This is a genomic window from Fictibacillus sp. EA-CB0309 (assembly GCF_055814265.1).
Window position 1 is genome coordinate 2,025,524 of sequence record NZ_CP169271.1, and the last position, 57,671, is coordinate 2,083,194.

The 57,671-nt window shown below is 37.4% G+C and carries 47 protein-coding genes, 8 pseudogenes and 2 riboswitches (2 of these 57 running past the window's edge); of the genes and pseudogenes, 14 read left to right on the forward strand and 41 right to left on the reverse strand.

The features are described from left to right. The 4 genes and pseudogenes from ACEWFH_RS11385 to ACEWFH_RS11400 all read left to right on the forward strand — a co-directional run. Nucleotides 1-1,347: the 3' portion of a bifunctional homocysteine S-methyltransferase/methylenetetrahydrofolate reductase gene (locus ACEWFH_RS11385; protein ID WP_473724153.1), read on the forward strand. Its footprint begins 504 nt before the window's first position; 1,347 of the gene's 1,851 nt are visible here — the last part of the coding sequence; its start codon lies off the left edge, out of view; its stop codon occupies nt 1,345-1,347. Then, a pseudogene (gene metH / locus ACEWFH_RS11390) lies at nt 1,340-4,790 on the forward strand (methionine synthase). The gene ACEWFH_RS11385 and the pseudogene metH overlap by 8 nt, the downstream one beginning before the upstream one ends. 147 nt (nt 4,791-4,937) lie before the next feature. Continuing rightward, nucleotides 4,938-6,122 (forward strand): iron-containing alcohol dehydrogenase, encoded by a 1,185-nt coding sequence (locus ACEWFH_RS11395; RefSeq protein WP_473724154.1) that lies wholly within the window; start codon nt 4,938-4,940, stop codon nt 6,120-6,122. 37 nt (nt 6,123-6,159) lie between these two features. Then, nucleotides 6,160-6,969: a serine hydrolase gene (locus tag ACEWFH_RS11400; RefSeq protein ID WP_473724155.1), complete on the forward strand. Its 810-nt coding sequence runs from the start codon at nt 6,160-6,162 to the stop codon at nt 6,967-6,969. 52 nt (nt 6,970-7,021) lie between these two features. Here the strand turns inward: ACEWFH_RS11400 and ACEWFH_RS11405 are convergent, their stop codons facing one another. From ACEWFH_RS11405 to ACEWFH_RS11425, 5 genes are all read right to left on the reverse strand, one after another. Further along, nucleotides 7,022-8,254: a YeeE/YedE family protein gene (locus ACEWFH_RS11405; protein WP_473727281.1), complete on the reverse strand. Its 1,233-nt coding sequence runs from the start codon at nt 8,252-8,254 to the stop codon at nt 7,022-7,024. Between the two features lie 810 nt (nt 8,255-9,064). After that, nucleotides 9,065-9,952: an LAGLIDADG family homing endonuclease gene (locus tag ACEWFH_RS11410; protein ID WP_473724156.1), complete on the reverse strand. Its 888-nt coding sequence runs from the start codon at nt 9,950-9,952 to the stop codon at nt 9,065-9,067. Between the two features lie 151 nt (nt 9,953-10,103). After that, complete coding sequence (locus tag ACEWFH_RS11415) at nt 10,104-10,976, reverse strand: esterase/lipase family protein (protein WP_473724157.1); 873 nt, start codon at nt 10,974-10,976, stop codon at nt 10,104-10,106. A 271-nt stretch (nt 10,977-11,247) separates the two neighbouring features. Continuing rightward, nucleotides 11,248-12,651: an aldehyde dehydrogenase gene (locus tag ACEWFH_RS11420; RefSeq protein ID WP_473724158.1), complete on the reverse strand. Its 1,404-nt coding sequence runs from the start codon at nt 12,649-12,651 to the stop codon at nt 11,248-11,250. A 159-nt stretch (nt 12,652-12,810) separates the two neighbouring features. Then, complete coding sequence (locus tag ACEWFH_RS11425) at nt 12,811-13,743, reverse strand: LysR family transcriptional regulator (protein ID WP_473724159.1); 933 nt, start codon at nt 13,741-13,743, stop codon at nt 12,811-12,813. A gap of 61 nt (nt 13,744-13,804) precedes the next feature. Between ACEWFH_RS11425 and ACEWFH_RS11430 the strand changes: the two are divergent. Beyond that, nucleotides 13,805-15,090 (forward strand): annotated as a pseudogene (locus ACEWFH_RS11430) (purine/pyrimidine permease). A gap of 71 nt (nt 15,091-15,161) precedes the next feature. Here ACEWFH_RS11430 and ACEWFH_RS11435 read toward each other — a convergent pair. Continuing rightward, the gene (locus ACEWFH_RS11435; protein ID WP_473724160.1) at nt 15,162-15,587 is read right to left on the reverse strand and encodes a VOC family protein; all 426 of its coding nucleotides are present in this window, start codon (nt 15,585-15,587) and stop codon (nt 15,162-15,164) included. Between the two features lie 174 nt (nt 15,588-15,761). Next, complete coding sequence (locus tag ACEWFH_RS11440; RefSeq protein WP_473724161.1) at nt 15,762-17,756, reverse strand: bifunctional 2',3'-cyclic-nucleotide 2'-phosphodiesterase/3'-nucleotidase; 1,995 nt, start codon at nt 17,754-17,756, stop codon at nt 15,762-15,764. Between the two features lie 215 nt (nt 17,757-17,971). On the opposite strand from ACEWFH_RS11440, the gene ACEWFH_RS11445 reads away from it, so the two are divergent. Further along, entirely contained in the window at nt 17,972-18,202 is a 231-nt protein-coding gene (locus ACEWFH_RS11445; protein WP_473724162.1) for a hypothetical protein, read from the forward strand. Here the strand turns inward: ACEWFH_RS11445 and ACEWFH_RS11450 are convergent. The 6 genes from ACEWFH_RS11450 to ACEWFH_RS11475 all read right to left on the reverse strand — a co-directional run bounded on the left by ACEWFH_RS11450 (nt 18,184) and on the right by ACEWFH_RS11475 (nt 24,972). Then, on the reverse strand, nt 18,184-19,488 hold the full coding sequence (locus ACEWFH_RS11450) for a nucleobase:cation symporter-2 family protein (RefSeq protein ID WP_473724163.1): 1,305 nt from the start codon (nt 19,486-19,488) through the stop codon (nt 18,184-18,186). The genes ACEWFH_RS11445 and ACEWFH_RS11450 overlap by 19 nt on opposite strands. Next, a complete protein-coding gene (locus ACEWFH_RS11455) occupies nt 19,485-20,075 on the reverse strand; it encodes a xanthine phosphoribosyltransferase (protein WP_473724164.1) in 591 nt (196 codons plus the stop codon). The genes ACEWFH_RS11450 and ACEWFH_RS11455 overlap by 4 nt, the downstream gene beginning before the upstream one ends. A gap of 131 nt (nt 20,076-20,206) precedes the next feature. Beyond that, a riboswitch (purine riboswitch) is annotated at nt 20,207-20,308 on the reverse strand. A 28-nt stretch (nt 20,309-20,336) separates the two neighbouring features. Further along, entirely contained in the window at nt 20,337-21,749 is a 1,413-nt protein-coding gene (locus ACEWFH_RS11460; RefSeq protein ID WP_473724165.1) for an amino acid permease, read from the reverse strand. A gap of 86 nt (nt 21,750-21,835) precedes the next feature. Then, a riboswitch (Lysine riboswitch) is annotated at nt 21,836-22,015 on the reverse strand. 147 nt (nt 22,016-22,162) lie between these two features. After that, on the reverse strand, nt 22,163-22,828 hold the full coding sequence (locus ACEWFH_RS11465) for a GDSL-type esterase/lipase family protein (RefSeq protein WP_473724166.1): 666 nt from the start codon (nt 22,826-22,828) through the stop codon (nt 22,163-22,165). Nucleotides 22,829-22,974: 146 nt separating this feature from the next. Continuing rightward, nucleotides 22,975-23,637, reverse strand: a complete 663-nt coding sequence (locus tag ACEWFH_RS11470; RefSeq protein ID WP_473724167.1) for a class D sortase — start codon at nt 23,635-23,637, stop codon at nt 22,975-22,977. Beyond that, on the reverse strand, nt 23,638-24,972 hold the full coding sequence (locus ACEWFH_RS11475) for a processed acidic surface protein (RefSeq protein WP_473724168.1): 1,335 nt from the start codon (nt 24,970-24,972) through the stop codon (nt 23,638-23,640). 257 nt (nt 24,973-25,229) lie between these two features. Here ACEWFH_RS11475 and ACEWFH_RS11480 point away from each other — a divergent pair, with 257 nt between their 5' ends. Then, nucleotides 25,230-25,949: a DsbA family protein gene (locus tag ACEWFH_RS11480; RefSeq protein WP_473724169.1), complete on the forward strand. Its 720-nt coding sequence runs from the start codon at nt 25,230-25,232 to the stop codon at nt 25,947-25,949. 5 nt (nt 25,950-25,954) lie between these two features. Next, nucleotides 25,955-26,359 carry a disulfide oxidoreductase gene (locus ACEWFH_RS11485; protein ID WP_473727282.1) on the forward strand — a complete coding sequence of 135 codons (405 nt, stop codon included), beginning with the start codon at nt 25,955-25,957 and terminating at the stop codon, nt 26,357-26,359. A gap of 406 nt (nt 26,360-26,765) precedes the next feature. Here the strand turns inward: ACEWFH_RS11485 and ACEWFH_RS11490 are convergent, their stop codons facing one another. The 13 genes and pseudogenes from ACEWFH_RS11490 to ACEWFH_RS11550 form a co-directional block, all read right to left on the reverse strand. Then, nucleotides 26,766-27,485, reverse strand: coding sequence for a YebC/PmpR family DNA-binding transcriptional regulator (locus tag ACEWFH_RS11490; protein ID WP_473724170.1), 720 nt, complete (start codon nt 27,483-27,485; stop codon nt 26,766-26,768). A gap of 135 nt (nt 27,486-27,620) precedes the next feature. Then, nucleotides 27,621-28,310: a response regulator gene (locus tag ACEWFH_RS11495; RefSeq protein WP_473724171.1), complete on the reverse strand. Its 690-nt coding sequence runs from the start codon at nt 28,308-28,310 to the stop codon at nt 27,621-27,623. A 14-nt stretch (nt 28,311-28,324) separates the two neighbouring features. Next, a complete protein-coding gene (locus ACEWFH_RS11500) occupies nt 28,325-28,744 on the reverse strand; it encodes a sensor histidine kinase (RefSeq protein ID WP_473724172.1) in 420 nt (139 codons plus the stop codon). Beyond that, on the reverse strand, nt 28,741-29,412 hold the full coding sequence (locus tag ACEWFH_RS11505) for a PAS domain-containing protein (RefSeq protein WP_473727283.1): 672 nt from the start codon (nt 29,410-29,412) through the stop codon (nt 28,741-28,743). The genes ACEWFH_RS11500 and ACEWFH_RS11505 overlap by 4 nt, the downstream gene beginning before the upstream one ends. A gap of 54 nt (nt 29,413-29,466) precedes the next feature. Next, nucleotides 29,467-29,610: pseudogene (locus tag ACEWFH_RS11510) on the reverse strand (hypothetical protein); the annotation flags it as partial. Nucleotides 29,611-29,639: 29 nt separating this feature from the next. Beyond that, entirely contained in the window at nt 29,640-29,894 is a 255-nt protein-coding gene (locus ACEWFH_RS11515) for a hypothetical protein (RefSeq protein WP_473724173.1), read from the reverse strand. Nucleotides 29,895-29,957: 63 nt separating this feature from the next. After that, entirely contained in the window at nt 29,958-31,484 is a 1,527-nt protein-coding gene (locus ACEWFH_RS11520; RefSeq protein ID WP_473727284.1) for a tripartite tricarboxylate transporter permease, read from the reverse strand. A gap of 11 nt (nt 31,485-31,495) precedes the next feature. Beyond that, nucleotides 31,496-31,957, reverse strand: a complete 462-nt coding sequence (locus tag ACEWFH_RS11525) for a tripartite tricarboxylate transporter TctB family protein (protein WP_473724174.1) — start codon at nt 31,955-31,957, stop codon at nt 31,496-31,498. Nucleotides 31,958-32,024: 67 nt separating this feature from the next. Further along, nucleotides 32,025-33,042 (reverse strand): annotated as a pseudogene (locus tag ACEWFH_RS11530) (Bug family tripartite tricarboxylate transporter substrate binding protein). Between the two features lie 150 nt (nt 33,043-33,192). Then, the gene (gene speD / locus ACEWFH_RS11535; protein WP_473724175.1) at nt 33,193-34,020 is read right to left on the reverse strand and encodes an adenosylmethionine decarboxylase; all 828 of its coding nucleotides are present in this window, start codon (nt 34,018-34,020) and stop codon (nt 33,193-33,195) included. Nucleotides 34,021-34,359: 339 nt separating this feature from the next. Continuing rightward, a pseudogene (locus ACEWFH_RS11540) lies at nt 34,360-35,576 on the reverse strand (MFS transporter). Nucleotides 35,577-35,636: 60 nt separating this feature from the next. Further along, complete coding sequence (locus ACEWFH_RS11545; protein ID WP_473724176.1) at nt 35,637-36,875, reverse strand: hypothetical protein; 1,239 nt, start codon at nt 36,873-36,875, stop codon at nt 35,637-35,639. Nucleotides 36,876-36,922: 47 nt separating this feature from the next. Then, entirely contained in the window at nt 36,923-38,977 is a 2,055-nt protein-coding gene (locus tag ACEWFH_RS11550) for a hypothetical protein (protein ID WP_473724177.1), read from the reverse strand. Nucleotides 38,978-39,212: 235 nt separating this feature from the next. Between ACEWFH_RS11550 and ACEWFH_RS11555 the strand changes: the two genes are divergently transcribed. Next, nucleotides 39,213-40,232, forward strand: coding sequence for an acyltransferase (locus tag ACEWFH_RS11555; protein WP_473724178.1), 1,020 nt, complete (start codon nt 39,213-39,215; stop codon nt 40,230-40,232). Between the two features lie 87 nt (nt 40,233-40,319). Continuing rightward, nucleotides 40,320-41,720, forward strand: a complete 1,401-nt coding sequence (locus ACEWFH_RS11560; RefSeq protein ID WP_473724179.1) for a hypothetical protein — start codon at nt 40,320-40,322, stop codon at nt 41,718-41,720. Between the two features lie 65 nt (nt 41,721-41,785). Here the strand turns inward: ACEWFH_RS11560 and ACEWFH_RS11565 are convergent, their stop codons facing one another. The 10 genes and pseudogenes from ACEWFH_RS11565 to aac(6') all read right to left on the reverse strand — a co-directional run bounded on the left by ACEWFH_RS11565 (nt 41,786) and on the right by aac(6') (nt 51,020). After that, nucleotides 41,786-42,964: an alanyl-tRNA editing protein gene (locus ACEWFH_RS11565; protein ID WP_473724180.1), complete on the reverse strand. Its 1,179-nt coding sequence runs from the start codon at nt 42,962-42,964 to the stop codon at nt 41,786-41,788. 117 nt (nt 42,965-43,081) lie between these two features. Beyond that, on the reverse strand, nt 43,082-43,846 hold the full coding sequence (locus ACEWFH_RS11570) for a MerR family transcriptional regulator (protein WP_473724181.1): 765 nt from the start codon (nt 43,844-43,846) through the stop codon (nt 43,082-43,084). A gap of 147 nt (nt 43,847-43,993) precedes the next feature. After that, nucleotides 43,994-44,941: a DUF6454 family protein gene (locus ACEWFH_RS11575; protein WP_473724182.1), complete on the reverse strand. Its 948-nt coding sequence runs from the start codon at nt 44,939-44,941 to the stop codon at nt 43,994-43,996. A 34-nt stretch (nt 44,942-44,975) separates the two neighbouring features. Next, on the reverse strand, nt 44,976-45,950 hold the full coding sequence (locus tag ACEWFH_RS11580) for a phosphodiester glycosidase family protein (RefSeq protein WP_473724183.1): 975 nt from the start codon (nt 45,948-45,950) through the stop codon (nt 44,976-44,978). A 5-nt stretch (nt 45,951-45,955) separates the two neighbouring features. Continuing rightward, nucleotides 45,956-46,567 (reverse strand): SPOR domain-containing protein, encoded by a 612-nt coding sequence (locus tag ACEWFH_RS11585; protein WP_473724184.1) that lies wholly within the window; start codon nt 46,565-46,567, stop codon nt 45,956-45,958. Nucleotides 46,568-46,732: 165 nt separating this feature from the next. Beyond that, nucleotides 46,733-47,308, reverse strand: coding sequence for a DUF2238 domain-containing protein (locus tag ACEWFH_RS11590; RefSeq protein WP_473724185.1), 576 nt, complete (start codon nt 47,306-47,308; stop codon nt 46,733-46,735). Nucleotides 47,309-47,315: 7 nt separating this feature from the next. After that, nucleotides 47,316-47,756 (reverse strand): GtrA family protein, encoded by a 441-nt coding sequence (locus ACEWFH_RS11595; protein ID WP_473724186.1) that lies wholly within the window; start codon nt 47,754-47,756, stop codon nt 47,316-47,318. After that, nucleotides 47,710-48,744 (reverse strand): annotated as a pseudogene (locus ACEWFH_RS11600) (glycosyltransferase family 2 protein). The gene ACEWFH_RS11595 and the pseudogene ACEWFH_RS11600 overlap by 47 nt, the downstream one beginning before the upstream one ends. A gap of 19 nt (nt 48,745-48,763) precedes the next feature. Further along, nucleotides 48,764-50,442, reverse strand: a pseudogene (locus ACEWFH_RS11605) (DUF6044 family protein). Between the two features lie 134 nt (nt 50,443-50,576). Beyond that, nucleotides 50,577-51,020: an aminoglycoside 6'-N-acetyltransferase gene (gene aac(6'), locus ACEWFH_RS11610; RefSeq protein WP_473724187.1), complete on the reverse strand. Its 444-nt coding sequence runs from the start codon at nt 51,018-51,020 to the stop codon at nt 50,577-50,579. A gap of 164 nt (nt 51,021-51,184) precedes the next feature. On the opposite strand from aac(6'), the gene ACEWFH_RS11615 reads away from it, so the two are divergent. From ACEWFH_RS11615 to ACEWFH_RS11625, 3 genes are all read left to right on the forward strand, one after another. Further along, complete coding sequence (locus tag ACEWFH_RS11615) at nt 51,185-51,823, forward strand: YczE/YyaS/YitT family protein (RefSeq protein WP_473724188.1); 639 nt, start codon at nt 51,185-51,187, stop codon at nt 51,821-51,823. A 31-nt stretch (nt 51,824-51,854) separates the two neighbouring features. Beyond that, a complete protein-coding gene (locus ACEWFH_RS11620) occupies nt 51,855-52,316 on the forward strand; it encodes an AbrB family transcriptional regulator (protein WP_473724189.1) in 462 nt (153 codons plus the stop codon). A gap of 154 nt (nt 52,317-52,470) precedes the next feature. Next, a complete protein-coding gene (locus tag ACEWFH_RS11625; protein ID WP_473724190.1) occupies nt 52,471-52,932 on the forward strand; it encodes an AbrB family transcriptional regulator in 462 nt (153 codons plus the stop codon). A gap of 181 nt (nt 52,933-53,113) precedes the next feature. Here ACEWFH_RS11625 and ACEWFH_RS11630 read toward each other — a convergent pair whose 3' ends face one another. The 3 genes from ACEWFH_RS11630 to ACEWFH_RS11640 are packed head-to-tail and all read right to left on the reverse strand — an operon-like array spanning nt 53,114 to nt 55,081. Next, nucleotides 53,114-53,578 (reverse strand): aminoacyl-tRNA deacylase, encoded by a 465-nt coding sequence (locus ACEWFH_RS11630; protein WP_473724191.1) that lies wholly within the window; start codon nt 53,576-53,578, stop codon nt 53,114-53,116. Nucleotides 53,579-53,593: 15 nt separating this feature from the next. Continuing rightward, nucleotides 53,594-54,136 carry a DUF6944 family repetitive protein gene (locus ACEWFH_RS11635; protein WP_473724192.1) on the reverse strand — a complete coding sequence of 181 codons (543 nt, stop codon included), beginning with the start codon at nt 54,134-54,136 and terminating at the stop codon, nt 53,594-53,596. Nucleotides 54,137-54,193: 57 nt separating this feature from the next. Continuing rightward, nucleotides 54,194-55,081: a chemotaxis protein gene (locus ACEWFH_RS11640; protein ID WP_473724193.1), complete on the reverse strand. Its 888-nt coding sequence runs from the start codon at nt 55,079-55,081 to the stop codon at nt 54,194-54,196. A 75-nt stretch (nt 55,082-55,156) separates the two neighbouring features. Here ACEWFH_RS11640 and ACEWFH_RS11645 point away from each other — a divergent pair, with 75 nt between their 5' ends. Further along, the gene (locus tag ACEWFH_RS11645; RefSeq protein WP_473724194.1) at nt 55,157-55,786 is read left to right on the forward strand and encodes a DUF2238 domain-containing protein; all 630 of its coding nucleotides are present in this window, start codon (nt 55,157-55,159) and stop codon (nt 55,784-55,786) included. 621 nt (nt 55,787-56,407) lie between these two features. Here ACEWFH_RS11645 and ACEWFH_RS11650 read toward each other — a convergent pair. After that, nucleotides 56,408-57,195, reverse strand: a pseudogene (locus ACEWFH_RS11650) (energy-coupling factor transporter transmembrane component T family protein). Continuing rightward, on the reverse strand, nt 57,179-57,671 hold the 3' end of the coding sequence (locus tag ACEWFH_RS11655) for an ABC transporter ATP-binding protein (RefSeq protein WP_473724195.1). The gene runs 959 nt beyond the window's last position; only the last 493 of its 1,452 coding nucleotides appear in the window; its start codon lies off the right edge, out of view; it ends in the stop codon at nt 57,179-57,181. The pseudogene ACEWFH_RS11650 and the gene ACEWFH_RS11655 overlap by 17 nt, the downstream one beginning before the upstream one ends.

Consider the following 57,671-nt stretch of genomic DNA (forward strand, 5'->3'; position numbering starts at 1 on the left):
TCATTGCAGGAAGTCGGTTTTATGCAGGACCGCACTCCGATTTCAGATGCTTTGACCCGGCTTGAGAACTTAGGTGCTGATGTCGTGGGATTGAACTGTCGTCTTGGACCGTATCACATGCTGATGACGCTTGAGGAAGTTCCATTACCAAATCGGGCTTATCTTTCAGCGTTTCCTAATGCATCGCTTCCTTCTTATACAGATGGCCGTTTTAAGTATGAAGGGGACGCTGATTATTTTAAAGAATGTGCTCATTTGTTTAGGCAGCAGGGTGTTCGTTTACTAGGCGGATGTTGTGGTACGACGCCTGCTCATATTCGTGCCTTCTCAAGTGAACTTCAAAACGTAGAGCCTGTAACAGAAAAAGAAGTGAAGCAAAGAAAGCGAAAGATTGTCATTCAGTCAGCATCAAAACCGAAATATGTACCATTGAGTGAAGAAGTAAAAACAAAGCAATCTATTATTGTTGAATTAGATCCACCACGTAAGTTAGATACATCACGTTTTATGGAAGGAGCTAAGGCGTTAAAAGAAGCGGGAATCGACGCACTTACCCTCGCTGATAATTCACTTGCTTCACCACGTGTTTGTAACTCTGCATTAGGGTCAATTGTGCAGTCCCAACTTAACCTTCGCCCGCTCGTTCATATTACGTGCCGCGATAGAAATTTAATCGGCCTTCAGTCTCACTTGATGGGACTTCACACGCATGGAATCCATGAAATACTAGCTGTAACTGGAGATCCCGCAAGCGTCGGAGACTTCCCAGGTGCTTCATCTGTTTATGATGTCACCTCTTTCGAACTTATTAAGCTCATCAAACAGTTTAATGAAGGGTTATCACTTTCAGGTAAAGAGCTTGGAGAAAAAACATCCTTTACGGTAGGAGCAGCTTTTAACCCAAACATTCGGTCCATTGATAAAGCAGTTGAGCGGTTAGAGAAAAAGATTGCTTATGGAGCAGATTACTTTATCAGCCAGCCTGTTTTTTCAGAACAAAGACTTATTGAAACGTATGAGGCTACAAAGCACATTGATAAACCGATCTATATTGGGATTATGCCGTTAACTTCTTCCCGAAACGCAGAGTTTCTTCACCATGAAGTTCCAGGAATCAAACTGTCTGATTCTGTGCGTGATCGCATGGGCAAGTATAAAGATGATCCAACACAAGCATGCAAAGAAGGCTTAATGATTGCAAAGTCATTATTAGATACAGCCATGGAACTCTTCAACGGCATCTACCTGATCACGCCATTTATGCGTTACGAACTAACCGTGGAATTAGCACAATATGCACGAGCTAACCATCCATCACTATTAGCCAGGAGGTCACAGAATGCCTAAGTCATCAATAGAAAAGCAGCTGGAATCAAAGATCTTAATCATGGATGGTGCGATGGGAACGATGCTTCAAGAAGCTAATCTCACACCAGAAGATTTTGGCGGTGAGGCATATGACGGTTGTAATGAGTTTTTAAATTTAACGGCACCCCATGTTATTGAATCCATTCATTATAAATATCTTGAGGCAGGCGCTGATATCATTGAAACGAATACATTCGGCGGTACGAATCTTGTACTGGATGAATACGAACTAGGTCATAGAGCTTATGAGATCAATAAGCTTGGAGCGGAAATTGCAAGAAAAGCCGTTGATGCTGTTTCAACAGAACAGTGGCCTCGTTTTGTTGCGGGCTCACTCGGACCGACCACAAAAACGCTCAGTGTTACGGGCGGAACGACATTTGATGCGTTAAGAGATGCTTATGCTGAACAAGCAAGAGGATTGATTGACGGAGGTGCAGATCTTCTCCTTTTAGAGACAAGTCAAGATATGCTCAATGTAAAAGCTGGTTTTTTAGGGATTGAGCAAGCTATTGAACAAACGGGAAAAAGAATCCCACTTATGGTTTCTGGAACGATTGAACCGATGGGAACCACACTTGCGGGTCAGTCGATTGAGGCCTTTTATATTTCGTTGAAGCATATGAACCCGATCGCAGTAGGATTAAACTGTGCGACAGGTCCTGAATTCATGCAAGATCACATGCGTTCCCTATCGAATCTATCCACATCAGCAGTGAGCTGTTATCCGAACGCAGGACTTCCTGATGAAGAAGGAAATTATCATGAAACACCAGAATCACTAGCCGCTAAGCTTTCCGGTTTTGCAGGAAAAGGGTGGCTAAATATCGTTGGTGGCTGCTGTGGAACGACACCTGCTCATATTGAAGCACTATCAACAGTTATGAAGAACTATCCACCACGTCACCTGCAAGTAAACGAAATTCATATGGTCTCTGGAATTGAACCTTTTATATATGATGATCCAACGTTAAGACCGATCATGGTAGGAGAAAGAACGAATGTTATCGGTTCACGAAAATTCAAACGGTTGATTGCTGAGGGGAAGTTTGAAGAAGCGGCTGAAATTGCCAGAGCCCAAGTGAAAGGCGGTGCGCATGTACTCGACGTTTGTTTAGCTGACCCTGACCGTGATGAATTAAGCGACATGGAGAAGTTCATGAAAGAAGCGGTTAAGAAAGTGAAAATCCCATTTGTCATCGACTCTACAGATGAGGATGTGTTAGAACTCGCATTAAAATATTCACAAGGTAAAGCCATCATCAATTCTATTAATTTAGAAGACGGTGAAGAACGGTTTGAAAAGGTGATCCCGCTTCTTCATAAATATGGAGCGGCAGTTGTTGTCGGAACAATCGATGAAACAGGTATGGGTGTATCTGCAGAGCGAAAATTGGAAATTGCTAAGAGATCGTATGACCTTTTAGTGGATAAATATAACGTTTCACCTTCAGACATCATATTCGATCCACTCGTATTCCCTGTTGGAACTGGTGATGAACAGTATATCGGATCCGCAAATGCAACGGTTGAAGGGATACGATTAATTAAGAAACATTTTCCAAAGTGCTTAACTATCCTTGGTGTCAGTAACGTATCTTTTGGTTTGCCACCAGTCGGTCGTGAAGTATTAAATGCTGTATACCTATATCATTGCACACAAGCGGGACTCGATTATGCCATCGTAAATACAGAAAAGCTAGAACGTTTTGCCTCCATTGCACCGGAAGAGATTGAAATGGCAGAAAACCTATTATTTCGTACAACAGAGAAAGCTTTATCTATTTTTACAGACTTCTATAGAGGAAAGAAGAAAGAAACCAAATCAAAGCTGCCTGATATGACATTAGAAGAGCGGCTTCAATATTACATTTTAGAAGGTACAAAAGAGGGTTGATTCCTGATTTAGAGATTGCTTTAAAACAATACGCTACACCTCTAACTATCATTAATGGACCATTAATGGATGGCATGAAAGAAGTGGGCAGACTTTTTAACGATAATCAGTTAATCGTTGCAGAAGTCCTTCAAAGTGCAGAGGTAATGAAAGCCTCTGTTGCCTTTTTGGAGCCATTCATGGAAACGAATGATGAGTCTGCATCAAAGGGAAAAGTTCTACTCGCAACCGTTAAAGGTGACGTGCATGATATCGGTAAAAACCTGGTAGACATCATATTAAGCAACAATGGATTTAAAGTAGTCGATTTAGGCATTAAAGTAACGTCGCAAGAATTGATTGAAGCGATTAGAAAAGAACAACCTAACATTATAGGTCTCTCCGGATTGCTTGTAAAATCAGCTCAGCAGATGGTCTTAACCGCAAATGACATGCGTGAAGCGAACATCTCCACCCCTATATTAGTCGGTGGTGCGGCATTATCCAGAAAGTTCACCGATACGAAGATTTCTAAGGAATACGAAGGAATGGTTCTTTACGCGAAAGATGCGATGGAAGGACTTTCACTCGCTAACCAAATTCAAACGCCTGAAGATTATGACATACTGGCTGTTGAACTTAAGGAAAGGAAAAAAAGGGTAGTGCTTGATGCAGGGAGTCATGAAGGCTCTTCGTCAGTTGCAACAGCCGTAAGGGTCCGGTCGAAAGTTTCTCAGACCGCTCCAGTTTTCGTTCCAAAAGATACAAAAAGGCACATTTTAAGAAATTACTCAATATCCCATATACAGCCTTACATCAATTTACAAATGCTTTTAGGGCATCATCTAGGGATTAAAGGGAAAATTTCTCGACTGCTTCAAGAGAAAGATGAGAAAACACTTCAAATCAAAGCAGTTGTTGACGGGCTGTTGGCGGAAGCGAAGGAAAAGAATTTAATTACGCCTTCAGCACTGTATCAATTCTTTCCAGCGCAAAGTGACGGTGACAGTGTACTCATTTATGACCCTATCGATCAACAAAGGATTATCGAGACATTTGATTTTCCTAGACAAAACAAAGAGCCATATCTTTGTATAGCGGACTACTTAAAATCAAAAGACAGCGGGGAAATGGATTACGTCGGTTTCTTTTCTGTAACAGCTGGAACCGGGATTCGGGAGCTAGCTGCAGAACTAAAAAAGAAGGCCGTTTTCTAGAAAGCCACGCTCTCCAAGCATTAGCTTTAGAAACAGCAGAAGGCTTTGCTGAACTTGTTCACCAACAGATGCGAGATCGCTGGGGCTTTCCAGATTCAGTAGACTTTACAATGAGAGAACGCTTTTCAGCACGTTACCAAGGACAGCGTTTCTCCTTTGGGTATCCAGCTTGCCCAGAACTTGAAGATCAGCAAAAGCTATTTAAGCTAATTCAGCCTGAAGATATCGGTATCCAGTTAACAGATGGCTGCATGATGGAGCCAGAAGCTTCTGTATCTGCTATCGTGTTTGCCCATCCAGAAGCAAGGTATTTTAATGTATTGAGTTGATCAATAGCACCTGAAATAAGGTGCTATTTTTATTATCGAATTAATGTTTATCTAAGTAGATTTTAAAATTTTCATATAATTAAGACAGTTTAGTTTGATTGCATACATTTTTCTATTATGATGAAAAAAGAGGGAGGAGTTATGTTCATGAAAAACATCGAATTTAATCTGCCGACCATCATTCGAGCTGGAAACGGTGAATTTAAAAGAGCAGGGATCCACTTGAAAAATGTCTTAGAAGGAAAACGAATCTTTATTGTAACAGACCCCGGTATTGAGCAAACTGGGTTTGTAAAACAAGCTATTCAAATGTTAGAACACCAAGGTTTTGAAATCAGAACGTTTAATAAAGTGCGACCAAATCCGCGGGATATCGATTGTAAATTGGGTGGTGAAGACGCAAGAGATTTTCGTGCCGATGCCATATTGGCAATAGGCGGAGGATCAGTTATTGATTCAGCGAAGGCAATAGCAATCTTACAATGCCTAGGTGGTGAGCCGCAGGATTACGCTGGGCGTGATAACGTACCTAAAAAAGTAACTCCTATCATTGTTGTTCCGACTACTGCTGGAACAGGTGCAGAAGTAACCCGTTCATCAGTAATAACGGATACGGCAAAAAAGATTAAATTCACGATCAAGGACGTCAATATCGCACCAGTATTAGCGATTGTGGACCCTGAACTTACCTACGGACTACCCGCTCATTTAACTGCATCCACAGGAATGGATGCGTTAGTACATGCAGTAGAAGCTTTTACTTGTAAACTGTCGAATCCTATTTCAGACGGTCTTGCATTACAAGCAATGAAACATATATACCCTTATTTAAGAACAGCCGTAAATAATGGGAATGATCAAGAAGCCCGATACAACTTAATGGTCGGTTCAACAATTGCAGGCATGGCTTTTTCTCATGCTGATGTAGCATCCGTTCATTGCATGGCTGAAGCAATCGGTGGATTATATGATACTCCACATGGGGTCGCGAATTCCATGTTCTTGCCATACATCGTTGAATACAATGCAGTGACGAATCTAGAAAAACACGCAACAATCGCAAGGACACTAGGAATTGCTTCTCCAAATGATCCTGATGAGGATGCATCCGCACTTCTCGTAAAAGAAATGAAGCAACTGGCAGAAGACCTATCCATTCCAAAGTTCTCCTCATTACCAGAAGTGAACGAGACCGATTTCGATTATCTTGCTGAGTCCTCATTCTTGAATGGCTCTACACCAAGCAATGCTAGGGAAATAACAAAAGAAGATTACCTGGAAATATTTAAGATTGCTTACTCAAAGAAACATAGTGGAATAAGCCTTGATTAATAGATCTGCCTTATAGAATGAAAGAAGGTAAGCGGGGATGCTTAAACAAAACGAACAAGCTTTACTAAAATTGATTTATTCTGTAGAAGGAACATATGGCGTTTCGATCTATCATTTTGAAACGAAAGAATGCTTTGAATCTCATTCAGATGTGCTTTTTTACTCAGCTAGCATTATTAAGGTGCCAATTATGGCTGCTGTATTTGCTCATGCTGCAGAAGGGAAATGTTCATTATCTGATAAAATTCCGGTGAGGGAAGAAGACATTGTGCCTGGGGATGGTATCATAAAGCATTTGTCACCTGGTATGGAATGGATCATTCATGATTTAATCGTATTAATGATTATTGAAAGTGACAATACAGCTACTAATGTTTTGATTGATTTGGTAGGTATAGATCAGATTAATACATACATGAAAGAATGGGGATTTGACCAAAGTCACCTACATCACAAACTGCAAATTAAAGCTGCTAGAGAACCAGGAAAGATGAATGTCATAACCGCTCATGAAATTAATGAATTTTTAAAGAAAATAGCAATTGGGTCTGTGGTTTCTTTATATTCGTGTAAAAAGATGATTGATATTTTAAAACAGCAGAAGTTGAATGATTTGCTGCCAAGTCTGCTTCCTGAGACAGAAGGTGTAATCGGAATGATTCCGAATTGGGAAATTGCGCACAAAACAGGATATGTACCAGGGATCGAGCATAATGTAGGGCTGCTTTATTTTCCTGGTCAAACTTATGCTGTTTCTGTTCTCAGTAAAAATGTGTCTAAACGTTCTGAGCCAAGGCGTATTATGGGTGAGATAGGGCAATTGTTGTATCAAGTTTCCTCAAAATAAAAAACGATAAAAAAGCTAATGGCTGTAAATAACGGCCATTAGCTTTTATTTGTTAACAAACTGAATCTGTAGATTTTGGATTTTTTAATCCGAACATTGGTCGAACGAACAGAGCTAGATACGTACCTAACATAGCCATAACTGCCCATACCCAGCCGTGAAGACTAAATGAAGCAATTCCACTAAAGTAAGCACCGATGTTGCAGCCAAATGCTAAGCGAGCACCATAGCCCATCATTAATCCACCAATTATAGAAGCGCCAGCAATACCAGGTTTGATCTTTCCAGGTTTAAACGTTCCTTGGAAGGAAGCTGAAATAAATGCGCCAAGCATAATACCGAAGTTCATTACGCTTGTTCCATCTGCAAGGACACTTTTTGTAAGAGCTTCACCATTCTTGCCATCGAAATAACCCCAAGTAGATACGTCAACACCAGTTGCCATCATGGCTTTACCGCCCCATAGTGCAAACGCTGATGTGATACCCCATGGACTTCCTTTAACCGCTAATGTTAATGCATTTAATAATGCGAGCACGATTGCTGCTGTAAACAACGGCCATGAACCACGAAGTACCTTTTTCCATCCAACAGTAGTCGGCAGTGGCTTCATCATAGGTGGATTCTTCTTTTTAGCAATTTGAACGGTTACCCAATAAATTAAAGCAAACAATCCTAACTGGACTACTAAAGCGCCGAAATAGCCGAGTCCTGGAATTTGGTTTAATGAAAGCGGTGGAAGAGAAGGCAATCCCATCCAAAATGTGAAGTGGTAAGCCCCTAGAACAGATCCTGCAATAAATGAAATAAGGGTTAAAATCATAGATGATGATCCGCCACCTAAAGAATAAAGGGTTCCTGACGCACATCCGTTTCCGAACTGCATCCCAATACCGAACAGAAAAGCACCAACTAAGATACTAATGCCAACTGGTGATACATTTCCTGTTGGTTCAACACCCGTAAAACTAAAACCAGTACTAAAAATAATTGCAAACAATACCGAAGCAACTGCAAGCATCACCATATGCGCTTGCAATCCTTGCACGTTTCCAACAGACACAAGCCGTCTAAAAGCTGAAGTGAATCCAAAACGTGCGTAAAGCAGTGCACAGCCAAGCAGTATGCCGATAATAAAAAGTGTTCCTTGAGTCCAGTCAGCAACATTGACGATCGCTGTAAGAAGAATAATTGCAGCTAAAACGCCTAATGCCACTAAAGGTTTTTGCATAGGACTAAGTTCAGTTACTTCCGTAGTTGGCTGGCTTTTATACGCTTTGTTCATTTTTGTATTTAAAGCTGTTTTAGCCACACTATCCCGCCTTTTCCTATTAATTTTATCGGAATTAATGTTTAACATTATACTATGAATCCTGAAAAGTGCAAATGAAGAGGAGTTTACGAGGTATATTACGTACTTAGTATATAAGAGTATGATTTAAATGGTAAAACTTTACAATAAATAACAAGGTGATATAGAGTTGAAAAAAATAAATACAAGTGGGGTTAAGCGAAATCAGAAAGAACTACTTAAATTTTGTGGAAAATTAGCAAAGAAGGCTTTACACGTGATTTCGAAATTGGCTGGAGTAGCATCAGAAATACACTTATACATATTGCTGATTGTTATATATTAAAAACAAAACAACATTGACTCCAAAGGAAGAAATTCAGTGAATTGTTCAGCGATTTGAACAAGTGGATCAGTATATAGCTGATGTATGTGAAGAGCTAGCAGAACAAATGGATCAACCAGTTTGTACGGATAATCCTTGGAGAGATGAAAATGAGCTCCAAGGAAATTGTTGATGCAACTAAAGGCCAAATTATGACCAAATATTTTAACTACAGATCCAATGTATTAATCGATGTAAAAATCAATCCTATTTTTCTATTTCGTCTCACTATCCTAAGTAATCTTTGGTTATGAGACCTGTTTTCATTAGTTTCACATGGGTGCCGAGAATAGATATTATGTCACCTAATTAAAAATAATAAACTAACTTTTAATTAGATTTACTACTCTCCTCTTTCCATAATAAACAATGAAAAAACACAGATAGCGTTAATTACGATCTGTGTTTTTTACTTATTATTATTCCTTCTCAGTAGCAATGGAGTTAAATTTTAGCTGGAATTCTTCATCAGTATCCAACCAACGATGAACAGTTTGTATTTTTATATTTGCGCTGTTACAGGCTTCTAATAAATCTGCTTTTGTTTTGTAATTCTTAAGTAATAATGATTTTCTCGCTTGTATAGCAGATTTAGTAATTTTAAATGGACGGACCTTTAATTGTTCAGGTGGTAGTATTTCTCTTTTAAATTCAATGTGTTTTCTTAATAAATATAAGTTTTTATCTTTATAAATCCAGTTTCCAAAGTTGTAAACGGTTTTTCTACCAGAAAGAAATAATCTATGATACTTTTCATTACTTACTATGAAAGGTTCAAATGAATAACATTCTAATTTTTTCTTAAGATGTTCCATGAATACTATAGAACCACCAACAAACGATACTGTTCTTTTTTCAAAGTTAATATTCCCATCACCATCAAAATACCCTCTAATAAAATGACTTATATACTCCTCTGGTACATAAGGAAACTCGAGTGTTGTTGATTTTTTTGGTACCATCCCATGTAAGTGCATTAAATCTTCTTTCATAATCTTGCTAGAGATGTTTAATAAATGTACGACTGTTCTGGGGTTTGATTTAATTGGATGTGTTGATTGGAGTTCGTTTCTGATGTCTTCGAGGATCTCGGGGTCTTTTTGTGAAAAACTAACCATTTGCAAGTCTTGTGGCAAACACCCATCAGCAGCAAAAAATCCTAATACATAGGCCATCGATGCTGACCATGTTTTGAAGTAATCTTCATTTACAGTATATTTTCTTAACCAACTGCTGTGTGCCTGTCGTTCTACGTTATTTTTCTGCAGAACCGAATTAATGTACCTAGCTGTTACGTTTGCTCTCATTCGTATACTTATATCATACCGAACATATGTTCTTAAAGCGGGTTTTTGGCACTTTTCTATATAAAAAAGACGCTACACACTAAGTGAAAGCGCCTTATATTTGAAACTTTCCTTCATAAAACAATTAGTTTTAGCAAAAAAGGTACTACTTCTATTTAAATATGCCGACAGCTCTCTTGGGATCTGCGGGTCCTTCGTGCTCAAGTGCATCGAAAACAAAATTAAAAGCGAGTGGATCTTGAGCAATGTTCTGATGTTCAATTTGATCGTATGGGTAGTAATCCTGAATCGTGACATTTGTTACGTTCTCTTTCTCTCCGTTTAGAAAAGCGGATGTAAAAGGAACAACAATCTCATCATTACGTGTTGTAACAACCGTGTATGATACATCACCTGGTGTTTCGTCACCTTCATTCAGTGCTAAAAGAAAATCCGAACCTGAAGCTTGTTGCTGACACGCCTTGCAAGAGGCAAGATCGGCTCCAGTTGATGTAAGCTTTGTAAGGCCCGCTACCCCTTCTGTACCATGATTAGATGGAACAAGTCCAATCAAATCCTCTACCTTTTCAGCTCCACCCAGGTTCTTCATATAATAACGAGGCATCATTCCTCCTTGGCTATGTCCGACGATTGATACTTTTTCAGCTCCAGTTAAGTTTAAAACGTTATCAATAAAAGTTTTAAGTTCTGCTGCCGAATCCTCAATTGGACCCGATGCAGGAACTGTACCGGTATAACCGTAGTTTAATGAATAAACACAATACCCTTTTTCTTTTAACAAGGGTGCAAGATTTATGAAGTTTCTTTCCATCGTTTCAAAAGTTCCAGGCACGAGCACGATGGGTTCAGGGTGCTCAGCAGTAGGCTTACACGCTGAATCATTCGCTCCAGGTGGCGGGAGCCCCTCTTCCGTCAGAAATCCATCACTTGATGATTCTTGTGCTATAGCAGTAGTTTGATTTCCATTGAACACGATAACCGAACTGAATATCAAGGTGTAAAGTATACTTAACCTCTTGTTCACTACATATCCCTCATTTCTGTATTTAATAAAAAAAGACAGCATAATTCCTCTAAAAGGATTTATGCTTGTCTCCAATTTCCTGCATACTCTAATAATTAACTTATACAACATTAAACTAAAGAATGTAAGCGTTGTCAATCTTTTAACTAGTATTTCTGAAGTAAAACTACAGGTAACTTATGGAATGATAAGAGAGATAATTAATAAATTTTTGGCACTTTTGTATATAAAAGAGACGCTATCACAATGTGACAACGCCTCATACATGGAACTACTTCATAAACTTTTTAATCATCTTCAGACCATTCTCCGCATTCGGATAGCGGAAACTAAAGTCGAATTTGTTCGTCTGGTTTAGTACACTTTTGCTATGAGAAAATGCCACAAAGCTGGATTCCCCATGATAACTGCCAATCCCGCTCTCGCCTACTCCTCCAAATGGCAGATAAGGCGTTGCGATGTGCATTAACGTATCATTAATTGATCCGCCACCAAACGAAATGTTTCCTACTACTTTTTCTTCTATTTCTTTATTTGTAGTAAACAAATACAAAGCTAGTGGTTTAGGGCGACTCACGACAAATTCAATCACTTCATCAATATCCTCGTATTCCATGACCGGAAAGATTGGACCAAAGATTTCGTCGCTCATGACAGGAACAGATGAATCTGCGGGAACCATTAGCGTAGGTTCGATTTTTTCAGTTGCTTCGTCATAACCACCACCAAAAAGAATCTCCCCGTCTGATAAATAGCTTTTCAAACGATTAAAATGACGATCGTTCACAATTTTCCCGTATGCTTCATTCTGCAAAGGCTGTTCTCCATAAAACTCTTTAACCACTTCTTTAAATGTTTCGATAAATTCCTGACGTATATTCTTATGAAGGTACAAATAGTCTGGGGCAATGCACGTTTGGCCTGCGTTTGTAAATTTGCCAAATGCTATTCGTTTACAAGCAAGCTTAATATATGCTGTTTCATCAACAATACAAGGACTCTTACCGCCAAGTTCTAGTGTGATTGGAATGAGCCGCTTGCTTGCCGCTTCCATGACCACTTTCCCTACCGGTACACTTCCTGTAAAAAAGATATAGTCTAACGGTTGATCTAGTAAGATCTGGGTAGTTTCAACTCCGCCTTCTACAACAGCAATGTAGTCAGGGTGGTAATATTCTTTTATCAATGCGTCGATTAGCTTAGATGTATGTGGTGTTAGTTCTGATGGTTTTAGAATAGCTGTGTTTCCCGCTGCTATTGCGCCGATTAATGGAGCGAGCTGCAGCTGAAACGGATAGTTCCAAGGTGCAATGATGAGCGTAACGCCGTATGGCTCAGATATGGTATATCCTTTTGATCCGAAATGTGTTTTTGCTGTTTTAACTTTTTTCGGTTCCATCCACTTTTTAAGATGTTTTTGTGTATGGCGAATTTCTTCTAATAAAAAACCGATTTCTGTTGTATAAGCTTCGGTCTCTGATTTATTTAAGTCTGACTTTAATGCATGCAGAATCTTTGACTCGTTATTTCGAATCAGTTTGGAAAGATTGTTTAGAGCTTTCATACGGAATTCATAAGATCGTGTTCTCCCGCTTCTGAAATAAGTCCTTTGAGCTTGTATCAGCTGATCAATCGTTTCTTTTGACTCTTCTTCTATGGTGAATGAATGATTCAATAAGGACGCCTCCTATCACTTTATCCCATATTAAATTAAATGTTTAAACTTATTGACGCGTCATTTCAAATAACTATAATATGTTTACCTTAAACAATCAACGACTTTGTTTTAGTCTCGTTATTATAATATGTTTGTTAAAAATTATACTGTGGATGATTATTTAGTAAACAACTCTAAAAAGTTTCGAGCTGCTTTGGAAAGATAATGATCTTTTAACCAGATTAAGCCTGTTGAAGCTGTTAGTTCAGATTCGTTCACTTTCTTAAATTTTACATTATGATTCCTGTTTTGCTTTATGACCGTTTCAGGAACCAGAGCTGAGGCCACTCCACATTCTACCAATTGCAACATTACCATTATATCTGAACACTCAGCTATTATATTCGGGGTTATTTGAAGTTTGGAAAAAGCCTCTAATATACGATAGTGTATTCCTAATCCTGTTGTACTTGGAAGAATGAGCGGTGATTTGCTGATTTCTTTAAGGGAAATGACTTGGTCACCATGATATTCAGTTGGAGAAATATAATAAAAAGCCTCTTCACGTAATGGAAACATGTTAAAATCATCTATCTCTAAAGGTAAACGTATGATGGCAAGATCAATTGTTCTCTCTCTTACTAGCTGACACAGATGAGAAGATTCATTTTGTTGAATGGTATAAGTAATGGAAGGAAACTTCTCATGGAACTTTTGTAGAAAAGTTGGGAGTTCGTGTGAGGAGAAAGTATTAATTCCCAACTTTAATTTACCATTTACTCCGTTTCCAATCTCCCTTACCTCAGTTTTTGCCTCATCCATGATTTGTGTTACTTGCAAAGCATATTTGTATAACGCTTCGCCCGCTTGTGTAACTGTAATTTGCCTGCCATGTCTTTCTATTAATTTTGAGCCTATTTCTTCTTCCATCGCCCTAACATGCTGACTTAATGGAGGCTGAGAAATATGGAGTCGTTCAGCAGCAGCCGATATTTGTTTTTCCTCTACGATGGCTATAAAATACCGTAGTTGTCTTATATCCATAATTACAATTCCCTTCATAACTATATGAAAACATTTAGAAAAACTTAATTTATTTATATTTTTCATATAGATTAACTTCTTGTATCCTATTTTAGGTAAAGAATTCTATTTGTAAAAGGTGATTTTTATGAAAAGGCTCAAAATTAATAATAGCTTAAGCGTTCTTCAGTGGTTTATTTTCTTATTAGCAAATTCAGTTGCATTGCCTATTGTTATTGGAGGCGTATTTGGATTGTCAATTGAAGAGATCTCTGAACTGATGCAGCGGACTTTTTTAGTAGTAGGTTTGACATCGTTTTTACAAGTCTATCTGGGTCACCGGTATCCAATAGCAGACGGTCCTGCAGGATCTTGGGTGAGTGTTTTCGTAATATTGGCTGAGGTTGCGACTCAGCTCGGCCAAAACAAGATTGAGACGCTTCAATTGTTAGAAGGTAGCATGCTTGTTGCCGGTGTATTGTTATTCCTATTAGGTGTTACGGGATATGTTAATCGGATCCTATTTTTATTCACTCCACTTGTTACAGGAACTTTTCTGTTTATTCTAGCTCTTCAGCTAAGCGGCGTTTTTCTTGAGGGAATGTTGGATTTTGATAAACGTACAATGTCACCCGATTTTATTACAGCAACGTTATCAGTAGGCGTATTTATTCTAGTTCTTTTTCTTACAAACAAAGGTAAAGGATGGATAAAAAACTATGCTGTTTTTTTAGGGATATTAACTGGTTGGCTAATATATTTCCTTCTAGGAAAATCTGGCGCTTCAATTTCTGTTCAATCAGCATTCATTAAGTTGCCAGAGTTTTTTGCCTGGGGAGTGCCTAAGTTCAATGCAGGCATTATATTAACTGCGATCCTTTTTACTTTTATTTTGGTCTCAAATACGATCGCTGCTGTGTCGTCGGTAAAACAAGTCTTACCTGAGGATGAAGAAGAATTTGGAATGACGATTAAGCGTGGAACATGGATTGGTGGAGTCTCTCATGGGATAGCTTCTTTATTTTCGACTATAGGCGTTGTCCCGCTTCCGGTTTCCGCAGGATTTATAAAAATAACTGCACAAAGAAGCGTCAGACCGTTTATAGTGGCTTGCTTAGCCTTATCAGCCATTTCCCTATTTCCACCTATAGTTCATGTGTTAGCTCTACTCCCGCTCCAGTTGCAAGTGCAGCACTTCTTGCTTCTTTTGTGCAGATGATAGGCATAGCGTTTCAATCGATCTTAAGGGAAGAACTAGACCAAAGACGTTTAACCATCTTTGGCATAACAATGGTTGTCAGTATTGGAATTATGTTTCTACCCGCAACGACTTTTCAAACTCTGCCTGCTGTCATTCAAAATATATTGAGCAACGGATTATTAGTTGGAACGATAATGGTTATTCTACTTGAACAGTTTTGGAAAAAGGAATAACTATTTATGATGATGAGTAAACAATAAGGCCCCTCCTTGAAGAAAGAAGGGGTTAGTTTTTTAATTCAGATTTAGTCTTGTTTGATGGTAGAAACCTGCCATTCAACACCGTATTTATCTGTCACTTGACCGTACGAAGGGCTCCAGAACGTTTCTTGCAGAGGCATTGTTACTTTACCATCTTCTGAAAGCTTTTCGAACACTTTCTTTGCGTCATCAACCGTATCGATATGAATCGCAATACTTAATTGGTTTCCGAGGTTGTAAGGCATCCCAGGAAACGTATCTGAAAGCATCATTACTGTATCCCCTACTTTAAACTGGGCGTTCATCACACGATCCTTTGCTTCACTAGGTAGTGGATAATTCGGATCTTCTGGCATTTCTCCAAAAGTCTGCAGTGAAATTAGTTCGGCATTAAATGCATCTACATAAAATTGTACTGCTTCTTTTCCATTTCCGTTTGTAACTAAGTAAGGATTAACTGCTACAATCATTTTTTACACCTCATCGTCTCGTTTTTAGGGATACAGAACATTTGTTCGATTTTATCTTATCACGATTATGTAAGATGTGTCACTAAAATTTATATTTCTATCTTTAATAAGGATAAACCTTCTTTTATTAAAAAGAAAAAAGAGAACCTTATAGGCTCTCTTTTGCTTTTGTTCTTATTTTAAGTCAATACTATAAATCCCAAATCCGTCTACGTTTGTTTTGTTTAGGTATTTGATCTTGCTCTCTGCACTCGTATACTTTTGACCATTTGGTGAAGAAATAAACGTTACATTTACATTTGCATTGCCGGTAATCGGCGCAATTGACCAGTTGTTATCAGCTGTTGGTGTTATTTCTTTCATCTCTGTGATGTAATCCATTAAGATTTGACGGTTCTCATCGGCTGAATCTACAACATATTCACTGCCTTTTACGCCTGGGAAGTTTCCACCGCCGCCAGCTCTATAGTTGTTTGTGACGACAACAAAGTCTTGGTTAGGGTCGACCGCTTGTCCGTTGTATGTGAGGTTCATAATCCGACTGCTGTTAGGATTGATAACTGCACCGTTTTTATCATATTTGGCAGGCTTCGTTACGTCGATTTGATAGTTAACCCCGTCAATTACGTCAAAGTTATATACAGGAAAACCACCATCTAATAGCTCTTGCTCTTCTGTTTTGTTTGGATCGATTGTCTTGAATTTACCAGCGGACATTTCAAGCCATTCTTTTACAACAGATCCTTTTACTTTCAAAGCTTTTAGTGTGTTGTCGTATAGATAAAGATCTCCTGCGCTGCGGATTGTAAGTGGACCTTTTTGTATTTCAGTGTATTCACCAACACCGTTTCTTCCTGCTTTAAATGGTGCTCCTACAGAAAGGATTGGCAGGTCTTTATATTCGGGCTTATTTAAAGAGATGTATTTTTCTACATACCATTTTTGTGCGTTCGTTACGACTTGAACAGATGGATCGTCTTGAACAAGTGCAAAGAAGCTATAAATGTCATCAGTTGTTGTACCGATTGGTGTGTTTACATATTTAATGGTAGCATCGTGAACATCTTTTACGGCTTCAACTACTTTTTCATCAGGGGTAACTGTTTTTGCACTTCTTACTGAAGACTGAGATCCCACGATCTTCCAGCTGCCTTTTTCTTGTTGAAGGGTCAAGTCAATTAATCCAAGTGAACCTCCGCCATAACCTGCTTGTACAGCCGGTACGCCGTTAATCGTTCCTTTAGCATTATCCACTCCAGGAAGTACATTGCCGTTAGCATCTTTAAATAAAGCATCTAAGGATTTTTCATCGGCTGCTGGGAATATTTTATGTGTGTGTGAGAACGTAATGGCACTAATACCCTTAACTTTACTTAAAGAATAGATCACATCTTCTGTATTTGTGTCACTTCCGTTAAAACCAGAGTGAGCTTGTGCAATGATAAGATCTGCTCCTTTTTTCTTCATTTGAGGAACAAACTTTTCGGCACTTTCAATAATGTTCTTTGTGATGACTTTACCGTCTAGATGAGATTTATCCCACTCGTTAATTTGCGGAGGTACAAATCCGATATAACCAATTTTAAGAAGTTTTGGTCTGCCGTTTTCATCTTTAACCATTTTCTTAACAATTTTATAAGGCGTATATTTGTTAACATCATTGTTTGGGTTATTATCATGATCATCCACATAGACGTTTGCATTTACGAAAGGAAAATTAGCATCATCATATGTTTCATCCAAAAAGTTTAATCCGTAGTTGAATTCATGGTTTCCTAGAGTAGCCATATCGTATCCCATGAGATTCATAGCGGCAATAGCAGGGTGAACTTCACCTTCTTTTAATGGCTCAATTTTTGCTTTATATGTACCAAGCGGGGTACCTTGAATAAGGTCTCCATTGTCAACTAATATTGAGTTTTTGTTTTCTTTCCGAGCTTGCTTTACAAGAGTAGCTGTTTTGGCCAATCCTACAGTTTCAACAGCTGCGTTTTTGTAATAATCAAAGTTAATAAGATTCGTATGGATATCTGTCGTCTCCATGATTCTTAGATTAACTTTACCATCTTTTTTAGCTGGCATTTTTGCAATAGCATTTCCAGCTAAAGGTGAACTTAATAGACTTATTGCTAACGTAAGAGAAACTACTTTTTTGTGATTCATTTTCATGTCCCCTAACCCCTTTACAATAATTGAGGCTAACGTGTCTGGCCCCAAAATATAATACCATGTGCCGTTTATTAAAAGATAGAGAACATAGAGAAGAATCAGAAACTTTACACTAAATACATATTTTTTAATCATATAGACCTATTATATAATAGGAGAAAATTCATGTGTTTTGCATATTCATATGGTATATTATTCCTAAAGGGGATGTTGTTATGGCAAAATCGAAAGCAAGGAAATTGAGAGAAAAAATGATTCGTGAAGGTTCGCTTAACCCATTGGCAAATAGGAGCGCCTTCGCTACTGAGGAAATGTACAAAATCATGGCTACGAAGAAGACTAAGACAAAGAAAGAAAAATTAGATCAGAGTAAACATAAAAAGCGGCTATCATCTACTGGATACAGTGAGGATAACCGCTTTTATTATTATACAGCTTGCTTTTGACTTTTTTGTATTTGAGGGATATTCACCTTTTTAGCTTTTGCGTTAAACAGTAAGTTCAACAGAATAGCCATTAAGCTGCCTGACACGATTCCGTTCTCTGTTAAAATCTGTACACTTTCTGGAAGCTTGCTGAACAATTCTGGTTCTACCGTTACACCTAGCCCCATTCCGACTGAACAAGCTATGATTAAAAGGTTTTCTTGCTTTGCCAGGTTCACTTCACTAAGCATTTTGATACCTGAAGCAAATACCATACCAAACATCGCGACCATCGCTCCGCCCATAACCGGCGTTGGAATCAACGTTGTAAGTGCGGCAACTTTAGGAATTAAGCCAAGGAATACTAACATTCCTCCAGCTACATAGATTACCTGTTTTGTTTTTACTCCTGACAACTGGACAAGCCCGACGTTTTGAGAATACGTTGTGTATGGAAAGGCGTTAAAGATACCACCAAGAATAATAGCAAGACCTTCTCCTCTATACCCTTTTGTTAAGTCTTTAGGTGTCAGGTTGCGGTCGCATATTTTACCTAGTGCCATGAACACTCCAGTAGATTCAATCAAGCTTACGATTGCAACCAGGATCATGGTGATAATTGCTCCGACCTCAAATGTTGGAATCCCAAAGTAAAATGGCTTTGGCATGTGAACCCATGAAGCCTGCATAACTGGAGTAAAATCAACCAAACCCATAGATGCAGATGCAACTGTTCCTGCAATCAGACCAATCAGGATGGATACAGAACGAATGAATCCTTTAGAAAATCGAAAAAGAAGTAAGATGAAACCAAGTACTCCAAATGATAGGATGAGATTTTGTGGTGAACCAAAGTTTTCACTCCCTGCTCCACCTGCCATGTCTTTAATAGCAACCGGAATCAGTGTGATCCCGATAATCGTAACGACAGATCCTGTTACTATTGGAGGAAACAGCTTAAGTATTTTCCCGAAAGCACCCGCAAAAATCACCACGAACAGTCCTGCTGCAATAATAGCACCGTAGATCGCGCTTATTCCATATTGACCTCCGATTGCAATCATTGGACCTACGGCAGTAAACGTACAACCTAATACAACGGGTAAACCAACTCCAAAGAAGCGGTTTTGCCAGACTTGCAGCAGTGTTGCTAGTCCACATGTTAAAAGGTCGATTGCTACTAGATAGGCAAGCTGTTCAGGTGATAGTTTAAGTGCACCGCCAACGATCAAGGGAACAATTACCGCTCCAGCATACATCGCTAGAACATGTTGAATTCCTAGTGAGAATACTTTCCCTTTCTTCATGATGACATCACCTCGCTTTGAATAAAGGTAATTCCTTTTGGACTCATTTCTTTCACTCTTGCAATGGATTCTACTCGGTACCCTTTTTCCTCTAGTTTTTGTCGTCCCACTTGAAATGATTTTTCAATAACAATCCCGAACCCGGCAATGTGAGCATTCGCTTTTGTTACAATATCGGCAAGTCCGAGGGCCGCTTCTCCGTGTGCTAAGAAATCATCAATGATTAGAACTTTGTCACCAGATTGAAGGAATTTCTTCGCAACGGATATCTCATTTTTTTCTTGCTTTGTAAATGAATAAACCGAAGATGTCAGCAAGCCTTCAGTTAGTGTTAATGATTTCTTTTTGCGAGCGAAAACTACTGGAACTTGGAGTTCTAATCCTGCAAAAACGGCAGGTGCGATCCCTGAAGATTCAATCGTTACTATTTTTGTAATTCCAACTGCTTTATACCGATTTGCTATCTCAGTACCGATCTGCTTCATAAATTCAGGGTCGATTTGATGATTTAAAAACGAGTCAACCTTTAGCACAGATGAGGACAGTACAACACCCTCATCACAAATTTTCTTTTCTAAAAAATTCATTGGTCCACCTCTTAATCTATTTTTAAATAACAAAAAACCGGAGAACCGCTTCTCTCTGTTCGAGTGAAGCAATTCTCCGGTATAGAAAACGGAATAAAAATAACCCAATACAACCTTATTGTAAGGATGTTTGGAAAGTTTGCGTCACTCGTAGTCAAACCCTTAACGGGGGTTTGGTAGAAACTTGCAGGCCATATCCCTGCGATTATACGAGCTTATGAAGTTAACTCACATTATACGGTAAAGTGAAAAAAGAAAACCTCAATCAGAGGTTTTACTTTTTTTATCGGTATATTTATTAAAAATAGGATATACAACAAATCCTAAAAAGAACAAACCAATGCCTAATGTGAATGTTTTAGCATCCGCTGTCCCTGAAATAATAACCCAGCTTGAGTAGATGAATGCTAATAAAGCGATCGCTCCGTCTCTGGCCCGGGATCCTTTGATCTGATCATATGTTTCACCTTTATAAACAAGCTTTAAGAAGTAAACAGCTGATATCAGATACGGAATCAAATAGGCAAGTGTAGCTGAAGTTGTTAGGAACGTGTACGCTTCACCAATTGTCCCTGAAATCGTAGAGAAGATAAAGATTTGAGACATAATATTTGTAATAGCTAATGCGTTAACTGGACTTCCATTCTTATTAACCTTACCAAAGAAAGCTGGAAATACACCTGATTTAGCCGCTTGATAAGGAACTTCGGAACTTAACAGAATCCAACCAATCGTTGAACCAAATAACGAAATTACAGCCAATAGACCCATGAGAGATGCACCTGTATTTCCAATCAATGCTGATAATACATCGACAAATGGCTTGTCTGAAGCCATAAGCACTTCTCTTGGCAATACGTTCATCGTAAGTAACGTAGTGATCATGTAAATGCTAAGGGCAATAAGAAGACCAATAATCGTAGCTTTTTTAACATCTTTTTGAGAAGAAGCTCTTCCTGACAACACAACCGCTGATTCTATACCAACAAATGCCCATAACGTTGCAATAGCAGCCATGTTAATTTGACTTCCAAGTCCATGAGAAACACCTGCCTCATCGACTACTGGGAAGTAAGCATCAGCAAATAAGGTAGATTCAACCGCGAATAATGCAGCGACAATAAATAACATAAACCCGATCACTTTTGAAGCGGTCGCTACAAAGTTAAGCTTACCAGCTCCATTCATACTTTTAACTAGAATAAAATGAGTAAACCATAGCAATACCGTACAAACAATAAATGTGATCACTTTTCCAAGCTGTATTTCTTGGTTTAATACGGTTCCTACTACCTTTGAACTCTGCATCATTGGGAAAAAAGTTGATAAATACCCTGCGAAACTAGTGATAATTGCGACGTTGCTTATCCAGTTAGCTACCCAATATCCCCATACCATGCTGAATCCTGCAACATTTCCTGCTTTCGGATTTGAAAATAAGGCTCTTGCATAACTTTGCGGACCAGCTGTTAATTCTGGTTTTCTAATAGACAACGAACCAAAAACTAATGCGATCATTAAAACCCCAAAACCTGTAACGGCCCAAGCAGCGGTTACTCCCAATGGGCTTGCTGTTTGTGCTAATGTATTTGGAAGCATAAAGATACCTGACCCTACCATATTTCCAACAACAAACGCCGTCAGAAGCCATACACTCCAATTATTATTTTTCATGCTGTAATAACCTCCTGTTGATTTTACGCCAATAAAAAAACACGTATGGAAACAGCCCATACGTGTTATAATCAGCTTCCCACATAATCCCTCATAGCTCAACGCAGAAAATTCTGCGACAGTTCTGCACTTATTAAATGCAGCCCCAATGAATTTTTATAGTGGACAAAAACACATTTCGGCATCAATTCCTTTCAAACTGTTGTCATAAGCACCACTTGCCTCTAACAGTCCTACTCATAATTAATGCGACCTCTACCTCACCGAGATTAATGTGAGGACTTATATTTAATTAAATTATGTTCCGTTTTGAAGAATAACAGATTGTTCATGATGCGTCAATGGAATGTATTGACTATAAATCTATCTGTAATCAGAGCTTTGTCTAATTGTTTTATATACTCTTTTCCCGATTAATGCATACCCTTTTTCATTGGGATGAAGATGATCTGAGAAATAATCCCGCTTATTTTTATTGATAAAGAGATCATCCGTACGAATAAAAGCTGTATTTGTATTTTTTTAGTTATTTCAATTGTTGAAGCATTCCAATTTGATACCGCTTCGTTTACGACAGACATTGCACTCCATTTGACCTTGGGGTTATATATGCCCAAGATATAAATGGTCTTTGGGTGTTCCTTGTCTTGTACTTTTTTAATGATTTGGTTTAGATTTTCTTTATAAATTTCCTCGTTTGCAGAAAGCTCTTCTTTATTAAATTTCGTTAAACGATCTGTACTTTTTAATAAGTCGTTAGTCCCTATGTTAATAAAAATAAAATCAGAGCGTTTTGCTGTTTTAGCAATTTCAGGATTATCTAACCGCTTTAGTAAATCAGTGCTTGTATCATTAGGAACACCATAATCATGGACAACAAGCTGTGTTTTTAAATCATCTTCGTACCTTTTCTCTACATCTCCAATATATCCATTGTCACTTGTGTCGCCTAACCCGTATGCTAATGAATCCCCAAGAGCGGTGACTTCCATTTCATCTGAATTAAAATAGTACACAATAATAACTACACTTAATAAAATGATTAAACTAGCTACGATTACAAATGAGCTTTTCTTCATAGCTCTAACCACCGGCTTTCTAGTTGATTATTCTAAGTATGTATCAGATGGGAAAAGTTTAAGCCTAACCATTATCCTGTATCATTTTGTATGTATACCTGTTTTATAGAAATTTCAAACCAGAAGCTATTTTAATTAAAATTTATTTAAAAAGACAGCAGAAAATAAAAGTTCTGCTGTCTAGCCATTAAATTATTTTTTGAAATTAATTCAGCCACAAGAATATACCGTTCAGGTGACGCTCCAATAAAATTAAAAGGGTAGCAAGTTGAAACCGTTAATGTTGCTCTTGGTTTTGGAACAATTACTGTTCTGTCATCTTTACCAACGATGCGAACATTTTTTACTTGATACGTAAATGTTCCAGCTGATGTCTCAACGATCAAGAGATCACCTTTACCCACCTCTCCAAGTTTACGAAAAACGGTATCACGATGTCCTGATAAAACAGAATTATCATTCTCACCTGGTAAGACACTTTTAGCGAAATGGCCTACTCCTTGTTCTAATTCTTCTTCATCTGTTCCATGAAAGATTGGGAGTGAAGCATCCAGCTTTGGAATTATGAGATTACCAATGTTGTCGCCTTTTGCAGGTCTCTCAGGATATAGACTCTCCTTTTTAGGGACAGCTTGCTTTTGTGCAACAGACTTATCATAATCTTCTTTAGCTTCCATTTGTCCAGTTTTGAATATCAAATACCCTTTCATAAATGTAAAGGCATTTGTACTGCTAAACCAAACTCCAAACAAAATCAACGCAACGGATAATGTCAGAAGAATAATCCGAAGTTTACTTTTGTCCTTCATTTAAAACCCTTTTACTCTCATTCGTCTAAATAGTAAAATCCCTGCCGCTGCAAGTCCTAGTCCAAGTCCAACGTTCTCCATATGGTTGGTAGCAGTTTTAGGAAGTTCTCCGCCTTTTACTGTTTTTACAGGTGGTTTAGCCTTAGTTGGTGGTGCTGTAATGATTTTTTCAGCAGTTTGAATATCTTTACCTGTCTCTTGGATAATTTCAGAACCAAACATATCTGCTGTAATACGGATGTCTGCTAATAATTCACCACTCAAGTTGTAGATTTCCATGATTAAGTCATGACCATTTGTAGAATCCATCGTCATCAACGTGTCCATTGAAATGGGTTGTTTTTGTCCATCAACAACAAGATAATATTTTGTTTCAATTTGTAAAAGGTGTTTCATTTCAGAGAAAATTGAAAGTAGTTCAGCAACTTGTTCAGCAGAAAGTTCATCTGCAGTTTCGAAATCTTCAAATGCCATCATTCGTTCAGCAAGCAGCATCATTTGATCAAGGAAAGCTGGATCTTCCCAATTTAGTGTTTCTAAATGAGCAAAAAGCTTTTCCATCTCTTCGTCTGTTAAATCAATCTGTGTAAAGAGATCTGCTATTTCTTCATCCATGTAGTCATCGCCGTTTATATAAAAATCAACAGCCCACTCAAGATCTTCAATGTATTCGTAGCTTTCAAGTGAATCATCGTTTTCTTTTAATAAAGCTTCAAGTTCTTCTATGGAACCCAGGTTATAGTCTTTCAATAACTGCTGAAGGTTCTCGTCATTGATTGGAGTACCTACCCAATCGTCACCGTTAATATAGTAGTCTACAGATGACTCTAAATCTTCAATGTATTCATAGTTATCACGTGAATCATCATTTTCTGCTAATAATGCATCCAGTTCATCGATAGACTTGATGTTGTAGTCGTTTAATAGCCGTTGAAGATTTTCATCACTTATAGGTGTGCCGATAATAAAATCAACTTCTTCAAACAATTCTTCTTCAAAAATAACATACGTTCCTTCTAGAACATCTTGTCCTTCTTCAAGAAGACCGTAGTCAATTAAAAGTTCGTTAAGTTTTTCACGACTTATGTCAAACTCTTTTAACACAGCTTGCACGCCTTCTTCTGATAAAGGAGTACCTAATTCATCAACAGAGTAAAATTCCCTTAAAGTCCAATCTTTACTTTTTAAGTAAGCTTCATAATCTTTTGACGTCCAACCAATTTCTTGTAAGAAAGCTTTGTACTCTTTGTCATTTGCACTGATTGCAAATGCTGAAACTGGCAACATACCAAGGCTAATGGATATAGCCAGTAATAAGGATAATAACTTTTTCATTCTTGACCCCCAGAAAGTTGTTTTAAAATAATTTCTAGAAAATTATACTTCCAAAATCTTCTTTTGGATACAGGTTTTTTCTACCATTATTTTATTGTATTTGTATAATGTTCCATCACTGTTTTTATATCGAAAATGGGGGTTGAATACTGCTCTCTTTCAATAAAGTTCAATATTTCTTCATTGTAAAAACAACAAATATTGTTTACGATACTAGTAACTTCTTTTTATTTAGTAAAAAATCTATGAGGTGAACAATGGGTAAACAAAAAAAGAAAAATGTTTATGTCAATTCAACAAAGAAAAAAACAAGTTCCTCCCCTGTTTGGCTGTTCTGGACCATTGGTATTGTAACGGTAGGATTAATCATCTTTTTGTTTAGTGGTGCTCTTGGTGATAATGACTCTTCAAATATCAGCATCTCTTATGAAAATCAACCTTACTTAGGCAATGAGGATGCACCAGTTAATATTATTGAGTTTGGAGACTACAAGTGCCCAGTCTGTAAAAGTTTTAACGAGTCATTTTTCCCACTGATTGACCAAGAACTCATTCAAACAGGAAAAGCGAAATTCTATTTTATGAACTATCCATTTATAAATGTAGACTCAGAGAGATCTGCTCTTTTTGGAGAGACAGTATACAAAGAATTAGGCAACGAAACGTTTTGGAAGTTCCATAAGCTGCTATATGAGAAGCAACCCGAAGATCAAAGCCTTGAGCGTAAAGACATCTTCACTGAAAAATTCTTAGTTGAAACGCTAGGTGAAGTAACAACAGAAGATGACGTTAAGAAAGTTAGCGGGAAATTAGAAGACAGCGAAAGTAAAAACGCTTTGGAAACCGATGAAGCTTTAGTTGATGATCTAGGTGTAACCGGTACACCTACATTGTTTGTAAATGGTAAAAAATTCGAGGGCACTTCTATTGAGGATCTAAAGAAAATGGTAGATGATGCTGCGAAGGAGAGTAAATAAAGGTGATAAATAAACCTTTATTGATTGCCTGGTTAGCAGCAATCGTCTCAACGGTAGGAAGTCTGTTTTTTAGTGAAGTACTAAAGTTTGTTCCTTGTACTTTTTGCTGGTACCAGCGAATTCTCATGTACCCGTTAGTCATCTTACTTGGAGTGGCTTTTTATTACCAAGATCAAAAGATAACTCGCTACGTTCTTCCACTTTCAATCCTTGGCATAGTGGTTTCGGGTTATCACTATGCATTGCAAAAGATCCCAGCTCTTAAAGCCTTTGAAATGTGTACATCCGGCGTACCTTGTTCAGGTCAGTATATAAACTGGCTAGGTTTTATTACAATCCCACTATTGGCCTTTTTCGGATTTACTACGATTACAATATGTATGTTATGGATGAAAAAGCAATCGAACTAATCGGTTGCTTTTTCATTTAGGAATTTGGGCTTGGGGTTTACGGTACGTGATCTATTTCTTTTACACTTCGCTCAACCTTGGTGGAGTTTCGCTCAAAACACCATCCTTTTCGCCCCGTGGACACTTCCTTTCACTCCAACTGACTATAGTTTCGCTCCGTTCGTGCCTCTTTTCGCTCCTACACTTGAAAATACTTACTTCAATCCTATTAAACATTAAAAAAACAATCTAATTTTCTATAAAAATGAAATATCAGCTCATTTGAAACCAGATTCTATTCATTTTCAGCGTATTTTCATATGATTTTATTTGAAAATGAGCATCACTAAAGAAACCAGACACTATAAGCAACTCTGAAAACGCCAATACAAAAAAGCAGACCCCCTAAAAGGATCTGCTTAACACCTTATTCTCCTAGATCTACGTTGTGGTACACTTGTTGAACGTCTTCTAAATCTTCTAGTGCATCAATTAGTTTTTCGAACTGAACTTGCGCATCTTCAGGAAGTTCCACATCGTTTTGAGCAAGCATCGTAAGTTCTGCTACTGTAAATTCAGTAATATCTGCATGCTTGAATGCCTCTTGTACAGCATGAAATTGGTCAGGTTCTGCATATACGATCACTGATCCATCTTCCTCAATCACGTCACGTACATCTAAGTCTGCTTCCATCAATAACTCTAATACTTCATCAGCTGATTTTCCTTCAAGACCGATTACAGCTGTTGCATCAAACATGTATGAAACAGCACCAGAAACACCCATATTTCCGTTGTTTTTATTAAATGCAGAACGAACCTCTGCTACTGTACGATTAACGTTATTTGTTAATGTATCCACAATTATCATCGATCCATTCGGACCAAAACCTTCATAACGAAGCTCATCGTAATTTTCGTCTGAACCGCCTTTTGCTTTTTCAATCGCACGGTCAATGATGGTCTTCGGTACACTGTATGTTTTTGCCCGTTCTAGTACAACTTTTAAAGACTGATTGGATTCGGGATCAGGTTCACCTTGTTTTGCTGCTACATAAATTTCGCGTCCGAACTTAGCATAAACACGACTCGTATTTGCGTCTTTCGATGCTTTTTTCTCTTTAATATTATTCCACTTACGTCCCATTTTGTTCACTCTCTTTCAACTTTGAATCTATGTAACACATTATACATCAAACTCATCGGGTTTTAGTAGTCTTACAGCCGAAATGAAAGCAGCCCTCAACAAAAAGCATTGGCCAAAATTTACTGCTTAGAATCGTTAAAGACCGTATCGGTATGTTCTTTCCGGCCTGCCTACGCCTCCATACGTAATGTCTGCTATCACTTTTTGTTCAGATACCAAATACTCTAAATAACGTCTTGCGGTTGTTCGGCTTACTCCGATCAGCTGTCCAAGGTCGTCAGCAGTGAACCCCTTTTTATGCTGACTTAGCATGGAAAGTACTTTCTTTAAAGTTATCGGATCAATCCCTTTTGGAAGAGAATGAGGTAGGGCTTCTGCCTTTTCACGTTTTATAATAGAATCAATCACGTTTTGGTTAACTTCTTTATCAGCCGAAAGTTGAAGGATGGACATCTTATATTCATTAAAGTGCAATAACGTATCTTTAAACCGTTGAAAGATTACAGGCTTTACGATGTAATCGAAAATACCATCTGCGAGTGCATGTTTTAACGTGTTCACTTCTGTTGCAGCGGTTACCATGATGACTTCGATTCCACGAAACTCACTTCGAATCCAGCGTAAAAGGTCTAACCCATTCATGTCTGGAAAATAAATATCTAATATAACTAAATCAGGTTTAAGGATGGTGATTTGCTCTTTTGCTTCTTCTTCATTAAGTGCAATTCCACACACCGAAAACCCTTCTACCTTTTCTACAAATTTTCGATTTATCTCAGCAATTCGGATGTCATCTTCTACGATAAAAACTTCCCATGAATGCATGATGTTTAAAACCTCTATTCTTTCGGGATGATAACCGTAAATAGGGTTGTATTGGCTTTCGTTCTTTCATAAAAAATTTCTCCGTTTAACAGTTCAACAGATTGTTTGATTAAATATAAGCCATAACCACGGTCGTGCCCTTTTGTTGAAAATCCCTTTTGATATAATTTATTTGCGATTTTTTCCTGAATTCCTTCCCCTGTATCCTCAACTTCTAAAATGAGCTGGTTCCCAAAATCAGAGAGACTGATCTTTACTTCTTTCTCATTGTGTGTTCTCTCGACAACTGCATCCATAGCGTTGTCTATTAAGTTACCTATTATAGTGACTAGTAATTGTCTATTAATCTCATCAGGGATATCTTTAAAATGACATGCAGGATCAATCATTAAATCAACTTTCAGCTCCTTGGAGCGGTTAAACTTACCGATCAAAAGCCCCCAATATAAGGATCCGAAATTTGGTTCATGATTAATTGTGTAAAATGCTGATGTACATTAGATTCTTTCGTAATAATATCTTGTGCTTCTTGATAAGAACCCAACTGAATCAATCCAGATATTAAATACAATTTATTTGAGAATTCATGAGTCTGTGCTCTTAATCCTTCGCTATAGCCTTTTACTTGAGCTAATTCTTCATTTAATTTATAAAGCTCATTTCGGTTTCTAAACGTGGCAACTGCACCCATAACTTTACCGTTATCATCCAGGATCGGAACACGGTTGGCTACAACCTTGGTGTTTCCTAATTTCATTTGTTCATCAAATTCACTACTGCCAGTGGCCATCACATCTACTAATCTCGTGTTGGGAATGGACTTTAAAACATTGTTTCCTATAAGATTTTCGCTTTTTGTTTCTAACATCTGCAGAGCCGTTTGATTGGCAAGAGTAATGTCACCTTCACGATTAACGGCAATCACGCCTTCTCTAATCGCTTCTAAGATGGCACTCTTTTCTTTGTATAATAATCCGATCTCTATTGGTTCCAATCCATGTGTCGCTCGTTTCACACCTTTTGCGATTAATACAGAACCGAATACTCCAAACATAAGTGTGAAGATACCAATAATAAGGATCTTTAATTTATACGGCCACATATCTTCGTTAATTTGATCTGTTAAGTACCCAACAGACACCAATCCTATTACTTCACCGTCACTGTTGATTATGGGTGATTTCCCTCTTACGGCTGGACCGAGGGAACCAGTGGCTTCAGTAATGCTTGGTTCACCTGATAATGCTAACTTATTATCCCCGCCCACCATTTTTTCACCGATTCTTTCCTTTACGGGATGGGAGTACCTGACACCTTCTTTGTTCCCTACTACAACATAATGAGCTCCTGTTTTTTTCTGATTTGTTCCGCGTAAGGCTGAATCCTTTCAGAAGGGTTTTCTGTTTCAAATGCATTAATAACCAATGGATTATTGCTTACAGCATATGAAACACTAAGCGCCCTTTCACCGATTTGTTTCTTCATCGTATCTTCAAACATCACTTGAAAAATAACAGCTAAAATGGTGATCACGATAAAGATAAGGGAACAGCTGATGACAATTAATTTTGTTTGCAGTTTCATTGTTTCCCTCCATAAAAGTAGAAAAGACTTTCCTAAATAGAAAGTCTTCTCTTTCATTCTTCTTTATCCTTCAACGTTTACCACAACATTTTTTCCTTTTAATCGTAAAATGAAAGGAACTAAAATCCACAATACAGAACATACGATAAAAAATGCTGAGATCGGATGTTCAATAAATATAAAAAAGTCACCATTAGAAGTAGTTAAGGCGCGGCGCATATTGTTTTCAATCATTGGACCTAAAACGAGACCAAGGACTAGAGGAGCCAGAGGATAATCATTTTGTGCTAATAAATACCCTGCAAGACCAAAACCAATTAATAATAACAGATCAAATGTCGTAACTTGAACAGCATAGACTCCAAAAACGGATATGGCAATAATAATGGGTAATAAAAATTTCTGTGGTGTTTCAATAATTTTCGCAAAGACTTTTACAAGCGGCATATTTAAAATGAGTAGCATCAAGTTTCCGATAAACATCGATGCGATTAATCCCCAAGCAACATCCGGATGATCGCTGAACAATAAAGGTCCAGGCTGAACATTGTACATGATAAGAGCACCCATTAAGATTGCCGTAGTTCCGGACCCTGGAATGCCAAGAGTTAAGAGCGGAATCATAGCTCCACCAGAAGCGGCATTGTTTGCAGACTCAGGAGCTGCTACTCCTTCAATGGCTCCTTTCCCGAATTTCTCTGGGTTTTTACTTAATTTCTTCTCAGCAATATATGAAAAGAAGGAAGCCAATGTTGCACCTGCTCCGGGCAAGACACCTATAAAAAATCCTAGGAAGGATCCGCGTGCGATTGGAGCAGCACTTTCTTTCAGATCCCTTTTTGTTGGAAGAACTCTACCTACTTTTGCTACTTTCTCGCCCTCCTCTTCTTTGTGAAGGATGGTCTTAAATACTTCACCTAAGGCAAATAATCCTACAGCTACAGTTAGGAATTCAAGCCCTCCAAAAAGGACCGGAATATCATATGTGAATCGAGCGACACCTGAAACAGCATCGATGCCGATTGTAGCGAGTAAAAGACCGGTTACGGTCATCATCCAGGCTTTTGTAATCGACCCACCGGCAAGACCGCTAACAGCAGCTAGTCCTAAAAGCATTAAAGAAAAGTATTCTGCTGGTCCAAACTTTAAGGCCATTTCCGAAAGCGGATCAGCAAGTAAGACTAATCCTATTATGGAAACAATACCCGCAAAGAAAGAACCAATTGCAGCAATTGACAAGGCTGCACCTGCTCTGCCTTGCTTTGCCATTTGATAACCATCAAGTGTTGTTACTACTGATGAAGATTCACCAGGTGTGTTTAAAAGAATAGAGGTGGTTGATCCTCCATACATCGCACCGTAATAAACGCCTGCTAAAAGAATAATCGAACTAGTTGCTGCTGCAGAAGGGTCCATTCCGCTAGTTAGTGTAGCGGTAACGGGAATTAGAAGGGCAACCCCGCTCATTGGTCCGATCCCTGGCAGCACGCCGACAGCCGTTCCGATTAATACACCGATAAAAGCGAAAAATAAGTTCTGTGGCTGTATTGCTGTTTGGAATCCTTGTATTAAAAAATCCATTACACCCATCATTTTTCCTCCTAACTAAACCATATTGGCAGACCAGGCAAAGAGCCTTTTAACACAACCACAAACAAATAATAGACACATAATGAAAAACCAGCAGCGACGCATCCGTTTTTTATCCAACTGCTTTTTTCCATGGCTTGGAACGAAACGTACAAAAACACAAAAGTACTAATTATATAACCGATGCTCTCTATGGATACTGCGTAAAGCAGACTTGCGATTAAAATAATGACAAACCTTTTGAGTTGTAATCCCCTCTGTTCTTTTTGTTCTCGCTGAACGTTTTTAAATGATTCTATAAACAGTTTCACACTTAGTAAAATGAGAATAAGTCCTAAAAGAAAAGGAAAAACATTTGGTCCAACTTCACTGCCATAGGCACTGTCTGCAATATTCCGGCTTTCAAATAGAAAGGTCGCTCCAAGTAATGCAAATAAGATACTTGCATATCGATCAAATCTACCAGTCTGCATGTGACTAGCCTCCATATTCGAGATATTTGAAAAGATGGAGAAGTAGTTTTACTCCTCCATCTCCCCTTTATTTATTCATTCCTAATGATTTCAACAGATCTTCTACTTGTTCTTCTTGATCTTTTAAGAAAGTTTCAAATTCCTTACCGTCTTTAAATTCCGCTTCCCAACCATTTCGCTCTAGTTCGTCTTTCCATTCTTTACTCTCGTTTAATTTCTTTAGTGTCTTATCCCAATATGATTTTGCACTCTCAGACATTTCTTTCGGTCCGAAAACACCTCTCCAGATGGTAAATTCTGCATCAATTCCTTCTTCTTTAAAAGTAGGAATGTCTGCTAAATCTCCTTTTAATCTCTCTGTTGAAGAAATACCAAGAACCTTTACTTTTCCTGCTTTTAAGTATTCACCTACGGCAGATGCGTCTGTAGCGATATAATCTGCGTTACCTCCTAATAAAGCAGCAATCGCTTCCCCGCCGCCATCGTAAGAAACATATTTCACGGTTTTGGGATCAATGCCTGACTTAAAGGCTGGCAATACAGCTACAAGATGGTCCATAGAGCCAGGTGCCGACCCACCAGCCGCTGTTACTGATTTAGGATCTTTTTTTACAGCATCCATTAATTCTTTGATATTGTTATATTTTGAATCTGACTTAACAACGATTGCTCCGAAGTCTTTTGTTAATTGAGCAAGTGGTGTCGTATGTTGATAGCCATATGGACTATTACCTTCTTTTTTAGATTATTAATTAAGATTGGCGGTGAATTTACATAAAGCTTATAATCGTCCTTTTTGTGCTGTGTCGCGTATTCTGCTAAATATACAGCCCCACCTCCACCAGGCTTGTTCTCAACCGTCATCGTTTGATCGACTAATTTAGTTTCGCCTAGCACTTTTGTTAAAGCTCGAGCGGTTAAGTCCCAACCACCTCCTGCCCCAGATGGAGCAACAACTGTTATTGCTTTTTCGGATACTCAGAATCCCCTGCATTCGTTCCGCTTGATCCTGAAGTGCTGCAAGCAGTAAGTGAAGTTAACAAGACACCGGCTACGATCCAACTTTTCCATTTGCCTTTTTTCAATTTCGTATCCCCCTTATAATGATAGCGCTTTCATAAACCTTTTCATTATCCTATCATGTACAATCTAAAATGGAAGTTTAACGACATAATGTGCATTTTGTTCATAATGTTCATGAAAAAAGACCACCGGATTGCCCGGTGGTCATATTTTTAATATGAGTTAGCGATGAGAAGTGTTAATGTTTCTTCCGTAAAAATTTCATCCATCTCTGCTTTTATTAACCCTGTAATATGTTCTTGACTATCAGCGTCTAAAGCATCTTTTGTATACCCAAACAGATAATTGTTTAATTCAAAATCTTTTAACCTGCATTTTGTATGAAAAATATTTTCTTGATAGATATTCGTATCAATCATCGCATACGTATTCTTAATATCCTCAGAAAGGTAATTTTGTATAGAGTTTATGTCATGATCGATGAATAACTTATGGCCTTTAATGTCCCTTGTAAATCCTCTTACTCTGTAATCCATCGTCACAATGTCCATATCAAATGAGTTGATAAGATGATTCAAAGCTTTAAGAGGTGAGATTTCTCCGCAAGTTGAAACATCGATATCTGCTCTAAACGTACTGATTCCCTCTTCAGGATGAAACTCTGGATATGTATGAACGGTTAGATGACTTTTATCGAGTTGCATGACTACTGATTCCGGCATTGCTGTTGTGGTTTCATCAAACGAGTCAGTCGGTACTTCTACAATCGGTCCTTCAGAAACAAGTACGGTTACACTTGCCCCTTGTGGTACATAGTCTTGTTTTGCAACGTTTAATACATGTGCTCCAATTGTATCTGAGACAGTCTGTAATATGCTTGTGAGCCTTTCAGCATTGTACTGTTCATCGATATATTCAATATAAGCTTCTCGTTCCTCTTTTGTTTTCGTATAGCAGACATCATACAAATTAAAGCTAAGTGATTTTGTCAGATTATTAAATCCGTGTAATGTGATTCGTTGATCTGGTGAAATAGACATATGATTGATTCCCCTTATGTTTAGACGTTCATGAGTCCGTATGTGTGATGTAAATATATCTATATTACCCATTTACACCGTTTAAAAACGGGTGAACTCATCCAATCTATATCCGATGAGATGAAAACTTAAGCGATATAGTTAAGGTATGGATGCTGATGTACTTTTAGGGAAGACAAAACAAGGAAATGTTTGTTCTGCAAAGACAAACAAAAATAGGGTCACGCCAAATTTCTTTATATTCACGTTAATTCGTATATATCCACAATAATTTCACGTTAGCTGCAAATCAAAAAAACTCCTAAAGGCAACCTTCTGCCTTTAAGAGTCATCTTGAGTTTATGCTTTTTCCAATTCCGTCACAGGAACAGCCTTCTGTCTGATCAGTGGAAGCATCGTTAAAATACCAATCGCAAATAGCAGTGCAGCGCCTTCAAACATCACGACAAGCGAGAATGTTTCTTTTAACCAGCCGCTTATGGACATCGTGAGAACCATAGCACCCATAAACAATGGATTTAATATCCCGTTCACGCGCCCAATAAACTTGGACTCGGTATTTTGAAGAATGAGTGTGTTTATTCCGATATGAACACATGGCATGAATAACCCGCTTAAGAATTCTGCGGATAGAGTTAACCAGAATTGTTCAGAAACACCCATGATCATAAATCCGACTGCACTTGCTCCCATTCCTAGAGCCAGCAGCAATTGAGGCTTTACTTTATTTGCAATCCCGATCGTTACGCCTCCGCCTAAGATCATTCCTGTACCAAAAGCGGCCATGAGCCATTGCAACTCTTCTTTTGGAAGTCCAAGTTGTTCCGTTACTAAGAAAACAGTTAGGGGCTGTGTTAATCCTAAAGCTAATCCTGCTACGGCAAAACATGCACCAAGTAGAGTCAATGATCGTCTGGTGAGAACATAACTGAATCCTTCTTTCATCTCTAACCAGATAGAAGGTTTCTCCTCCGTCACTTCAACCTCCTCATCCGGTGGCAGCAACAAAAGAATAACCGCTGACAGTACAAACGCTACTCCCATGATTCCAATCGCTACATTGATTCCAAATTGCTGGTAAACGTATGTACCCAGAATAGGGCCAAGAATCATAAATACGGCGAAGAGTGTTTGATACATAGACATACCGAGCTGTACCATTTCTTCAGGGACATGTATTTTAAATAACTTCATTCCTGAAGGCTGTGAAAATTGCGAAAGAATCGATGAAACGAGCGTTGCAAAAAAGATCACTTTCCAGCTTCCAAATAAAAGCGTTAATAACACTACAAAGATTGAAGCTGCGCTTAATAAATCACACCAAATCATTGTCTTCTTCGGTTTCCATCTGTCGGCAAACGTTCCGCCGATAAAAGAAAACAAAAAGATCGGAGCAAATTCTGCAACTGATATTAATGATACGGCGATTGGATTTTCGTTCGTTTTTTCGATAACGTACAAAAGAATGGAATAGTTACGAACCCAGATACCAATCTGTAAAAAGAAGACTGAAAAAGAATTGTCCTTATGACCCTGTTTTGAAAGAGCATACCCATGGAAATTTTGGGCTTGTTTTGTTGTGGTTCCACTGAAAGATCCTCCTTATTGACGAGCCGTTACTTCCACTCACCAAACCAATGTTTCCATTTACTTAAAATTATATCCTTAATTGGTGGAGAGTCTATCCCTTTTTGTTTCTTATATTCATTAAAACTGGCAAACCCGATTAGTAATATCCCTGTTAATAATAGGTAGACCCACCACGGCATATTTCCCCAGTATGGACGAGTTTGGATCAAAACATTTAACAGGAGAACGATTAATCCTGTAAAGAAGTAACTCTTCTGTTTGGAGATAAACCCATAAATAATACTAATAAATGATAAGGTCCCAAGTATGATGGCGTCCATAACTTGATAGCTTTGCATCGCATCAATCATCAATGTAATGCCAATGCTTCCTAGTAAAAAATATTGAATCAAATTAGCTATTTGAACAGGGAAACTCCATGTTTTTCTTGTAATCACATAACTTAATGTGATCCAAGGCAAAACGTAAAGTTCTGTTTGGATTATTGCAGGTATTTCAAATTGACTAATAAATGAGTAATAAGCAAAAAGTACAAACAAACTTGAAAGGGTTTGAAGTATTCTTTTTCCGAGCGGCAAATCCATGACACGCCTTGCCTGCACATAGAATAGTAAAGCAAGCAAAGTTAGACCGAGCGTAGTAGTCATGTTTTCAGAACGGCTCAGTCCGGTTAACACATAAATAACTCCGTATACTGCGAAAAAATCAAGTTGAACAAATGAAGTCTTAAAGTAAAGCTTTTTAAAATAATACATACCGGCAAGGGAAATGAATATTCCTGCCGTATACCAGATTAGCGAATGAACGTCTTGGGGTATTCTGTTTACCAATAACAATTCATCTAAATCAATCATTAAGTATCCTAAAATAATAACAGAAGCATATTTCCAGTAACCTTTTAATGACTGATAAAAAAGAATAAAACCTACTAATATTAGTGCATGTAAAAGTAGATATACATCATTCAGACCACGACTAATCATATATTCACCAAGGAAAATTAGTGAAAATGGAACAACATAGAATTGCAAACGCCGCTTCCATTCTTTATTGAGTAAAAAGTAAAGACCGACTAGAATTATGCTGTAGATCACTGGCCCTTCGTTTGATAGCCATTCTCTAATCGCATAATGGAAAGCTATTGCTGCCATTGTTAAGCCTGCAAAAAAGTTAATTAAAATTTCATATTCTTTTTTAGCACGGAACATGTAAATGCCGTACAGAAATGCAATAAGTACATATGGCATTGCTGCTGCAGTTTTCATTAAGCAGTACATAAACGTTAATAGAAGAACGAGATGAGATACAGCTTTTATTGGATATTCACTCTTAAAATCAATGCGTTGAAATGCTTCCCACTTACATACAAAATGTAAGCAATCACGATATAAACGTAAATAGATGTTTCTTTTGCTATTTCAAGCCCAACAAGATCTGCTGTATAGTTTAATGCAAAGAATAATCCAATTTGAATGCCTGCATACCCCATAATGAATGTGAAATGCTGTGTGACAAACCATAACACGATCATAACAAGTATAGAGGATAACAGTTTAACCCACGTATAATCTCCTTGAAGAAATGCTACTAAAAAATTTAAAATAGACGAAATAGTAACTGTTGTAATAAAAGCAGTAGCAAGTTCCTTATGCTTCTTCTGCCAAATATAAATTCCTAGTATTATAATGCTTCCTGTTGTTAATGAGAGTGACAGTGTAGGTTCTGGTAAAAATTTCATTCCTGAAAAGAAGATCGAAAAAAAGACAGACGAAGGAACTAGCCATGTTGAAATACGTTTTTCGTGTCCACTGCCAATTAAGAAATGACGAACAGAAATTACGCTTATAATAATTGAAACTATACTTGCCTGCCCATATTGTTCAGTTAATGAGGTTAGTAGAAAACTTAACAGGATTACTCCCCCGCCAACTAAAAGGCTGGATCTGTTTAACGGCTTAACCAATTGACCAATCGTATAGGATAGAGCTGCAGATATTCCGAACCCTAAGCCCCAATAATCTTCAAATACATCACCCATCAGATGATACACTTCCATAAACGTACATATGAGGTAAAAAGGAGCTAAGTATTTAAAGAATGAAAATGTCGAGATGTAGCTTAAGTACGTAAAGTTTCCAGCTAGAACTAGATAACCTAGTAGGAGCCAGACACTACCTTCTCCTAATGATAATAAGACTCCCTCAACGGTGATATATATAAATGCAAGAATTGATATTGCGCCGTTTGCAAGCTGATAATAAGTTCTTAACTTTTGATCTGAAAATTTACCAACGAGTAACAAAACAAGGGGGACCAATACGACTAGTAACAACTGATATTCAAATAAAATAGAATTCTGTATGAGTTGATATAGACCATATGTGATTAAAGCAATAAATAACAGCTCGTATTCTTTTCTTTGATTTACCATCCTCATCGCTAGATACAGAATAGCAGTTAAAATAATGTTGAAACTTTGATAAAGTTGATTTTCAAAGATTATAAGTATTAGAACGGTTGATAGAATAAGATTCACCTGTATAAACACAGGTAATGTTTTTAAGTATATGCTTTGGTTTTTATCTCTCTTAACGTGATAGAGAGCAATGAATCCTACATTCCCTAACGCATAAATAAAGTAAAAAGCTTCCTTGGTCAGACCAAATGACAATATTAAATATGCATACCCGATCGCACTTGCAATTAAAGTAAACCAACTAAATAGTTTTGACTGAAAGTAGGTGCCGAACCAAAAATAAATTGGGATACAGACTACCGTTGTGAGAACCCCTAAAACATATCTTCCACCACCGTAAAAACTAAGCCATTCACCAAACAATTCAAAATAACCAGCTGAAAGAACCGCAATTGGAATGAATAGTGCAAACAGAACAAAGAAAGTAAAAGCCGTTTTTCGTATTTGCAGTACCTTCTCAGAAAGCGCTCCTAAGCCTCCGAATAAAATAGCGATTCCGCCCACAAGCATGGTTTTAGTCAATGAACTAAAAACTTCCCAATTGCTTGTAGCAAGTGTTAGCCCTCCAAGTAAAAGAAGGATCACGCCAGCAGCCATGAGTGTTGTGATATTTCTTTCTCTTCTTTGTTCAGGAGTGATTTCGACTATCGGTTTCGGTGGTGCTATAGGTTTTACAGGAATAGGTTCAAGCTCAAGCTTTGGTTCAGCTTTAGGTTCTAGTCCTGGATTTACTGCTTCTGTAAGTATCATTGTCTCTTCTTTTATTTCATTTTTTTGTAGATCATCTCTATATCTGTAATAGCCATCAAGGACATTTAAATAATCTTTCTTTTTTATATAACCTCCGTCTTTTAACTCGTTCAGATCTTTCATGAATCTGGATTGGTCCAATGTAAAACCCCTAGAATTCTCCTTTGTTGAATGTATGTAACAAAAAGAAAAGAGATAACATGCCGTTACCTCTTTTCGTTGCTGTATTTATCACAGTAATAATTTTACATTAATTCCAATTCGGTGTCACTTTATACTGTAGTTAAAGTAATAGAGAATTCGGCATTGGTTTTTGGAATGACAAATATATGTTCATACTGTTAGCAATATATAAATTTTAAAAGGTGGCACAGAAATGGATCGTATTTATTCCATTGATTATATAAAATTTTTCGCGATTTTTGCTGTTGTTGTCATACATGTTTTTCCTCTAGATGGGTTTACTGGTTATTTCATTATCGATAATGTAGCTAGGTTTGCTGTACCCTTTTTCTTTGCGGCATCTGGTTACTTTTTTGCACAAAAGATGAAACATGAGGATGCCCCTTTTCTCTATTTTAAAAGCTATTGTATAAAGCTGATTAAGCTCTATTTAGTATGGTTGATCTTTTACACCAGTTATGATGTTGTTCTTATCCTACAAGATGGAGTTAATATTGAGGAAAAACTGAGTGCATATTTTGAACAATTTACGTTATTAAATCTTCTTTATTATGGGAAAGGAACGAGCGGCTATCAGCTTTGGTTTTTGACAGCATTAATTTGGTCAACGATTGCTGTTTATTTATTTTTTAGGTTAAAAAAAATAACTGTACTCTTTTTAATTAGCTTTGGTTTAAATTTACTTGGCCTTTTAGGTCAGGCATATACGATGTTTATTAAATTTCCTATTAACAGCACTCGTGATGCAATGTTCTTTGGGTTGTTTTACACGACACTTGGCGTATTGTTCGCATTAAATAGTCGATTGAGCGGCTTAGATAAAGTAAGTGGAAGGACATTTTTAGGTTTAGCTCTTATCGGTGTAGTTGTTCAAGCAATGGAGGGTTATCTATTAGATAAAGTATTGTCAGGTAGCCATGGCGAATACTTTTTCTCAACGGTTCTTTTAACAGCCTTTCTATTTTTATTTGCCCTTAATTATAAATCGTTAGGAAAAGGTTTATATGTAACAAAAGTAGGAGCTAATGCTTTAGGCATATATATCATTCACGTGTTTTTATTAGATGTGTTTAATAAATTTATTAAATTTGTAAATTTAGATCATATGTCGGAGAACTTTGTCTGGAATTTGTGCTATACCCTTTTTATCTTTACAATCTCTTATTTCACATATGATTATCTTCAAAAAATAAAACTCAACATAAAGCAGTAAAAGTTCCCTCACCCCTTTTCCTCCCCATCATATTCTGTATTACATTACGAAAGGGCTAATCACCCATTTCACAGGGGAGGAATATAGATGGGCGTTGAACTTACAGCGCTGCATTGGATTTATGTTGTGTTTATCGGTTTAATTATAGGTTTTATGGTGAAAAGACGGGATACGACTCTGATCTGTATTGTAGGTATTTTTTTAATTGCCATAACAGCTACAGGTTCATTAAGTGGTTCGGTCAGCAGTATATTTAATAGTTTCATTTATGCGATCACCGAACTTCTACCTACGATTCTCGTTATCTCCATTATCGTTGCCATGAGCAGGACCCTCACCACGACAGGGATTAATGATGTGATGATCTCACCGTTTTCTAAACTTATACGTACACCGGCACTTGCTTATTGGACGATAGGTATTCTGATGATGATTATTTCGTGGTTTTTCTGGCCTTCGCCGGCAGTGGCACTTATGGGAGCAGTACTTCTTCCTGTAGCCATTCGTGTTGGTCTTCCTGCTCTAGGAGTAGCCATGGCCATGAACTTGTTTGGTCACGGTATAGCTCTTTCAGGTGATTTTATTATTCAAGCTGCACCAAAGTTAACAGCTGATGCTGCAGGACTTCCGGTTAGTGAAGTAATTGATGCGAGTATTCCGCTCGTATTTGTTATGGGATTAGTTACAACGATAGCGGCGTTTTATTTTTTAAAGCGAGATTTGAAGTCAGGTAAGTTGAATAGCACGACTGGGGTAACGGCTGAACCGGTAAAGGAAACAACTGATCAAGAATTAAGTTTGTTGTCACAAGGTCAGAAGCGATTCTTTGCTTTGTTTATTCCGTTAATGTTTGCTCTTGATGTCGCTGCCATGTCGATTCTTAATTTACAAGGTGGAGATGCAACAGCGCTGATTGGTGGGACATCAGTCTTTATCCTTCTTTTAATTACGATGGTGAGTCATAAGAATAAAGGCTTAGAAAAAGCAACATCTTATTTAATTGATGGTTTTCAATTCGGATTTAAAGTTTTTGGTCCTGTAATTCCAATTGCAGCTTTCTTTTACCTTGGTGACTCAGGTTTTGGTAAAATTATTGGTGAATTTCTTCCAAAGACATCTCACGGAATTGTGAACGATCTTGGTGTAGCACTTGCATCAGTTGTTCCATTGAGCAAGGAGATCGGTGCCATAACATTAACAGCTGTTGGAGCCATTACGGGTTTAGATGGTTCTGGTTTTTCAGGTATTTCGTTAGCAGGTTCGGTTGCGAACATATTTGGAACAGCAATTGGTGCAGGTGCCGCTACTCTTACAGCATTAGGTCAAATAGCAGCCATTTGGGTTGGTGGAGGAACTTTGGTGCCTTGGGCATTGATTCCCGCGGCGGCGATTTGTGGAGTCGATCCATTTGAACTGGCTAGAAGAAACTTAAAGCCGGTTACCATAGGCTTAGTTGTAACAACGATTGTGGCGATTTTCTTGATTTAAAAAAGAGGAGTGTGGCCATGTGCCTCACTCCTTTTCTGTTGTTATATCTATAGTTTAATGTTTAATTACAAACCTTTCGTTAGGTTCTCCCGAGCAAATTCTACAAAACGATGCATGTCTTCTGTTGAAGAAAAACCAGCTTGAGCGGATTTATCGCTTCCGCCGCCTTTACCGTTAAATGGGCTAAGGTTTTCTTTAAAAAACGTGCCGCACGAAACTTCGTTGGTTCCGTTATGCATTAAAATAATACGATTTTCTGGTACTGCAGCAAATAAAATGAGTAAATCATTTTCATTTGCTATTTTTATTGCAAGCTCTTTTGTATCATCAAACGATTTTCCCTGAAATACATACCTAAGGAAATCGTTTTTTGCATGTGTAAGAAGTTCTTTTGCTAAATAACTGTTGTTTTCTTCTTTAAGACGCTTTATTTCTGCTTCCATATCTAGCTGATCAGCTTCCCACTTTTCTATCCGATTTAAAACATCATTTCGGCCGGTGTTAAACTTAGCTGATATCATTCCTAGAATCTTCAAACTCTCATTATAATCAAGAAGTGCTCGTTGTCCGCACTTGAAATACAACCTTACCGCACCTTTTTGTTTCTCAGCTTTTAATAGTTTAATGATCCCAATTTCAGCTGTTGAACGGACATGCGTGCCTCCGCAAGCATTGTGCTCAATGCCTTCAATTTCAACGATTTGTATGTTCTCTGTAACTTTAGGCATTTTCAATAATGGTAATTGTTGAAGCTCTTCATCGGTAACAAAGTATGTATGTACCATTCTATTTTTATAAATTTCTTCATTAACTGCTTGTTCGAGCGTATCCATTTGATTATAATTCAGCGCATCCATCTCAATATCAATCGTTGCATAGTCTGTTCCTAGATGAAAACTGATTGTGCGCGCGTCATATAAGGAATAACAAACAGCTGATAACAGATGCTGGCCGCTATGATGCTGCATGTGTTCAAACCTTCTATCCCAATTCAACTTACAATTTACCGAAGATGTTTCAGGCACCCTTTCTAATTGGTGAATCACTTCATCCTGTTCAGTAAAAACATCCAAGACATTTATACCATTGATGGTTCCAGTGTCATTCGGTTGGCCGCCACCTGTCGGATAAAAAGCAGTAACCTCTAAAACAACAAAATATTTCCCATCTTTTTCAAATGCTTTTTTGATGGTTGTTTCCCATTCGTCTGTATATGGTGAAGAATAAAATAGTTTTTCAGTCATAACAAGTCATCCCTTCTTACTCTCTGCTCTTAGTTTAAACTAATCTGAGTGATGAATAAAACAAAAAGGAGATAACCTTGGATGGTTATCTCCCTTTAAATAGGTCGTGCTAAATGACTAATTCTTCATACCTGTATAAATGTGGATAGCATCTCTTAAAAATTCAGCAGTTCCTGGCTGTTCTTTATCATAATACGCTGTGAACCGTTCGTCATCCATATACATCTGTGCAAGGCCTGCATGTGCTTCTTTGCTGTACTCATTCCAGTACAGCATCAGCCATTGTTTATGAAGATCCGCTGCTTTTTGAGCCAAATCTCCTGCTGGATCACTTGTTTTAAAGGCTTCAGCAAGTGTCGTGTGAATTTCCTCTGCAAGCTTTGTTGCTCTATTATGCTCACCCTGAGTCATATTTAACACTTTTTCGTTTGATTTATTTACTGCTTTATCTCCGTATTTTTCACGAATCTCTTTACCATATTTTTGTTCGTTTTCTTCAACCATTTGCTTTTTTAACCCTTCAAATTTCTCTTTATCTGTCATCGTAATTCTCCCTTCGTTAGCTGCGATCGTCTGATCTACATTCGCAATTAGACGGTCTAACTGTTCTCGTTTGTTCAGGAGTTTTTCACGGTGTTCATGGAGTGCTTCAGCTGCATTGAATGCTGGTGATGTTATGATTTCCTTTATTTGATCTAATGGAAGCCCGAGTTCTTTGTAAAATAAGATTTGCTGTAGTTTATTCACTTCAGCCTCACCATATATACGATATCCTGACGAGTTGATTCTTGCCGGCTTAAGAATTTCAATCTCATCATAGTAACGTAAAGTTCTAGTGCTAACTCCCGCTAATAAACTAAGCTTTTGAATGGTGTATTCCATGTGATCACCTCCTGACAATTCTCACTTTACACCTTTACGCAACGTGAAGGTCAATGGGTATCCGTTATTATTTTTTGTTATTTTTATTTATTAATTATAAAAAAACACTTTGATGCTCTCAAAGTGTTTTCATACAATTGATTTCTTTTATTTTGTATTCCATTTTGTTTCATAAACAAGCATAGAGGATGTGTCATCATCGGGTACAGCATATAACTTTATTGCTTCATCTGTATTTTCAAGATAAACGGGGTTACGCGTAACATTATGTTCCTGAGGAGAAACGAGAGAGATTGGCAGCTCATGTTCGATTTTCATCGTTTTCATATCTAATAAAGCCAGTCCTCCTAGTTCAAATTTTCCTGTATTACTTCCTTGTTGAGGCAACTCTGTAATGCCGCTGCAAATCATATTCTCTTTACCAGCACTCTCGCAGTCCTGGTAATCTATAAAGTGACTGGGATTATTAGCTTTGCTTACTATCTTTCCTTTTTGATCAAACTCATAAAATGTCCTTGAACCCCAGCTTACAGCTTTTAAGTTTCCTTTTTCACCGTCACGCAAGATTCCGCCGATATGGTCATTTGTTCTGAACATTTCTTGGGGCTTCATCGTTTTCGGATCTACTTTGTAAATAATGGACTCACTGTTTGGTCGGTACTCAGCGACCGATACCCAAATTGATTCACCATCAAATGCAATACCTCCAGGGTGGTACATATCACCTTCACCAAGCTTAATATCTTTTAAGAGCTCACCCTGTTGATTGAAAACGAACAGATGACCTATTCCTTTTCCTGTTGTGCGGTCGTAACCTTCACGAGGCTCTTTGTATTTTACAGGCTTTTCAATGATCTCAACTGAGGACATGTAATATAAGTCCCCTATCTTTGTCATCCCTTGTGGATGATAGGTGTTAAACTGCAAATCAACTTTTTCTTTCTGCTCCCAAGCTGTATCACGGGACAATTGCTTGAAACTTTCTGCAAATTGATTTTCGTTTTTCTTTTGTTGAAGACCATCTGGATTTGCAAATGCAGTTGTAACAGAACCAATCGAAACAGCAAGAGCTACTGTAAGAATCATATTTTTCATCATTTATCCTCCTCAAGTTCTTATATTTTTAACATTATTGAGGTAATAGTAAGATCGCATCACCAACAGGACGTTCACCAGTAGCATCTGAAGGTGAGCTTACCATTTTCTGATTTAATGTCATGGTTGTTGAGCCCCCTCCGTCAAGGTTCACGGCGTTAACGGCACCTAAAGACTTCAATAGCTGTGCACTTTCTTTAAAGTTTGCTCCAACACTATATCCTGGCTTTCTTCCATCGATTGTAACCAATAGTATAGAACCGTCAGCTTTTATCCCTGCAACGGTGCGAGGATGACGTTTTTGGCCGAACTGATAAAAGAACTCTGGGTTATCAGGTTGGTGGAATCCTTCTGCAGTCGAAGGAATGGTTATCTTTCCGTCCTGTAAAAGTCTAGGTCCCCCATTAATGATGTTAGTTCCTTTTCCTATTGGAAGTGTGAAATCATCTGCAATTACCTTTTTCTTTACTTTCACTTTTTCTTGAGTTTGTAAATTTTCTATTACCCAATCGGCTGATTCCCCTGTTCCAGCTAGTACAGTGCTTCCAAGTGGAATTGAGCCTCCACGGGACTCTCTTATTTCAGTGACTATTCCCTTGTTGTTAATTACGGCTTCAGCACCTTCACCTTTAGGCGTAACTGAGCCGAATTGTGATGTATACTGAATCAATTCACTTGAATCGGTACAAGTAAAGTCATGTTTTGGCTGATTAGATTCTTTATCTCCGATTCCACCGCATCCTCTAATGAGTCCTGGTGCTCGGTTTAGCCCATCAATTTCTCGATTGCTATCATCTGATGTTTGTATAGTAAGCTTTGTTGAAACAGTGGATATTCTTCCTTGGTTTTTCTCGTTCAGTATTAGGCTTGTCCGGCCGTTTACCGCTTCGCTTGTAAGCTCGCCATCTATCATTGAAACGCCTGCAAGATCCCCTTCTGTTCCATCTTTCGAGCCCATTACAAAGTAACCGCCATTGATTCCGCCTAGTGCATTTAACCTTTTTGACATACTTGTCAGTGTTTCTTTTCAGGAATTTGTTCAGTAGCTATTCCTGGCGATACACTTCCTTTAAAGGTTTTCGGATCAATCTCAATAACATTTACAGCCCACGGCCCGGCAGTCGGTTCTCCATCTTCCGCAGTAAAAATAACCTTTGAATCTTTGTAACCCTTTGATACGAGTTCTTCTTGAATAGCTTTAGCTTGCTGCTCTTCTTGATAGGAACCGATTCTTACTACATAACCGAGTGGTTTCTGTTCTGGGTCATCTTGTGCTCTTTCGTTGATGGTTTTAATAAATGAAGTGTAACCATCAGACGTAAGCTTTTCTTTAAGCTCAATGGCATCATCTTTTTCATCTAGAAAATCGACGTTTACCATGTAGGCATCGTTCTCATTTGCTTTTCCATATACAATTCGAGAATAGGTTGCACCTTCTTGTATTTGTCGAGTTTCTTTATTTGTAATGTCTTTAAATGGTGATTTTGTCTCTGCTTCAACAGTATTTATTTTTGATATATGACCATCTGTAAAAGTTGGTATAGAGAGCACCATTAATGCGGTTAATGTGATATGAGAAGTTCTCTTAATTAACTTATTCTGTGATGAAAATATTACGTTTTTCATTTATGCCTCCTTAAATATGTGATTTCTTCACTGTACTAAAAAGTTATTAAGATATAGTAAGAGGAGCATTGTTTGTTTGTAAAGAATGGTTACCAAGTGTTGAAAGTAATAAACGAAAAAAACCACATGCAAATTTTTGCATGTGGTTTACATTATTTTTTAGTGTTAACTCTTATTAAAACGTTTTTTCGTTTTTACTGCCGCTATAGCTGCTATAATGATTGCTCCTGCTGTATCGGCAAGTAAATCCACCATCGTATCAAAGTTTCCTCCGCCTTGTAAGGTCATATTAAAAAATTGATCCATGCTGAATTCATATATCTCCCATATAACTCCGCCAAAAACGGAAAAGGCAAGTACGAATAAGAATACGAGCCAATAAGAAATATCATTCCTAGTATGCTGATGTGTCATTCGTTCATAAAGAGCAATGGCCACAAATGCCAATAATGCGCCACTTAATAGGTGTAAGAAGGTATCCCACCAGCCTAAATGGTAAAAGCCTAAAATGGACCCTAAATATTGTGAAGCAAATAAAAAGGCAAAATAGGATATCATGATCGGCATATTGAACTTGATTTTCGTAAAAAGGATTAAGCATAACGGAATAAGTCCGCAAAATATAGCTCCAAAAGCCACTTGATAACTATGTGTTTCACCTTTTGTAAAATAATAAAAACAAAGGTAAGCCATAAATATGACATACGCAGCACTTAGAATCAGGAGAAATTTACGTTTCACGATATGGTCACCTCGTTTTTATAAATACTAAGTATTTTTGTCCGAAATAGTTCATTAAGGTATAAAGACAAGCACCGAACAACACGGATACTTCCTTATTCGTAACGAGTATGAGGCTTGTCTCATTCAGTATTCCGCTCCATAGTAGATCGCTCATACCATAAGCGCCAAAATAAGAAATTAAAATAACCACTACAAAGCGTATGCCACTCGCGCTCAATGAAATGTTACTTTTAAATGTGAAATTACGGTTTAATATATAACTAATTACAGCACCACTTGTGTTGCCAATAAATGTAGACATCCAATAGCTAAATCCAATTCCGTTCATCAAGAGAAAAATGATAGAGAGCCCTATGCATGTATTTACGATTCCAACTAATAAAAAGCGGATAAAGGAGTTAGTTGGTTTCAGGAAGTTTTCGAAGGTTGAGATTATAAGATTCATCTTTCACTCTCTGTGTATTTGTTAATGGAAGTGGCTGTGTATATGTTTTTGAATCTATTTCGACAATGTACTTTGGCCGACGCTTTGACTCTTTATAAATCTTTCCGATATATTCTCCGATAAGTCCTATCCCTATGAGTTGAAGCCCCCAATCAGCCATATGGATGTAATGAGGGAAGTCCATCCTGTTTCGGTGTCTCCGATCCATTTTAAGGAGAAAAAATACACTCCGAATAGTAAGCTTACAAAGAAAGAAACGAGACCTGTAATAAGAACAAACCTAATGGGTGTTACAGAAAAGAAGTAATTCCATCGAATGCAAAATATAGCATCTTTTTTAACGGATATTTTGTCTCACCTGCTAGGCGTTCTTTTCGATCATAAAAAACAGATGTTGATTTATATCCTATTAGAGGAACAATTCCTCGTAAAAACATATTAACTTCCTCGAATTTTTCTAGTTCCTGTAATGCTCGTTTACTCATTAAACGGAAGTCAGCATGATTATAAACAAGGTTAACACCCATTTTATTCATCAATTTATAAAAGAACTCTGCGGTGCTGCGCTTAAAATAAGTATCACAATCCCTTTTTTCCTCACACCATATACAATGTCATGCCCTTTTTTAAACATATCAACAAAAGTCGGAATTACATGAATATCATCTTGAAGATCAGCATCAATAGATAAAACACAATCAGAAGTTTCTTTTGCAGTAAAAAGTCCAGCTAGTAAAGCATTCTGATGTCCAACATTACGAGAAAGTTTTAAACCTCTGATATGATTTTCTTTTAAACTTCCTTTATGGATGATCGACCAAGTTAGGTCCTTGCTGCCATCATCTACAAACAACAAGTTACTTTCACTTGAGATTTGTTCCTCAGCTATCATTGTCATCAAGAGTTTATGCAAGCAATCAATTGTTGTAGGCAATACCTCCTCCTCGTTATAACAAGGAACAACAATCGTCAAAACCGGTTGTTTCATATGTACACCTCCTGGCTGTTTACTTCGCTTTGTATAAATGAATTTTCCACGCTGCTGTATCTGATTCAAACACCTTTTCTAGCTGCAATCCTAAATCCGCCGCATGATCGATTGGGAGAGCTGAAAATATGTATTCCCCGCCTAATTGTTTAAAAGGCTCAATATTAAGCTGGAGATTGTTCAGTCTTTCGGTCGAATTCTTTTTAAACATATAATGTTTCCCAAGCTGATCGGTAAAAATGTAGCAGCGTCCTCCCCACTCATCAAAATACGTACGGAGTCTTTTGTTTTTTGGAGCTCTTTCTCCATTATTTCCCGAAACCTGTATTTGTATGTTAATGGGTAGAAATTGTTATACGTATCAAGGGTATAAAAACCGTTATACTGTGCAATTGCAGGATGAATTCCTATACTAGCAACACGGTAACTCGCCATTGGTTTTGCAATGTATTCATCAATCTCTTGAAACAAGTCTTCCGCATAAAATTCTTTAACACTCGGCTTTTTTCTATAGATGATTTCATCGTTAAACAAACAAAGAATGATAATTTGCCCTATGATAAAGTAAGGAATGGCGGTTTTTAATGACTTGCCATGATTCATAATAATCTTCATACCGAGAGCAAATCCCATGTATATAATGAGTGGACGTAGAAAGTGAAACCTTGCAAAATTAAACGTGTCCATAAAATGAAAACGTTCTGTTAAAGGCAGCCAGCCTTTATAAAACCAAAAGGCGTACCAGGCAGATAATGCGAAATTAAACACAAATAAAAAAACAAAAACTTTCTCTTGTTTCCATAGTCTCTTAAACAAGACTAAAAATAACGCAAGTATGGTTGCGAGAAGTATAAATAAGCCATGAACAGTCATTACATGCGTATGTCCGAGCACAAAGTTTTTAAACGTGAGTCTCGTCACCCACCAAAAAGGTAACCGTGCATGAAAATATTCATCTCTTGTATTTGGTTCATCATCAAAGATAAACGAATAGACAAGCCGATATTCTATCATGAGAAAAACGGAAGTCATTAAGACTATGGATAAGAAAAAATGCCAATTCCATCCTTTTCCTCGAATAACATCCACAAACCAAAAGATTCCTAAGGCAAATAAGAAGAAGAAAAAACCGAGCACAAAACTTGAGTAAAACGGGAGCAGTGTAAGAACTAAATAGTTTCTCCACGCTTTTTCTCCATTACGAATATTTAGAAATGCCCACAATGCTAAAGGCATACCAAGTGTACTTAGCATTCCAGAAGGCCAAAATGGAGTAAGTGCAAATGTAAGTGCTGTACCGATCGTGATCAAGGTGTACTTATGCTCAGGTAAATAATGTTTTTTTAATAGTAAATACATGCCGATAAATGCGAAAAACCGAGTGATCGCTTGGCTGATAATATAAGCGGTCATAGTGGGGAAAATGGCATGCAACCAAACAATACCGCTAAATTCCGTTCCTAATGCGTTCCTTGGGAGACCGTTAATAATTTGAGGAATCGTTGAATTTACATTTCCAAACAGCATACCGCTCTCATTAAGTACCTTGTACCAGGCAAGGTTGGAATCAAGATTATCATGAACACGAATGTGTGCATTTTCACCTAGAATGAGTAAGGGAGATAAATATAAAAGGATAACGAAAAATGCAAAATATAAACATTTGCGTTCGAAAGGATTAACTTTTTTAAGAAACACTCATAACACCCCATCATTTAAATAGAGTCGATTAACAGGTTTCACATATTAAAAACTTTGTATACTCTAAATTTATCCATTAAAAAAAGACACTATGATGTGCCTTTGATGCTTTCCGCAATTCTGTATATTCTTTAATTTATATCTTTAATAAATGCGATCAAACGATTTGCTTCTTTAAAGCCAACGCTTGTATGAAAGTGATAACTTGTATCATTGGATAACTCAATATCTGAACCTATTTGTTTGCATCCTTTTGATTTTAACCAACTCTCACCTTCAGCAATTAGGTTATTTGAAATCCCTTTCCTTCGATTTTCAGGTTTTACATAGATTCCTTCCACAAAACCTGTAGGACTTGAGCGGGATCCTTCGACATAGTCACTTCTGATCGAAACATGAATAAATGCAATGGGTTCATCATCAATTAGACATAACAGCACTTTATCTTTATTAGAGGAAAGAAGTTTGGTGAACTCCTCCTTTAATTCATCAAAAATATTTTCTGGCCATAAATCCATACCCATTTTTGTTAATTGATCAAGATATTGCTCATTCGCTTCAACAAAGGATTTCATATACAAACTCTCCTACTATTTATTCTAGACATTATTAATTCGACAAAAATAAATATTTCCTTCTTGTTAGTAAAAAATGTTGATTCATCTTAGTTTATTTTTGTTACTGATTGCTTTATAGTCTAATGTATTCATAGACTTATTCTGGAAAAGAGGCAAAGTAAATGAGGATTGGACTTAAGTTACTCTTCTTTTTTGTAGGATTAATTATCTTTAGCTATGGTATAGCGATGGCCATTGGGGTGAAGTATTTAGGGATTAGTCCATGGGATGTTCTTAACATTTCATTGTTTGAGAAGTTCGGTTTTACGATTGGAACGTGGAATATTATTGTGGGTCTACTATTGATATCCGCTACACTCTTAATTAACAGGAAATACATAAACATTGGCACTTTCTTAAATGCTGTTTTGGTCGGAGTATTTGTGGATCTTTTTTTATTTTTTCAGTTAATTCCTCCTGCAAGTAATTTATTTTTTGATATTTCACTGTTGTTTATTGGCATTATTTTGATGGGGATTGGCGGTGGAATGTATTCCGCTGCTGGAATTGGAGCTGGTCCAAGAGATGGATTTATGCTTTCGATTTCTGAAAAAACGGGACTATCTATTAGCAGAGTTAGAATCATGATGGAATGCTTCGTGCTTATAATTGGCTTAGGTATTGGTGGTCCTGTGTTTATTTTCACATTTATCTACACGTTCATTCAAAGTCCGATCTACCAAAAGTCTTTTTTATTATGTAGAAAGTGGATAAATAAGTTATTGTTTTCTATAGAGGAAAAAAAGAAGATAGCTAGTTAAACGATTATGAATACAAAAAGAAGGTTTTAAAATGAGAAGTAAAAGTTATGAAAAGAAAAAGCTTTTTCAACTAGTACTCACACTGTTTTCGGCATGTATAGGCGGTTTGATCTTCACTTTAATGAACTGGCCAATTCCTTGGCTGCTAGGTTCTATGACTGCTGTTTTACTAGTAAACCAATTAGTTTGGACAAAACTGTATTGGCCAATCATTTTAAGAAATACAGGTTTAATCATAGTTGGTTATTCGATAGGATTAACCTTTACAAAACAAACCTTACATCTAATGATTTCACAACTTCCGTCCATGGCGTTTATGACCATTCTTCTATTAATAATTTGTGCTGGTATGGCGTTTATCATATCTCGATTAACCAGTATAAATTTCCCAACTGCACTAACAAGCTCTATTCCGGGTGGCTTATCACAAATCATCACGTTTGCAGAAGAAACAAAAGGTATTGATATTATCACAGTAACTTTTTTCAAGTAACACGTCTCATTGTTATTATCTTTGCTGTTCCATTCCTCATATTTAGCCCATTATTTTCGGAGGAAGGGATTCAAAATGTACCAGATGTTATTACGGATGGTACACAAAGTTCTTTTTTCCTCAAATCCTTATTTTTGCCCTTTTCTCCATCGTAATGGCCTTTATTGGAAGGAAAATAAAATTACCGACTGCCTATCTTTTGGGTCCGATCTTGGGAATCGCTATATTAAATGTTTCCGGATTTACAGGTCCTTCACTTCCAGGATCTATTCTTGATGTTTCTCAACTTTTGATAGGCGGTTATATTGGATTGTTGTTAAAACCTGAAAAGTTAAAAAGGAAATCAAGGATGATTCCTGTAGCCCTTATTAGTGGAATGATGTTAGTGAGTATTGCACTCGGTCTTAGTTTTCTGCTTATTCACTTCTATCACTTTTCTCCCATAACTAGTTTCCTTAGTCTCGCCCCTGGAGGAGCAGATCAAATGGGGATTATAGGACACGAATTAGAAGCAGATGTTACTATGATCACAGGTTATCAACTCTTTAGGATATTATTTATCTTTTTCGCTGTACCACCGTTGTTAAAATGGGTGATGCGGTTTCATGTGAAGTAAGAAGGAACGCTAAACAAGAAGAGGCGATAACCGCTTATAAAGTCGAAAAGCCTATAAATGCTTTTGAAGGACTATAAATCTTTTTGAAGGACTATAAAAATATTTGTAGGACCATATTTCTTTTTGAAGGCCTATAAATGTCTGATTAGGGCCAAGAAATAATTTAATCCTAGAACACCACTTACTTTCTAATCCGAACTACTTGTCCTCCGTTAACTTGTATCATGCTTTTAACATCAATTTTGACTAAAGAATAAGGTGATCCCCCACCTGTATAAATGTGTTTAAGTTCTGTTACGTTTGGATCAATTAAAAACGTTGCTTTAAACCCAAAAGACGGAACTCCACCAGGAGGAAATCCAGTAAGAGATAGAATTTCCTCTGGTGTTGCTAGTCGAGGTCGTTCTATGTTCAGCGCTTTTGCAACGCGTGATGTACTTGCTCGATCTTCCCCTTTTACGATGGCGACGATCAATTGGTCATCATCATCCATCATACAAATATTCTTCACAAATTCATGACCGTAAGCACCTATCGCATTAGCGGCATCTTGTACGGTATGACAGGATTCTGAAAGAACAATATGTGATGCTTCTAAGTTATGTTTTTTTATAAATTCTTTTATGAATGTATGATAATTTACCATCGTAAGTACTCCTTTTCACTGTTGCGGTAATGCCGAGATCACTGCGCCAACTGCCTGAATCCAACTTCCTGTTGCTGTTAACGATTGACTGTAGGCATCATCGCCATTTGGGTTATCCAGTTCATATTTACCCCCAAGCGCCTGCAGTGAGTTTCCTGCAGCTTGCAGCAGATTAGAAATAATAGATAAAGCTTCTCCCGATGATGGTTCTTCATCCAATTCATCTCCAAGTTCAATTCCAGCGCCAACTGCTTGCAATAAGTTACCTTTAATATTCAGTATTTGAGAGGATCTATCTTCTAATGGTAAGAGCATCCCAGCAATAACGGTTGTATTACCGATTGCTTGTACTTCATTTCCGATTCTGCTTAAAGAACATGGCTGCAGTCCGTCTGCAACTAGACCACTCCCTACGGCTTGCAGTGCGTTTCCGACTAAATCCAGATTCTCTTGAGATGAATCACTCAAAAAAGATATTGGAGTATTTGCAATCGCTGAAATAACGGTTCCAATCGCTTGTATGATTGCTCCAACTTGTTGTTTTTGCTGATTATCCATTTGAAAAACCGTCCATAAATTTTGATTCTTTAATGTATTCATGGACGGGAGTGATGGTTATTTTCTTTTCGTTGCCAAATTTAATTGTTTCCAAGCTTCTGCAATTTCGTCACCTATCTCATTGATTACTTCATTCGTTTTGAAATAATGCTTATGGGAAAGTGGTGTGAAGCTGCTGATAAAATCTCCGCTATTCACTTCTATGTCTTCTGCAACTGCCCTTTGGTATGATTCATTTAACGATTTTAACGGATAGCCAAATACATCATCTTTGTCATACATGTTAACCCACTTACCATCAAGAGCAGGGTAATAGTCTTTTAAATTAGGTGATGGTACTTGAATCGGAATGTCAAAATCAGCATATCTGAGGCTCCATAAAGCAAGCGGACTTCCTAATGAATAAAACCCTGTTAACGTTTCTCCTTTTTCAAGTGGTGTTTCGTTTATATTTTGTTTTACATCTTCATGAATTCGTTCAGCGATAAATTGCAAATCATAAAAGTAATTGCTTGTAATAACGGTTCCTAAGCTATGCGCAACAACAAACAACGGAGCATCCTCACCAGCTTTTTTACTTAAATTTTTCAGTCCTCTTGCATATACCTCGTGGACTTTTATGTAATTGGGGTTGTGATTGACGGTGGGTTGATAAGCGATTGCGTCACCAAAAAAGTGAATGACAAATTGTCTTAATTTCTTGAAGTCTAATTCTGTTTCTTTATTAAGTCTTTGCCACAATACGTTTTCTTTTTCATTGAACACACTTCCCCAATAAATGGGCTGAATGATCAGTTCTTTTTCAGGTGTTGGATAATACGGCTTAATGTTCTGTGAAAATCTTTTTGTTAAGACTTCAGAAAATAAATCTGAAAAATCCTCTGTTTGGTCACCTATACCATGCAGAATTGCTACAGCTATTTTTTTGTCATGATTTATCCACATCCTTCTTATTAATGGGTTCATGAAATGAAAGAATACGTGTATGACTAAACATCAATACTAAAGACAGAATGCGAGGTGCTGTTTTTGAAGAAAAATCGGTTTCATCTTTTTCTTTTTATACTTGTTATGGTCTTCTTTATCTGGTCTTCTATTAAGCCGTCCCATTATCCCATCTGGATTCTAGAAGTAGGACCATCGTTAATTATATTGATAATTTTGATTTCTTTATATAAAAAAATAAGGTTAACTTCTCTCTCGTATAGCATTATCGCATTATTGGCCATACTTACTTTTATTGGAGGGCATTATACATATGACGATGTTCCCCTATTTGATTGGCTGCAAAACCAAAATGACCTGAAGAGAAATGATTACGATCGGTTTGGTCATTTTATGAAAGGGTTAGTTGCTATTGTTTTTCGTGAAATTTTAATTATGAAAACTCCTTTGACATTTGGAAAAGGAGTTCAGTTTCTAGCCTTTTGTATTACCTTATCTGTCTCTGCTTCTTATGAAATCATAGAATGGCTTGCAGGAATAATAGCTAAACGTGAAACGAAAGACTTTGTTGGCGCACAAGGTGACATGTGGGATGCACAATGGGATATGTCACTAACACTGATCGGCTCAATCATTGCCTTATTATTATTGACTCGCTGGCATAATCGGTTGATCCATGATCTTAAAGAAAAACATTGGTCTTGAAATATATTAGATAGTTACACTGTAAACCCTTCTTATGTAACTTCCCTCTCCAATAAATTTTAGACTTTTGACTAACAATAGACAGAGGTGATTTTATGCTGAGAGTGGTTTCAATACTTTGCACTTTTGTTTCAGGATTTTTACTTTTTTCCGCGTGGTCTGGGTATATTCAAAAAGAATTTGAGGTTAACGAATATCGAGGTCACGTGGTTGAAAAAAGAGAATTGAGCTCATTAATGATCTAGGCACTACACTTGTTGCACAGCCAAGTTATAAGATTGTATTTTCTGGCGGGAAAGAGTTAATGGTGCCTTATTCTATATATAAAGATATTAAAGAAGACAGTTATGCGGTTGTAATGAAGCAAAAGGATAACATGACTTTGTTAAAAGAATAGACTATGCTCTAAAAAATTGTTGCTTTTATGTAATTATGTTCATTCTCTTCACTGAAAAGTCGATTGGAGTGGAAGGTGCATGCCACCCGAGATGCTTCTAGCAAGGTATGTGCGGGTCACCCTGCGAAAGCGAAGCACCTGAAACCGAAATCAACTACTTACAATAACAACAAAGTTTGCTAATATAGAAAGAAGCTGAAGTTAAATTCAGCCTCTAGGTCTACTTAAAATCTAACATCTGTTTCAGGAAATAGTGGAAAGTACATGGAGAAAACGAATGCAATGGCGAACATGATTAGAAAATAACCTACAAAAAACGAATCGAACTTTGAGAACCCTATTTCATAAAAGAAGGTTCTCTTTTTATTTGAATCGAACCTTTTTGCTTCCATAGCAACGGCAATTCGATGTGCTCGGCGAATACTTTGTGATAACAAAGGGATTACAAGATACTGCAATCTTTTCAACGGATTCTTATGCCATATAACCCCTCTTACTTTTTGGGCGTTACGTATGGTTTGAAATTCTTCTATCATGATCGGAATTAATCGAACAGCCGCCATAAAGCTATATGCGTACTTTGGTGAAAGTTTAAGCTGCTGCATTAATGAATAAAACAGTTTAACAGGCTGTGTTGTTAAGACAAACGTTAAACTCAGCATGGCAAATGACAAAGCTCTAAATCCTAAATGAATACCCCGAAGTAAACTCTCCTCTGTTATATGCACATATGCCCATTTAAATAGCGTGGTTTCTCCTTTTCCAAATAGAATCATAGATGATGATGTTGATAAAAAAATAAGTAAAAAAGGTACCAATAGTAGAAGAATATGCTTATAGGAATAACCTGTACCAAAAAGAACAACAGTGATATAACGATTGTAAATGCAATCATAAGATTTAGTTGATGTATAGTGATGGCAAAAACAAATAAAAACATTATTGTTAGTAATTTTAGAGAAGGATTGATTTTATGCAGCCAAGTCACTTTGCCGTTAAAGACTGTATTCATACAAGTGCTCCTCTTTAGACCTCATCATGTCGGTTACTTCGCGATCAGTGACTACCTCTCCATTCTTCACTTCCCATACCCTTGTTGCAAAATGCAGAAGAATTTGAGAATCATGTGTCACCATAATGATAATGGTTCCTTTTTGCCTTTCGTTTTCTAACCATTCTAGAATTCTAAACGTATTTATAGAATCTTGACCAAATGTTGGTTCATCAAGCAATAATACCTTTGGATGTTGTATGAATGCCGAAGCGACACTTAACCTTCTTTTTTGTCCAACAGAAAGATGATAAGGGTGATGTTTCTCTTTAGTTGTTAGCCCAAATGTATTTAGTATCTCTTCTGCTTCAGCATTAATTTCTTGATCTTGAGCTAAACCATATGTAATTTCATCGTATACGGAATTTGTTAAAAATTGATATTCCGGGTTTTGAAAAACGAGATAAGCCAAGCCGTACAAATCATTAATTTTCGTT

What these genes read in the sequence shown, in the direction of transcription:
- ACEWFH_RS11410 (WP_473724156.1), bottom strand. Translation starts at nt 9,952, where the DNA reads ATGAGAGCAAACGTAACAGCTAGGTACATTAATTCGGTTCTGCAGAAA.
- ACEWFH_RS11560 (WP_473724179.1), top strand. Translation starts at nt 40,320, where the DNA reads ATGGGCGTTGAACTTACAGCGCTGCATTGGATTTATGTTGTGTTTATC.
- ACEWFH_RS11570 (WP_473724181.1), bottom strand. Translation starts at nt 43,846, where the DNA reads ATGGAATACACCATTCAAAAGCTTAGTTTATTAGCGGGAGTTAGCACT.
- ACEWFH_RS11555 (WP_473724178.1), top strand. Translation starts at nt 39,213, where the DNA reads ATGGATCGTATTTATTCCATTGATTATATAAAATTTTTCGCGATTTTT.
- ACEWFH_RS11455 (WP_473724164.1), bottom strand. Translation starts at nt 20,075, where the DNA reads ATGAATTTTTTAGAAAAGAAAATTTGTGATGAGGGTGTTGTACTGTCC.
- ACEWFH_RS11545 (WP_473724176.1), bottom strand. Translation starts at nt 36,875, where the DNA reads ATGAAAACTGCAGCAGCAATGCCATATGTACTTATTGCATTTCTGTAC.
- ACEWFH_RS11395 (WP_473724154.1), top strand. Translation starts at nt 4,938, where the DNA reads ATGAAAAACATCGAATTTAATCTGCCGACCATCATTCGAGCTGGAAAC.
- ACEWFH_RS11595 (WP_473724186.1), bottom strand. Translation starts at nt 47,756, where the DNA reads ATGAATCTTATAATCTCAACCTTCGAAAACTTCCTGAAACCAACTAAC.
- ACEWFH_RS11630 (WP_473724191.1), bottom strand. Translation starts at nt 53,578, where the DNA reads ATGGTAAATTATCATACATTCATAAAAGAATTTATAAAAAAACATAAC.
- ACEWFH_RS11475 (WP_473724168.1), bottom strand. Translation starts at nt 24,972, where the DNA reads ATGAAAAAGTTATTATCCTTATTACTGGCTATATCCATTAGCCTTGGT.
- ACEWFH_RS11470 (WP_473724167.1), bottom strand. Translation starts at nt 23,637, where the DNA reads ATGAAGGACAAAAGTAAACTTCGGATTATTCTTCTGACATTATCCGTT.
- ACEWFH_RS11575 (WP_473724182.1), bottom strand. Translation starts at nt 44,941, where the DNA reads ATGAAAAATATGATTCTTACAGTAGCTCTTGCTGTTTCGATTGGTTCT.
- ACEWFH_RS11525 (WP_473724174.1), bottom strand. Translation starts at nt 31,957, where the DNA reads ATGCAGACTGGTAGATTTGATCGATATGCAAGTATCTTATTTGCATTA.
- ACEWFH_RS11515 (WP_473724173.1), bottom strand. Translation starts at nt 29,894, where the DNA reads ATGAAACTGCAAACAAAATTAATTGTCATCAGCTGTTCCCTTATCTTT.
- ACEWFH_RS11585 (WP_473724184.1), bottom strand. Translation starts at nt 46,567, where the DNA reads ATGAAAAACGTAATATTTTCATCACAGAATAAGTTAATTAAGAGAACT.
- ACEWFH_RS11465 (WP_473724166.1), bottom strand. Translation starts at nt 22,828, where the DNA reads ATGAAGAAAAGCTCATTTGTAATCGTAGCTAGTTTAATCATTTTATTA.
- ACEWFH_RS11635 (WP_473724192.1), bottom strand. Translation starts at nt 54,136, where the DNA reads ATGGATAATCAGCAAAAACAACAAGTTGGAGCAATCATACAAGCGATT.
- ACEWFH_RS11505 (WP_473727283.1), bottom strand. Translation starts at nt 29,412, where the DNA reads ATGTGGCCGTATAAATTAAAGATCCTTATTATTGGTATCTTCACACTT.
- ACEWFH_RS11495 (WP_473724171.1), bottom strand. Translation starts at nt 28,310, where the DNA reads ATGCATTCATGGGAAGTTTTTATCGTAGAAGATGACATCCGAATTGCT.
- ACEWFH_RS11460 (WP_473724165.1), bottom strand. Translation starts at nt 21,749, where the DNA reads ATGAAAAATAATAATTGGAGTGTATGGCTTCTGACGGCGTTTGTTGTT.
- ACEWFH_RS11445 (WP_473724162.1), top strand. Translation starts at nt 17,972, where the DNA reads ATGGCAAAATCGAAAGCAAGGAAATTGAGAGAAAAAATGATTCGTGAA.
- ACEWFH_RS11565 (WP_473724180.1), bottom strand. Translation starts at nt 42,964, where the DNA reads ATGACTGAAAAACTATTTTATTCTTCACCATATACAGACGAATGGGAA.
- ACEWFH_RS11440 (WP_473724161.1), bottom strand. Translation starts at nt 17,756, where the DNA reads ATGAAAATGAATCACAAAAAAGTAGTTTCTCTTACGTTAGCAATAAGT.
- ACEWFH_RS11625 (WP_473724190.1), top strand. Translation starts at nt 52,471, where the DNA reads ATGGCCTTTATTGGAAGGAAAATAAAATTACCGACTGCCTATCTTTTG.
- ACEWFH_RS11450 (WP_473724163.1), bottom strand. Translation starts at nt 19,488, where the DNA reads ATGAAGAAAGGGAAAGTATTCTCACTAGGAATTCAACATGTTCTAGCG.
- ACEWFH_RS11620 (WP_473724189.1), top strand. Translation starts at nt 51,855, where the DNA reads ATGAGAAGTAAAAGTTATGAAAAGAAAAAGCTTTTTCAACTAGTACTC.
- ACEWFH_RS11425 (WP_473724159.1), bottom strand. Translation starts at nt 13,743, where the DNA reads ATGAAAAATATAAATAAATTAAGTTTTTCTAAATGTTTTCATATAGTT.
- ACEWFH_RS11400 (WP_473724155.1), top strand. Translation starts at nt 6,160, where the DNA reads ATGCTTAAACAAAACGAACAAGCTTTACTAAAATTGATTTATTCTGTA.
- speD (WP_473724175.1), bottom strand. Translation starts at nt 34,020, where the DNA reads ATGTCTATTTCACCAGATCAACGAATCACATTACACGGATTTAATAAT.
- ACEWFH_RS11640 (WP_473724193.1), bottom strand. Translation starts at nt 55,081, where the DNA reads ATGTGGATAAATCATGACAAAAAAATAGCTGTAGCAATTCTGCATGGT.
- ACEWFH_RS11615 (WP_473724188.1), top strand. Translation starts at nt 51,185, where the DNA reads ATGAGGATTGGACTTAAGTTACTCTTCTTTTTTGTAGGATTAATTATC.
- ACEWFH_RS11520 (WP_473727284.1), bottom strand. Translation starts at nt 31,484, where the DNA reads ATGGGTGTAATGGATTTTTTAATACAAGGATTCCAAACAGCAATACAG.
- ACEWFH_RS11435 (WP_473724160.1), bottom strand. Translation starts at nt 15,587, where the DNA reads ATGATTGTAGCAGTTAATCCTTACTTAGTTACAAACGGAAATGGAAAA.
- ACEWFH_RS11490 (WP_473724170.1), bottom strand. Translation starts at nt 27,485, where the DNA reads ATGGGACGTAAGTGGAATAATATTAAAGAGAAAAAAGCATCGAAAGAC.
- ACEWFH_RS11580 (WP_473724183.1), bottom strand. Translation starts at nt 45,950, where the DNA reads ATGTCAAAAAGGTTAAATGCACTAGGCGGAATCAATGGCGGTTACTTT.
- ACEWFH_RS11405 (WP_473727281.1), bottom strand. Translation starts at nt 8,254, where the DNA reads ATGAACAAAGCGTATAAAAGCCAGCCAACTACGGAAGTAACTGAACTT.
- ACEWFH_RS11480 (WP_473724169.1), top strand. Translation starts at nt 25,230, where the DNA reads ATGGGTAAACAAAAAAAGAAAAATGTTTATGTCAATTCAACAAAGAAA.